Below are 54204 nucleotides of genomic sequence, written 5' to 3'. Positions count from 1 at the left end.
GGGCATCAGGAGGCGTCCATGGGCATCAACAACGAACGCGACATTGCCGCGAATCTGCAGATCGGACCGACCGATCAGGGGATGGTTCGGATTTTTGTGGAAAGCGACGGCATCGAGATTCCGATGGATTTCGAAGTCGATGAAGCGCGTGAGATTGCCGAGGAAATCCTGGCAGCCGCGGCTCAGGCAGCGGCACAGACCTCCTAACGTCCCCCGAAGTCGCCATCGCGAAACCCGTGCAGGCGGGTCATGGCGGTGCGCGCAAGGCGCAAAGTCAGGGCCTTGCGGCGGGCGCCGGCCAGTTTGCTTTCCGGCCCCATGCGCAGGATTTCGGCGTCATAGCCATCGGCGATGATCAACCCGGTTTCCGCCGGCAGGATCTCGGTCGGAAAATCGCTGTCCACGGCCCAGAAGTACCGGTCGCAATAGTCGAGATACCCTTCCCACTTGCTGTCGGCGCGATAGTCGGCCAGCCCGGATTTGCATTCGACGACCCAGATCTCGCCTTTCGGACCTATCGCCATGACATCGACCCGCAGCCGGGTTTTCAGGGTCATTTCCTCGACACAAGTGAAATCATGGGCCCGGCGCAGGTGACGGCAGGTGCCGCGGGCCAGCAGTTGGCCGGGGGTCAGGGTGTCGGGCTGCATGTCCATGCAACCAGAATGAACATTACAGGAACATCCGGCAAGGCAAAAAACCCTTGACGTAATACCTTTCGGTTTCGTATTAAGTGATACCGCAAGGTTTCATAAGGAGGCGCCATGCAAAATGCCCAGCCCTGTTTCCGGGCCCTGTCCGATCCAACCCGGCGCGAGATCCTCGGCCTGCTCAGTCAACGCGGCATGACCATTGCCGAGGTCGCCGAGAATTTCGACATCACCCGCGCGGCCGTGAAAAAGCACCTGACGATCTTGCAGGAAGGCAATCTGATCACGGTTGAAACCGCTGGAAGAACGCGGATCAACTCGTTGAACCGGCATGGATTTGCCCCCGTCATTGATTGGTTCGCCCATTTCGACGCTTTCTGGGATGACCGTCTGGACGCCCTGAAAACCGCCATTGAAAAGGAACACGCCCCATGACCGCTGCCATCGAGAAATCCATCTATCTGTCCGCGCCCAAACAGGCCGTCTGGACCTATCTCACAGACGCCAAGAAGCTTGGCACATGGTTTCACCCCTCCGACACCGACATGGTGGCAGGCGCCGCCTATACCCTGTCGAGCCAGACCGATGGCGAGCGGATGTGCTGGGGCACGGTCGAGGAATCCCGCCCGCACGACTATCTGCGCTGGTCCTTCACCGTTGGCCCCGCCAATGGCGCCATGAGCACCGTCGAATGGCGGCTTGAGGACGTCGCAGGCGGCACCCGTTTGAGCCTGAGCCATTCCGGCCTGCCCGATACGGGGGATGGATTTGGCCTTTTGCTGGCGCTCGACAAGGGCTGGCACGGGTTCCTGATGAACCTTCGGCAGCTATCGGACGACACGCCCCTTGCAGAAGCCCAGCCAGCGGCCTAGATACTCAAAGGCGGGTGCTGCCCTTCCCGTGTCTGTGGCAACATTCCGGTGGCCTTAATCAATTCCGAGGGAGTTGGCTCTGGCGAGGCCCTGGCTTCGTTACCTGACGCCCACCTGTATATACAGGTTCTCGGGAATATACGCCTCCACGGTTGCGCGCGGGCCCGTCACAAAGCAAGAAAGCGGTCCTTCGGGACCGCTTTTTTCGTTTGTCTCTCTGGAGTTGCTCAGCGCTGGCGGTGCTGATGCGGGGTCACCGCGATCGGCACGGGTTCGGCCAGAAGCACCGGCAGGGCATCGTGCTTGCCACCACTGTCCGCTTCCTCGCCATGGCCGCGCGGCAGCGACAGGGCGAATTGCACACCCGCGAAGACGATCCCGTTGAACACCCACAGCATCAGAACCGCGATCCACCCGACATTCACATGGGTGACCAGATGCCAGAGGTTCGCGACGTTGAAATACAGCAGCATGGTCACGAAAGCGGCCGAGATCGCATAGCCGATGGCAACCTGCTTGATGTAGAGACGGACGAGATGCGGCATGGGATGTTCCTTCCTCTGGCACGCCAAACATAGCGCGCAGTCGATATGTCTGCCAGTCTTTCCCGTTCAATTTCGCGGGACCGCCCGGAAAAGCAGCCAGCGGCCTCAGAACGCCTCGGGTTTGGCCTCGCGCGCCATGTGGTCCAGCACGGCGTTGACGAACTTCGGTTCCTTGGTCTCGGGAAAGAAGGCTTCGGCCACGATCACGAACTCGGTGATGACCACCTTGGGTGGCGTGTCATGCTCCAACAGCTCGGCCCCGGCGGCGCGGAACAATGCCCGCAGGGTCGGGTCAATGCGCGCGATGGGCCATTTCGCCACCAGCGCCCGGTCGGTCATCTGGTCGATCTTGGCCTGCCAGTTCACCGCATCCGTCACCAATGCGCGGAACAACCCGGCATCGGCTTCGGCCATGTCGAAATCTTCGAATTCCTCGCCGAAACGGTAGTGGGTGAATTCCGCCGTAACGGATTCCGAGGTCTGGCCGGTGGTTTCCATCTGGAACAACGCCTGAACGGCAAAGAACCGGGCTGCCGATCGCAATTTGCGCCGCTGGTTGCCGGACAGATTATGAGACGTGTCAGTGGTCATGTGCGTTCAGATCATTCCGGGCGGAACCCGACTTTCTTGTTGGAGGAGCCGAACTCGCGGGTCAGCGCGATCAGGTGGAGCGCCGCAGCCGCCGCGCCGCCCCCTTTGTTCTGGCCGGCCACTTCGGCGCGAGCCTGCGCCTGGTCCATGTTCTCCACGGTCAGGATGCCATTGCCGATGCAGGCGCCTTGCAGGCCCAGCAGTGTGATGGCGCGGGAACTGTCGTTGCAGACCGTGTCGTAATGGGTGGTTTCGCCCCGGATCACGCAGCCAAGGGCGACAAACCCGTCGAACTTGTCGGCATTGAAGGCAATGCGGATGGCGGTTGGCACTTCCAGCGCGCCGGGCACCTCGATGGTCTGATGGCTGCCCCCGGCGGCCTCGATCTCGGCGCGGGCGCCAGCGACCAGTTGATCGGCGATCTCGCGGTAGTAGGGCGCCACCACGATCAGCAGCTTGGGCGTGTCATCCTCGAAGCGAGGCGTCGGCAGGGATTCATGGGCTTGTCCGGCCATGGGCTTACTCCAGCGGGATCGAACGGGTGTCTTCGATGCTCAGGCCATAGGCGTCCAGCCCAACCACCTTCGGCCTGGCCGAATTGGTCAGCAGGATCAGCCGAGACAGGCCCAGCGACGACAGGATTTGCGCGCCCAGTCCGTATTGACGCAGGGTCTGGGGCGAGGACGCATCTTCGGTGTGCAATTTCATGGTGGTGTCGCGCAGCAGAACCAGAACGCCTCGGCCCTCCTGGGCGATCACGTTCATGGCCTTGCCGAACTCACTGGCGCGACCCGGTTCACCCATGCCCACGACATCCAGCATCGGATCCAGCGAGTGCATCCGCACCAGCACCGGATCATCGCCCGACACGTCGCCCTTGATCAGGACGATGTGTTCGTCGCCATGGGCGGTGTCGGCATAGATGCGCATGGTCCAGTCGCCGCCGAATTCCGACCTGACGGTCCGCTCTTCGGTGACGGCGACAAGATTGTCGTGGCGGCGGCGATAGGCGATCAGATCGCTGATCGTGCCGATCTTCAGGTTGTGCTTCTGGGCAAAGGACACCAGGTCGGGCAAACGGGCCATGGTGCCATCGTCGTTCATGATCTCGCAGATCACGCCCGCGGGGTTCAGACCGGCCAGACGGGCCACGTCCACGGCGGCCTCGGTATGGCCGGCTCGCACCAGCACGCCCCCGTCACGCGCCCGCAGCGGGAAGATATGACCCGGCGTCGCGATATCGGCAGCTGTCTTGGTGGAATCGATGGCCACCGCCACGCTGCGCGCCCGGTCATGGGCCGAAATACCCGTGGTCACCCCTTCGCGCGCCTCGATGGACACCGTGAAGGCGGTTTCATGGCGCGAGGAATTGTCCGAAGCCATCAGCGGCAGATCCAGCGCATCGACACGCTCGCCGGCCAGCGTCAGGCAGATCAGCCCGCGCCCGTAGGTGGCCATGAAGTTGATGGCTTCCGGCGTTGCCATCTGCGCCGGGATCACCAGATCGCCTTCGTTTTCGCGATCTTCGTGGTCCACAAGGATGAACATGCGCCCGTTGCGCGCGTCTTCAAGGATCTCTTCCACCGAAGAAATCGCGTCCCGGTAATGGGTTTCGGTCTCGGACATGGTCACTCCGTTTTCCGTAGACGGTGCTCTTACCCCAGTGCCATGCGATTGGCCAGAGCCGGGGATAGGGGGGATCGCCGCGTTACGCCCAGTCCTGCAGACGGGCGACGTAACGGGCCAATGTGTCGATCTCAAGGTTGACCGGATCGCCCACCTGTGCCCGGCCCCATGTGGTGACGGTCTTGGTGTGCGGGATGAAGTTGATGCCGAAATCGCAGCCCGAAACCTCGTTCACGGTCAACGAAGTGCCGTTCAGTGCCACCGATCCCTTGGGCGCGATGAAGCGGGCCAGTGCCTCGGGCGCACGCAGGGTGACGCGGGTACTGTCGCCCTCGTCCGCCATGGCCACGATCCGGGCCACGCCATCCACATGGCCCGACACGATGTGCCCGCCCAATTCGTCGCCGACCTTCAGCGCGCGTTCAAGGTTCAGGATCTTGCCGATGGCCCAGCCGCCGGCGCCGATGTTGGTCTTGGATACGGTCTCGGCCGAGATATCGACCTGGAACCAGCCACGCCCGTCGTCGGTGCGGCCGGTGGCGGTGGCCGTCAGGCAAACGCCGTCGCAAGCGATCGAAGCGCCGATGTCGATGCCGTCGGGATCATAAGAGGTCGCGATGCGCGCGGTCAGATCGCCCGCCTGTTCGACCGAGACGACCTCGCCCATATCCGTGATGATGCCGGTGAACATGTCTGATCTCCCTTGTGCGATCCTGCCCGTGCCGACCTACTTCTGGCGCGCCGCCGGTGCAAGACATGCGTTTCCATGTCGCCACAGTTCCCGGTCATTCCAGCGCAGGGCGCGGCGCGGAACTGGCCAATCAGGAAAAAACTTGTCAGGGTCGCGACAGTGGATTTGAGGCAGGTCGTGGGTATGATGCGCAACTTCGTACGAAATGTGGTAGCTGTCCTGGCGCTGACGGGGCTGATGGCCTGCGACGGCGCCATCCCCCGGACAGGGCCGACCAAGGACGAAGTTTTTGAAAGCTCGGTCCAGCGCGACGGCGACACCTATATCGTCGTGGTCAACCGGGGCATCGCGCGGGCGGCGGAATACACGCCGCCGCTGGGATTCTCGGCCTCCTTCCGCAATGCGCCGGTTCTGGAACCCGATGAAATTCGGCCCGGCGATACGCTGGGCATGATGATCTGGGAAAACGTGCAGGAGGGCCTGCTGGAAGTCGCGGGCACCCCTGCCCCGCTGACCCAGATCCAGGTGGATGGCGAAGGCAAGATCTTCGTCCCCTACGCCGGACGCGTCACCGCCGCCGGCAAGACCCCAGAGGAACTGCGCGACGAGTTGAGCCAGATCCTGGGTGCCCAGACCCCCGATCCGCAGATCCTGATCAGCCGGGCCGCGGGTGATGGTGCAACGGTTTCGGTCTCGGGCAACGTCGGGGCCCAGGGCGTCTACCCAATCGAACGGCCAACCCGGCGGCTGTCGTCGATGCTGGCACGCGCCGGTGGTGTGACCATCGAACCCGAGATCGCCCAGGTCACGGTCCTGCGCGGCAACCTGTCGGGCCGCGTCTGGTTCAACTCGCTGTTCCAGACCCCGGCCAATGACATTGCCCTGCGCGCCGGGGATCGCATCCTGGTGGAGGCCGACGAGCGCTATTACGTCGCCCTCGGTGCCACCGGCCGCCAAAGCCGCATCCGCTTTGAAAGCCAGGAACTGTCGGCGATGGAGGCCCTGGCGCAGGTGGGTGGCCTGTCCACCCTGACCGCCGATCCCACGGGCATCTTCGTCCTGCGCGAAGAACCCGAGTTCGTGGCGCGCCGGGTCACCGGGCAGAAGGCCCTGCAAGGCGCCAAACAGGTGGCCTATATCTTCAACCTGACCAGTGGCGAGGGCCTGTTCGCAGCCCGTAATTTCACCATCCGCGATGAAGACACCATTTATGTCACCGAAGCGCCGATCAGCCAGTTCAACAAGGCCGTCTCGGCGGTGTTCGGATCGCTGACCACTGTGGCGTCGGTCCAGACCATTGCGAACTAGGCTGACGTCCGGGGCTGTGCAGACGATTTGTCCGAACGGAATGACACAGCATTATGCGCGGCTGCCAAGGGGCATTTGACCAGAAAGGCCAAGGCGTTCAGGATGTGGCCGTCCCAAGTTCTGCGCCTTGACCGGAACCTGAAAGTCACCAAGGACGGCCCCCCAATAGGAATTCAACCTGTTGGGACGATTTCGAATTTTGCCATCGACAAGCGGCATTGCGCGCGCGCCGCAGCGCAATCCCGCGCACCCCGAACGTCCCCCCCAATCCGGGGTATGTCATCGGATAAGATCGGACGCAGCCGCACATCATGAAAGACGAAGCCCTATTCAAAATGGGGATTCGTGGGGGTCTTTGGCTGATATGGGAGGGTGAAATGGTGCCGGTCGAGGGACTCGAACCCCCGACCACCTGATTACAAATCAGATGCTCTACCAGCTGAGCTAGACCGGCTCCGTGCGCGCGGTGGGTACCGAGTTTCCCTTGGCGTGGCAAGGAAAAATTGCACCTACGGCGCCTACTTGTTTGACCGTGCCAGAACCAGCACCGCGGCCAGGCCAACGCCGATCACCAGCATGGCCGGCGGGGCGGCGTCGCCGATGCGCTCCAGCGAGGCCTGACCGTAGACGCGCGTGGCCAGCGTGTCGAAGTTGAAGGGGCGCAGCAGCAGGGTCGCCGGCAGTTCCTTGACCGAGTCGACGAAGACAAGAAGCAGCGCGGTGCCGATGGAACCCGAGATGATCGGCAGATGGACATGCCTCAGCGTGCCGCCCGCCGTACGCCCCAGAGAGCGGGCCGCCATGGGCAGGCTGGGCGACACCCGCCCAAGGGCGCTGTCCGCCGCCCCCTGCGCGATGGCAAAGAAGCGAACTGCATAGGCCAGCACCACCGCGAAGGCGGACCCTGTCAGCAACAGGCCCGGATCATGGCCAGTGACCCTTGTGATCAGGTCCGCAAGGCGATGATCGACAGCAGCAAGCGGCATCAGGATGCCCAAGCCCAGCACAGCGCCGGGTGCGGCATAACCCAGGGTGGTGACCGGCAGCACCGTGCGCGGCAAGCGATTTCCGGACAGGCGCACGCCGTACACCATGAACAAGGCCGCCGAGACAGTCAGGATGGCCGCACTACCGCCCACCAGCAGCGTGTTGCCCAGGGCCTGCAAAAGTGCCGGATCTTTCCACTCGGCCGCGTTGCGCAGCGCCAGAAGGCCGATGACGCTGATGGGCAGGCCAAAACCACCCAGCACCGGTGCGGCGCAGACGACGGTGGCAATCCAGGCGCGCAGACCGGTCAGGGATTGTTTTTGCAGCGGGCGTTGCTGGCGCGACAAACGGAAGAACCGGCTGCGGCGGCGGCTGGACTTCTCTAGCCCGACCAGGAAAAACACCAGGGTCAGGATGACAATGGCGATCTGGGCGGCGCCGCCGGGATTTCCGGCCTCCAGCCATGTCGTGAAGATGCCTGTGGTCAGGGTCTGAACCGCGAAATATTCGACCACGCCGAAGTCGCTGACGGTCTCCATCATGGCGATGGCGGTGCCAGCGGCGATCGCCGGACGGGCCAGCGGCAGACCGATGCGGAAGAACCGGCGCACCGGGCCGGCCCCCAGCGTGCGCGCCACGTCGAAAGCGCAGACCGATTGTTCGCGGAAGGCGGCGCGGGCCAGAAGATAGACATAGGGGTACAGGGCCGCCCCCAGAACCAGCACCGCAGCGCCGCGCGACCGAACCTCGGGGAACCAATAGTCGCGCGAACTGCTCCAGCCGAACAGCGACCGCAGGCCGGTCTGCACCGGGCCTGCGTATTCCAGAAGATCGGTCAGTGCATAGGCGCCGATATAGGCCGGGATCGCCAGCGGCAAAAGAAGCAGCCACTCCAGCCAGCGGGCGCCGGGAAAGCGGTACATGGTGATCAGCCACGCGGTGACCGTGCCGGTGACGGCCGTGGTCAGGCCGACGGCGATCATCAGGAACAGCGTGTTGGACAGGTAGCGCGGCAGGGTGGTGGACCACAGGTGCATCCAGATGCCATTGCCGGGGGTCAGCGCCAGCCAGCCCACGGCAATCAGCGGGGCGGCCACCACAGCCGCCACCACCAATGCGCCCACCGACCACACATCGATGCCCGCGCGGCGGATTTTCATCCCCAGTGCCTGCGCCATCCGTCAGTTCCTGCCCCGCGTGCCGCTCACATTCCCAGCGCTTCCTTGTAAAGTTCCAGAACCGCTTCCTCCTCGGCGATGTCGTCCTTGTCGCGCTTGCGCAACGCGACGACCTTTCGCATCACCTTGGTGTCATAGCCGCGCGCCTTGGCTTCGGCCATGACCTCTTTCTGCTGCTCTGCCAGGTCTTTCTTTTCGGCTTCAAGCCGTTCGAAACGCTCGATAAACTGGCGCAGTTCGTCGGCTGTTACACGGTAGTTTGCATCGGTATCGGTGTCGGTCGCGCTCATCTTGCCCTCTGGGTTGTCAGGGCGCAGGGATACCCTTGCGCGCCATGGCCCGCAAGGCCATGCGGGTTGAACATTGGCCAAGACCGCGCTACCCCCGGCACGCAACTAATGGAGCTGTGCCGTGGACATTCTGATCTGGATCGGAGCGGGAATTTCCCTGCTGGGCGTGGCAGGGCTGATGACCTGCATTTTCATCGCAACGAAGGCCAAACGGGCCGGGCTGCCAGATGACGAACTGCGCGCAAGGCTGAAAACGGTGGTCGCCTTGAACATGGCGGCCCTGATGGTCTCGGCCATCGGGCTGATGTGCGTGGTCATCGGCATCATGTTGGGATGATGCCGATTCTCTTGGCAGCCGGCCGGCTTCAGACCGGCAGGTTGTCGTAGAATTCTTCCAGGATCTCGGCCTCAAGCGTCTCGATGGCCTCGCGAAGGTCTGCCGGAACCGGCTCGTGCGAGGTTTTCAGGATATCGACCATAACGCGCACTTCGTCGTGAAGATCCTTGAGCTGCGTATGCGGCTGCGCCAGTTTGCTGCGCAACACTTCCATCTTCTGCGTCAGAATTTGGGTGGCCATGTCGTACTCTCCCTTATGGTATTTCGACGCGATCGGTATCTCATCGCTTGCGTGACGACCAGCCTGCATGAATCAGGCACGCCGGTCGCGGATTTTGCCGTGTCAGCCGCTAGTCGCAGCCGTTCTGCCCTGAAATGTGACAGCCGGGCGCGGCTTTGGCGGCTCTTTCAGCGCTTGCAGATTGCTGTTTAGCATACGCGCCGTTTGTGGAAGTTGATTAGCGTCAAACTGCTGCAAAAAAGTTTATGAAACCTTGCAATGCATAGCAAAGTTTGCATATGAGGGGAACGGCGCACGTCGTGCACTCTGACAGGTGGCGGGACCACCAGGACATCGAAGGGAATGGGCAATGCCTGTCGAATGGATTTTCGGACTGATCGGGGGACTGATCATCGGAACCGCCGGTGCAGTTTTTCTGCTGGCGAACGGCCGGATCATGGGGGCCAGCGGCCTGATTGGTGGGCTGGTAGACGGATCGGGCCGCGCCAACAGCAACGAGCGTCTGGCCTTCCTGGCCGGATTGGTGGGCATGCCAATGATCATTGCCCATGTGTTCGGATTCGTGCCTGAAACCGCCGTGACCGGCAATATCGCCGCCCTTGTGGCCGCCGGGCTTCTGGTCGGCATCGGCACTCGCGTGGCCAACGGCTGCACCTCGGGCCATGGGGTCTGCGGAATCTCGCGGTTGTCGCTGCGCGGAATCGTGGCCACCGTATTCTACATCGGCGCTGGCGGCCTGACGGTCGTGGTGTTCCGCCATCTTCTGGGAGTGATCTGATGCGCAACCTGTTTGCAGCACTGGCCGGCAGCCTGTTCGGCACCGGGCTTCTGGTTTCCGGCATGACCGACACGCGCAAGGTTCAGGGGTGGCTGGACATCTTCGGGCAATGGGATCCGACGCTGGCCTTCGTGATGGGCGGGGCGATCCTGCCGATGGCCGTAGCCTGGATCTATGCACGCGGGCGAAACCCGCTGATGGGCGGCCAGTTTCCGGCGCCGCCCGAACAGAAACTGGGCCGCAACCTGATCCTGGGCTCAATCCTGTTCGGTATGGGCTGGGGGCTTGTTGGTCTGTGTCCGGGACCGGCCATGGCCTCGCTCAGTTTCGGCGGGCCGGGGGTCTGGATTTTCGTGCTGGCGATGGTTGCCGGGATGTGGGCGGCGCCGCATGTGCGGATGCGTCTGGACGCGCTGAATGCGAGCGCCTAACCTGCCCGCCATGAACATCAAGACACTCTCTGACAGCTATGCTGTCTCGCCCCAGATCACGCCCGACGACCTTGCCACCATCAAGGCCGAGGGCTTCACAACGGTCATCAACAATCGCCCCGACGAAGAGATCGCGTCGGAGCTGCAGGATGCCGCCATGCGCGCAGCGGTCGAGGCTGCCGGTCTGACCTATGTGGTCAACCCGGTGCGCCATTCCGGCATGACAGCGGACAATCTGTCGATGCAGAAGGACGGGATGACCGCAGGCAAGGTTCTGGCCTATTGCGCCTCGGGCAACCGGTGCGCCATCGTCTGGTCACTGATCATGGCGCCCCAGCTTGGCGCAGATGGCGTGCTGTCGGCCACGCGCGCCGTGGGCTACGATCACAGCGCGTTCCGTCCGCAGTTCGAAGCGGCCGCGCAAACCGCCGGTTAATCTGACGCCGGGGGTACGGGGACAAGCTCCCCTCCCCCGGTGTCGCCTTTCGGTGGCACATCTGGCGCCTTGCGCACGGCGCTGACTTGTGGAGCGGTCACGCCTTTCCCGGCCAGTTTGACGGCCCGGAACTCTCCACTCTTGCCCAGCATCACCCTGGCCACTTTGCGACCGTCAGAGCCGACGAGGTGAAGCCGGTCCAGCGTCTGCTCGGAAAACGGCAAGGTATCGCCGCGCGCCAGTCGTGACACTTTCGACAACGGCAGGCGTACGGTCATCAGAACGGCCTCCAGCGTGGCGTTGGCGTCCAGGATGCGCTCTTGCCAGTCGGCGGTCCAGTGATCCGGGCGAGGCTTGGGATCCTCGGCCAGCAAGGGCTGTTCGGTGGCCACGGGCCGCAAGGGCAGGATCAGGGTCAACCGCCCCTTGCGCTTGCCCTGGGCAATGTCGACGTCCAGCCCCAGCACGCGATGCGGCACATCGGCCAGAAGATGCGGCAGGCGGCGATGGCTGTGCACCTGATCGCGCGGCAGGAAGCCTTGCGCCCAGTCGCCGTCCGGCAGCCCCAATAGCCGTTCCGCAAGACCGTCCAGACACATGGTCAGGAACCGTCGGCACAGCACCGCATCGGTTTGCGTGGCCACCCGCAGGGGCGGTTCTTCGTCGGTGATCCGGCGCGCGGTTTGCGCCTGAAGGATGGCGGTCAGAAGGCTGTTGTCGAGCGCCGCCATGCCCCAGGCCTGTCCCGGCCCCCGCAAGGCCACCAGCAACACGGCATCCGCGGCATGATCGGCCACGGCTTCTACCGTCATCTCCCCAACCTCGGTGCCCAGAACCGCCAACGGCAGTTTCAGCGCATCCTGCCCGGCCTTGGACACGGCCAGCGCCGCAGCGCGGGGCAACGTCATCGGTTGATCCCCCGGCGTCAGCCGAGAGAGCTTGGCCATGCGTTTCAACACAGGGGCGGGATCAGTCATCATGCATCCAGCAGCAAGAGGGGTTGCCGCCACTTTGTCCCGCCGGGGTTAGTTTTTCCTGAACAATCCGGCTCAGGCGGCGCGTTCCATGGGCAGTTTCGGCAAAATGACCCGAAACGCCGCGCCGCCCTGCCCCGGCAGATAGGTGACCGAGCCGCCCAGTTTGGTCATGATCTCGCGACTGATGGCCAGCCCGAGACCGGCCCCGCCAGCAGCGGATTGATCCGACAGCCGCGAGAATTTCTCGAAGATAAGGCTTTGGCTTTCCGCCGGAATGCCGCTGCCGTTGTCGACAAAATCCACCGCCAGACCGCCATCCACCCGCACCACGCGAATGGTCAGACGTGGGCGCGGGGCATCGCAGTATTTCCGCGCATTGGCGATCAGGTTGATGAACACCTGGCTGAGACGGTCGAGATCGGTGTAGATCTGCACGGCCTCGCGCGCTTCGTTGCGATCGATGGTGAACACCCGATCCGCCGACACAGCCGATGTTGCGAAGACCGCGCGGTCGATCACGTCGCGCAGAACCGCACGCTCCTGCTCGATGGTGACATGGCCGTGTTCCAGAACGTTGAGATCCAGAAGCGCATCCAGCAACCGGGTCAGGCGCAGGGCCTCGTCGTGAATGATCTTCGAGTATTTTGCCTTCTCCTCGGCATCCAGCGCGTCGCCCAGCATCAATATCTCGGAAAACGCGCGGATCGAGGTCATCGGCGTGCGCAATTCATGGCTGATCTGGCTCAGGAAAGCATCTTTCTGCACCGACAGCGCGGTCAGCTTTTCATTGGCGTCGCGCAGTTGTCCGGCGGTGCGCGACAATTCTTGCGACTGGGCTTCCAACTGGCTGGAATACTCCATGATCTGCGCGGTTTCATCGGCCACCGCCATCAGATCCTCGACCGACAGGGCCGAGCCCGAAGTCATCTGGCCGATCATGGCATGGGCCGTCGCAGCGCCCACCGATCCGGCCAGCACGCGTTCGAAACTGTCGATGAAATCCGGGGTGATCTCGGGCAGATAACCCTGCTTGCCCTGCGCATCTGCCGCCGCCTGGAACAGGGCCTGCGCCTCGCTGGGGCCAAGGATGCGCTGCGCCATGATCAGCAGATCCTCGGCATCGACATTGCTGCGGCTCCAGCCGCGATGGCTGGCGGTGTAGTCGAAGACATTGACGAATTGCGCCCCCTGCACCCGTTCCAACGGGTTGGGAAAGCTCAGCAACGACCCGATGCAGAAGGCGGTGGTGTTGAACGCCATGCTCCACAACAGCGCGTGCACAAGGGGATCGACATCATGCAGACCGAACAGCGCCTGCGGCCGCAGCCAGCCGATGCCCAGCGGGCCTTCCAGCATCATCCGGGCCGACAGCAGGACGTCGGGGCCAAAGCTGGGCAGGAACATGACATAGAGCCAGACCACGAACCCCACCGATACACCAAGGGCCGCGCCCACCCGCGTCGCCCCGCGCCAGAACACGCCGCCCACCAGCGCCGGCAACACCTGCACCACGCCCGCAAAGGACACCAGCCCGATGGAGGCCAACGCCTCGCCGCCGCCCGAGAACCGGTAATAGACATAGCCCAGCCCAAGTACCGCCGAGATCGACAGCCGCCGCGACATCAGCACGACCTCGCGCACATCGCCCGAAACGGTGGCCCCCTGCCGGCGGATGCTCAGCCAGAGCGGCATGACCACATGGTTCGACACCATGGTCGACAGGGCAATAGACGCAACGATTACCATCGAAGTGGCCGAGGAAAACCCGCCCAGGAATACCAGCATCGCCAGAGAGTTCTGGCCCTGCGACAACGGCAGGGTCAGCACGAAAAGATCCGGGTTCGATCCCTGCGGCAGCACCGCCAGCCCCATGGCCGCGATCGGCAGGACGAACAGGTTGAGCAGAGCCAGGTACAGCGGAAATGCCCAGGACGCGGTGGAAAGATGATGCTCGTCATCGTTTTCCACCACCAGCACCTGAAACATGCGCGGCAGACACAGAAAGGCCGCGCCCGACAGGAAGATCAGCGCCAGCCAGCGGCTGGACTGGTTCGGCGCCATGGCAATGGGCGACTCGTTGATGCGCTGGATGATTTCGCGCGGGCCGTCGGCAATGCCCCAAACCACGAAGGCGCCCACCGCCAGCAGGGCGGCCAGTTTGACCAGTGCCTCGACCGCGATGGCCATGACCACGCCGTGATGGCGTTCGTTGGCATCAAGATTGCGGGTGCCGAAGACAATGGTGAAAACGGCAAGCCCCACCGCCACCCAGATCGCCGTGGCGTGCTGGCTTTGCACCGGCCAGTCGCTGGGGGACGCGGCGGCGAACACACCGAAGGACAGCGTCACCGATTGCAACTGCAGGGCGATGTAGGGCGTGGTGGCGATCACCGCCAGCAGGGTCACCAACCCGCCCAGCATCGCCGATTTGCCATATCGTGACGAGATCAGGTCCGCGATCGAAGTGATCCGCTGCATCCGGCCAATGCGCACCAGCTTGCGCAGGCCCCACCACCAGCCGATCATCACAAGGGACGGACCAAGATAGATGCACAGGAATTCGATGCCCGACCGCGCCGCGTAGCCCACCGCGCCGTAGAACGTCCAGGCGGTGCAATAGATCGACAGGGACAGGGTGTAGACCAGCGGCGAACGCAGCCAGCCGATCTTGCCTTGCCGGGCGCGCCGGTCGGCCACGTAAGCCACCAGGAACAGCAGCACCACGTAGCCGATACAGACCTCGATCAGGATGTCGAAGGCGAACATCTCAGTCGATCTCCGCCTCGCGGTCCACCTCTTCAAGCCCGCGCGGCACGTTCAGATCGCCTGGCCGCAGCTTGAAGGCCAGCACCGCCGCCACGGCGACGAGACTGAACCACACCGCGAACATATACAGCAGCTTTTCCGCCAAAAAGGCCTCGCGGCCCGACCCGACATCATCCCAAAGCAGCGGGATCAGAAACAGGAACAGCCCCAGCAAGGGCAACAGGCGGGATGCGTCGATCACCCGGCGCCGCATGAATGTGTCGCGGGCCAGAAACAGTTGCTTGGTATCGTCAGGCATGCCCGACCATGCTGCGCAGCTTTTCCAGCACCTCGGCGTTGGAAAACGGCTTGGTCATGAAGCCGCTGCTGCCCAGTTGTTCGGCCCGCTCGCGATCCTTGGTCTGGCCCTTGGCCGTCAGCATCAGCACCGGCAGGTCGCGCGTGTCCGGTGCGGCGCGCAACTCCTTCAACACGTCAAAGCCGCTGCGGTTGGGCAGCATCACGTCCAGCACCACGACATCGGGCGTGATCCGGTTGACCTCGGACACCGCCGTTGCCCCGTCCGAGTGGCACGACACCTTCCAGCCATCACGCGACAGGAAGAAGCGGATCGCTTCCATGATGTTCGGCTCATCCTCGATCAGAAGCACGTGATGGCTCATATGATGGTATCCCCCAATGGGCAGCACCGTATACGGTATCTTCCCTACAAACTATTGGGATAATTGCGCTGCGCTGTCAAAGCCATCGGAAAGAATCGAAGGTTCGCGGCGTGCCGCGCAATTTTCGACCGCACAGATGCGACACGAGGTGCCGATGACCTCGACCGGTCCTTCCGCGTCGGTCGGTTCCACCAGCGCCGGAGGCACAAGGATCATCGAGGCCTCGTAGACCGCCGGCCCCCCGAAGCCCTGCGGATAACTGGCGTGCGACATGGCATAGCACAGGAAGCGGTGGCCCGGACGCCCCGCATGTTCCAGCACCGCGCGCACCGGCGCCATCGGCCGGGTCAACGCCCGGTACAGCGGCCAGAGCGCGCAGGCCGCCCCGAACCGCGGCAGCGGCAGCAGTTCGGTCGCCTTGCGCAGGATCAGCGCCCCGGCCCCGTCGCAGACCACCAGACCGATGCGCCTGCTGCCCTGATCACTGGGCATCGAGGCCAGGCGCCGGAACACCGCCGGGATATCGCATTCAAACCTTTGGGCCAGCCGGGCCGGATCATAGCCAAGCTCCTCGGCGGCTTCGGTGAAGGCCTCCAGCGGCATGGCCAGAGCTTCGTCGCGGTACCGCCACAGGTAGGTGCGCACCAGATCCTTGCCCGCGAGCGAGGTGATGGCCTTGTCCTGTTCCAGAATGGTCTCGGCCAGATCGGGCACCTCGGTCTCAAGCCCGTCGATGTGGAAGGCGCGACTGTTGAGGAAGGATTCAAGCTCTTCCTGCGGGCTGACCATCCCCAGTTCCGCGTCGCCCTCGGCATCCAGATAGTCCACCAGCGACGACGCCCCCTCGGCCAGCTTGCCGCTGTCGGCATGCAGGTTGCGATGAAAGCGATGCCGCCAGACCTCGTCCAGATCGTCGGTTTCCACAAGGATCGACGCGGTCGACTGGATCGCCGAGACCTTCGACAGGATGTCATGCAGGGAATCCGACAGGAACGGATCGTGGGCCAGGCGATCCACCAGGCTGGCGACGTGATGTTCCAACTGCACCAGCCGCCGTTGCTGGGCACTCATCAGGGCGGCCCATCCGGGGAAGCGGCCCACGAATTCGTCGATGCGATCGATCTCGGCGTTGACTTCCGGGTGGGCGGCGGCGGCGGCACTCAATTGATCGACCTGCTCGGTCTCGGCGCCCTGTGTAAGGTTCGCCACCTCGACCTTCAACGTGCGCGCGATGCGCGACAGCAAGGCACCGCCAATCCGGCGCCGGTTGTGTTCGATCAGGTTGAGGTAGGAGGGCGAAATTTCGACCGTGCGGGCAAGATCGGCCTGCTTGATCCCCAACATCGTCCGCCGTTCACGGATACGTGTTCCGGTCAGCGCACTGCGTGGCATCGGCTTGGCTCCCCCTCGATCAGCCCAAAGCGGCGTTTCCCTGGCCGCAGGAAGACAGCTCCGAAACGGCACGGAAAACGCGGCATGGCTGCCTGCAACTGTTTGACAAACAAGGACTGAAGGCAAGCCAAGAAGCAGGCAACCGCCCCGGCAAGGTTCAGCACGCTTCGGGCTGCTTGTGACCTTGCGTCAGTTTCCGGTCCAGAAATAGATCGGCGAAAATCCACCACCTGCGCCATGAACCCACATTGACCGGAATCAGGACAAGTTGCACGTTATGGGCATCATTATGACACCGAGTTCTTCAAATGTGCATTCAGCATAAGAAATGTGCTCAACTTCTGATCGCAGCCATTCATTCCCTTGGCGCAACCTTGGCGTGCGCCTCCACCACCCTGCCCTTGCCGCCGGCCGAGATCACGCGGCCGTTGATCGAGGCGCACCACCCCCCGGCCACCCCCTCGCTGCCCACCGACAGCGCGCCGGTTCCGGGCGGTCCCTTTTCAGGTGGATCGCATTTCGACATCAACGTCGGGTTTTCCCTGACAGGACTGAGCAGCACCCAATCTCTGATGGTGCAGAACGCCTACCAGTTCTCGGAAACCTTCTATGAGTCCTTCATCACCGGCTATCACTTGCCGGGGCCGATCATCGATCCGCTGAACCCGGGCTCCCATATTTCCGCTGTGGATATCACCGCAAGCGTAAAGGCCATCGACGGCGTCGGCGGTATCGTGGGACAAGCCGGGCCCCGGCATGTCGTCACTTATTCCAGCACCGGCGGCGACAAGCTGACTTATGTGACCGACGGCATCATGGAATTCGACGCCGCCGATGTAACCAACCTGCTGGTCACTGGCACTTTTCAGAAGGTCGTGCTGCACGAGATGGCCCATGTTCTGGGCTTCGGCACGCTTTGGGACCCGGCCTTCTTCGATGGCAGCTTCGCAATCTACGACCAGGCCAATGCGCCGGGCCAATACACGGGCAGTGCCGCCCTGGCCAAGTACCAGCAGGAGTTCGGGATTTCGGCCACTTTCGTGCCGGTCGAATACCAGACCGGCATGAGCGGTACCGATCACGCGCATTGGTCACAGGTCTCGACACCGCGGTTCGCCGGCGGGGCGCATGAGATCCTGACCGGATTTCTGAACCGGCCCACCTATTTCTCGGACACCTCGCTGTATGCTTTCCGCGACCTGGCCTACACCACGGTCGACACCCTGCGCATGTCGGCTGTCCCCCTGCCGGCAGGGTTCGTTTTACTGTCCGGCGCACTCCTGGCCCTGCGCGGCCTGCGAAAACGGCGCAGGACCGCTGCCGCCGTAGGGTAAGCTGCGCGCACATGCGCTCACAAATGGTTGTTTCCCCTGTCTGACCGCCCTAGGCTTTGCGCGAACACACAGGAGAGACCAATGATCCGTTCCTTCGTACTGCCGCTGGCCCTCGTCTCGGCACTTGTCGTATCGGCTTGCGACAACCCCAATGCACAAAACCAGGCTGGCACGGCCGTTGCTGCAGGCGCGATCGGTGCCATTGCCGCGACCGCGCTGGGGGCTAATACGGCCTGGACCGTCGCGGCCGGCGCGGCCGCCGCCACCGCAGGCGCACTATATGCCCGCAACCAGCAGACCAACGAATGCGCGTATCATACCGGCAACGGCGAAGACGTGGTCGTGCGCGCCTGCGATTGAGCCAGTCTTTTCAGACTGTTCCAAACAGAAAGCGGGCCCGAAGGCCCGCTTTTTTCGTCACTGGCCGCCTCAGTTCAGGGCAGCATCGGTGATGGCATGGGTCCAGGCCCCTTCCGGTTGCTTCGAGATCACCGGATCGGATCCACCCGCCAGCAGGGTCGAAACCGTGCGTTCATAGTCCGCCGGATCCAGCGCCCCATTCGACCCCGCGGTCAGCTTGGCAATCTCGCCCATCATCCGCACCTGGTGCTTTTCGGTCTGCGCTCCCGTCGCATCGTTGTCCAGCACGATCATGGCCGCGTCCTCGGGGTTCTCCTCGGCCCATTTCCAGCCTTTCATCGAGGCCCGCACAAAGCGCACCATCTTGTCCACGAAGGCCGGATCCTCAAGGTTCTTTTCCAGTACATACATGCCGTCTTCCAACGTCGCGACGCCATGGTCCGAATACTTGAAGGTCACGATCTCGTCTTCCGAGACGCCCGCGTCGATCACCTGCCAGTATTCATTGTAGGTCATGGTGGTGATGCAATCCGATTGCCGTTGCAGCAGCGGATCGACGTTGAACCCGATCTTTTGCAAGGTCACGCCCTCGTCCGAGCCATCCATCGGAATGCCAAGCTGCGACAGCCAGCTCAGCAGCGGGTATTCATTGCCGAAGAACCAGGTGCCAATGGTCTTGCCGCGGAAATCTTCCGGTGTTTCGATCCCGGTGTCCTTCCAGCAGGTCAGCATCAGACCCGAGGATTTGAAAGGTTGGGCGATATTGACCACCGGCAAGCCCTTTTCCCGCGCCGACAGAGCCGAAGGCATCCAGTTCAGCATGACATCGGCACCACCGCCTGCCAGAACCTGCGGCGGCGCAATGTCGGGACCGCCCGGCTTGATTGTGACGTCAAGGCCCTCCTCCTCGTAGAATCCCTTGTCCAGCGCCACGTAGTAGCCTGCGAATTGCGCCTGCGTGACCCACTGCAATTGTAGCGTCACATCATCATCGGCCTGCACCATGCCACCACTCAGCCCAAGTGCGAGGGCCGCAGCCGTTGCCAGATTTCTTTTCATGTTGTCTCTCCTGTTGGTTGGTTTTTTTTTACGTTTTTTGTCGCCGCTGCGACGGATGCCAGAATGTCAGCAGGCGCTCGGCCAACGCCACCAGCCCATAGAACGCCGACCCGGCCAACGCCGCCACGGCAATCTCGGCCCAGACCATGTCCAGCGCCAGTTGGCCGACACTGGTCGAAATCCGAAAGCCCATGCCGACAATCGGAGAGCCGAAGAACTCCGCCACGATGGCGCCGATCAGGGCCAGCGTGGTCGCGATCTTCAACCCGTTGAAAATGAACGGCAACGCCGAGGGCAAGCGCAGCTTCCACAGGGTTTGCCAATACCCGGCCGCATAGGTCGTCATCAGATCCCGCTGGATCCGCTCGGCCGACGTCAAGCCCTGCACGGTGTTCACCAGCACTGGAAAGAACACCATGACCACCACAACGGCGGCCTTGGATTGCCAGTCGAACCCGAACCACATCACCAGGATGGGCGCCGTGCCAATCACCGGCAGCGCGGCGATGAAGCTGCCCACCGGCAACAGACCGCGCCGCAAAAACTCATAGCGATCCACCGCGATGGCCATGGCAAACGCCGCGCCAACGCCGATCACATAGCCCGACAGCGCGCCCTTGATGAAGGTCTGCCGGAAATCCGCCCACAGGATGGAGGTCGATGCCGCAAACCGCGCGGCGATCATTGACGGCGGCGGCAGGATAACGCCGGGCACACTCAGGCCGCGCACCAGCCCTTCCCACAAGACCAACAAGGTTACGCCGAACAGGATCGGAACGGCCGCCATGCCAAAGCGGGTATCAGCCAACGTCGAATTGGCCAGCCGGATGTTGGCCCACCATGCCAACACCCAGAACAGGATTGCGCCGAAAGCCAGGATCACCGCGCCTCCTCCGTTTGGACACTGAACTTTCTTGCCTCCGGCGGGAGTATTTCATCCAAGAAGAAAGTGCGCTCTCGGTCATTCTTCGTGGTCCAAATACTCACATTCCAACGCTTCATGTGCGCATCCCCATCTTGTGCAGGGTGAGACGCTCCAACAGGCTCACGATCCCCACCAGCGAGGCCGCCAGCACGGCTGCCGCAATCAGCGCCGACCAGATCTGGATGGTCTGGCCATAGTAGGATCCGGCCAGAAGCCGCGCGCCGAGGCCCGCCACGGCGCCAGTTGGCAGTTCGCCGACAATGGCGCCCACGAGGCTGGCGGCGATGCCAACCTTGAGCGAGGTGAAAAGGAATGGTACCGAGGCCGGCAGGCGCAGGTTCCAGAACACCTGACTTTGGCTGGCGCTGTAGGTCCGCATCAGGTCCAGTTGCATCGGTGCCGGGCTGCGCAGGCCTTTGACCATGCCGACGACCACCGGGAAAAAGCTCAGGTAGGCCGAGATGAAGGCCTTTGGCAGCAAGCCCGTCACGCCCACCGAGTTCAGCACCACGATGATCATCGGCGCGATGGCGAGGATCGGGATGGTCTGGCTGGCGATGGCCCAGGGCATGACGCTCATGTCCATGGCCCGGTTGTGCACGATCCCGACCGCCAGCAGAATGCCCAGCCCCGTGCCGATGGCAAAGCCCAGCAGCGTCGCCGAAAGCGTGATCCAGCCGTGGTAAACCAGGCTGCGCTTGGAGGTGATCTTCTTTTCTGCCGTGGTTTCCCAAAGCTCCACCGCCACCTGGTGCGGGGCTGGCAGTTTCGGGCGATCTTGCTGCATGGTGTCTTGCAAGACCTCGACGGTGGTGAGGGTCTGTTCGGCCCGTTCGGCCTGTTGCAGCGTCCAGGTCGCATTCATCCAGGCGGCGGCCAGATACCAGATGCCGAGAATGATCAGCACAACTGTCAGAACCGGCAGGATCGACTGGCGCATCAGTTGGACCCCTCAGTCATAAGCATGTCCGGCGCGCAGCCCTTCGCGGACACGATGGGCGATTTCCAGGAATTCCGGGGTGTCGCGAATGTCCAATGGGCGTTCCTTCGGCAGGGTGTTGGGGATCACGTCGGTGATCCGACCCGGACGCGGGCTCATCACCACGATCTTTGTCGAGAGATAGACCGCTTCGGGAATCGAATGGGTGACGAAGCCGATGGTTTTTTCCGTCCGGGCCCAAAGCGCCAGCAATTGCTCGTTCAGATGATCGCGCACGATCTCGTCCAGCGCGCCGAAGGGCTCATCCATCAGAAGGATCTCGGCGTCGAAAGCCAGCGCCCGCGCGATCGAGGCCCGCTGCTGCATTCCCCCGGACAACTGCCAGGGGTATTTGCGCTCGAACCCCTCCAGATCAACAAGTTGCAGGACTTTCTTGACGCGGCTTTCCTGATCCGCTTTTGAATAACCCATGATTTCCAGCGGCAGGCGGACGTTGCGGGCAATGCTGCGCCACGGATACAGGCCCGCCGCCTGGAAAACATAGCCATAGGCGCGGGCGCGCCGGGCTTCGTCCGGTGTCATGCCGTTGACCGTCAGGGTGCCGCCGGTGGGTTTTTCCAGCCCCGCGACGGCGCGCAGAAAAGTGGTCTTGCCGCAGCCCGACGGGCCGATGAAGCTGACGAACTCTCCCTTCTCAATGGTCAGGTTGATGTCCTTCAAGGCCTGCACCGGGCCATCACTGGTCTCGAACACCAGTTGCAAATCCCGCGCCTCGATGACCGCTTCGGGGGCGGCATCGGGCGCGGCGAACCCGTCGATCTCGGTCTGGCTGAGCATCCGCGTTCAGATCCCCGACGGGATGTTGAGCGGATCGCGTTCGACCTTGCGCGGGGTGTTCAGCGCCTTCCACTTGCTCAGCGCCGCCGCGGCGGAGGAGAACGCCGGGCGCGGCACGAAACGGCCCCGGCCCGGTTGCGGGGTGCTGTTCTTGCCCCAGCTCCAGATCACATCGCCCCGGCTGAGGGTATGACGGGCCTGTGCGGTCACTTCGAAGCCTTCGAAGACATTGTAGTCGATGATGGATTTCTGCGAGTTGGCCGAGATGGTTTTCGAGATCTTCGGATCCCAGACCACGATGTCGGCATCCGCACCCGGCACCAGCGCGCCTTTCTTGGGGTAGATGTTCAGGATCTTGGCGATGTTGGTCGAGGTGACGGCGACGAATTCCTCTGGCGTGATGCGCCCGGTTTCCACCCCGGTGGTCCAGAGCACCGAAAGTCGATCTTCCAAGCCGCCGGTGCCATTGGGGATCAGGGTGAAATTGTCGACCCCCATGCGCTTCTTCTCGGTCCCGAAGGCGCAATGGTCCGTGGCCACCACCTGAAGCGAGCCAGCCGCCAGACCGTTCCACAACCCGTCCTGATGTTCCTTTGAGCGGAATGGCGGCGACATCACGCGACGTGCAGCATGCTCCCAATCCTTGTTGAAGTATTCGCTTTCATCCAGCGTCAGGAATTGGATCAGCGGCTCGCCATAGACCCGGTGACCCTTCTGGCGGGCGCGGCGGATGGCTTCATGCGCCTGCTCGCAAGACACATGCACGATATACAGCGGCGTGCCCACGGCATCGGCGATCATGATGGCGCGGTTGGCGGCCTCGCCCTCCAGCTCGGGTGGGCGGGAAAAGGCGTGACCTTCGGGGCCGGTGATCCCCTCGGCCAGGTATTTCTGCTGAAGCTCCTGGATGATGTCGCCGTTCTCGGCATGCACCATGGGCAGTGCGCCCAACTCCTTGCAGCGCTGGAACGAGGCGTACATCTCGTCATCCTCGACCATCAGCGCGCCCTTGTAGGCCATGAAGTGCTTGAACGAATTGACGCCCATCTCAACGGCGTCTTTCATCTCGTTGAAAATGTTCTCGTTCCAACCCGTGATGGCCATGTGATAACCGATGTCCGAACAGATCTGCGGCGTCGACTTTCGATGCCATTCGTTGATCGCGTTCCTGATCGAGCCATCTTCGCCGGGCAGGCAGAAATCCACCAGCATGGTGGTGCCGCCGGTGGCCGCCGCCCATGTGCCGCTTTCGAAGGTTTCATCGGCGGTGGTGCCCATGAAAGGCATTTCCAGATGCGTATGCGGATCGATGCCGCCGGGAATGACATAGGCGCCATCGGCGTCGATGTATTCATCGCCCGACAGGTTTTCGCCGATCTCCTTGATGATCCCGTCTTCGATCAGGATATCCGCCTGATACTGGCGGTCTGCGGTGACAATAGTGCCGCCCTTGATGACCTTGCTCATCCCAGATGCTCCCCGTTTTGCTTTGGCCGCTTCGATCTGTGCGGCGCCTTGTTGTGTCCACATCATCACCGCGCGGATCAAAGGGCAAGGCCCCGCCCCCGCGCAGGATGGCCCAGTCGCGAAACCCTGACGGCGCGCGGCCCGTCATGCGATCCATTACAGCAAAAGACGTACGCTCTGCCCCTTTGACCGGCGGCCCTTCCGCAGTTCTGGCCGCCTGCCAATAGAATGCAGCCGGAACTTCACGCAGGGCAGCGTCAGATGCAGGCACGTTGCTGCTGCGAGACCGGCAGCACACTGTACTGCATGTCGATCGCATCCCACGCGCCGTGCACTGCAGAGTCCTTGAAAATGCTCAGGACTCGCGTGTGTTCTACTTTAGAATTGGCGCGCAACACACTGTATAAAAGCGAATAATAATGGGATACATCCCTGATCCCATTCTGGGCGCCCCAGCCGTCAAAAGCCCAGCCCCGACCGCGCCCGCGCCGCGCAATCCGGGCCGGGGCAGGTTTGGCTGGCAGGCCCGCCGCAAGGGTCAGCACGCATAATAGATGCGGAAACAATACCCTCGGACGCCATCGCTCCAGCAAGGGGTCACGCCGTTGCTGACTTCGTATCCCTGCGACCGTGCCTGCCGCCAGACCTCCCACGCGCGATTTTGCGTCGCGTAGGGGCCGTATTGCTGCCAGCATTGTCCGTATTGCACGGGGTGCAGGATGGTGGGTGTTGCACGGGGTGGGGCCGTATTGGTCCGCCGATCTTCGGCCACGGCCATTTGTGCCGAAACCAGAACCCCGCACAGGAGTGCAGTCCAGTGTTTCATCGTTGCCTCCTTCAAGGCCACACGATGAATATACCACGAAACCCGAAGCCGCCCGAGCCATGCGGCGCGCCACCTGCGGCATGGGTTCACGACTTGACAGGGGGTGCCGGCGCACGCTGCGCATCACTCTACAATCTGAGCGGTCTCAACCACCGCGTGAAACAGGACATTTGCCCCCGCAGCGGCCCATTCGGGGCTGATCTCTTCGGCCTCGTTGTGGCTGAGCCCATCGACACAGGGGCACATCACCATGGCCGTGGGTGCGACGCGGTTGATCCAGCAGGCGTCATGGCCCGCGCCCGAGATGATGTCGCGATGCGAATAGCCCAGCCGTTCGGCGGCATTGCGCACGGCGGCAACACAGGTCGCGTCGAATTTGACCGGATCGAAACCGCCGACCTTTTCGAACTCGATGGCCATGCCCATGTCGTCGCAAATCTCGTTGCCGCCGTCGATCAGCCGCTGTTCCATGTCCTGGATCACCGCCAGGTCGGGACAGCGGAAATCGACCGTGAACACCACCTTGCCGGGGATCACGTTGCGCGAATTCGGGTAGACGTCGATGTGACCCGCCGCGCCCACCGCATCGGGGGCATGGCTGAGCGCGATCTCATCGACCAGTTCCAGCACCCGCGCCATGGCCAGTCCCGCGTTGCGGCGCATGGGCATGGGGGTCGATCCGGTGTGGGATTCCTTGCCGGTGATGGTCACCTCGGTCCAGCTCAACCCCTGGCCATGGGTGACCACGCCGATATCCTTGCCTTCGGCTTCCAGGATCGGACCCTGTTCGATGTGCAGCTCGAAAAAGGCATGCATCTTGCGGGTGCCGACCGTTTCCTCGCCCTTCCAGCCGATGCGCGCCAGTTCGTCGCCAAAGGTCTTGCCCTCGGCATCCTCGCGCTCATAGGCCCAGTCCTGGGTGTGGATGCCGGCGAACACGCCCGAGGCCAGCATGGCCGGGGCAAAGCGGGTGCCTTCCTCATTGGTCCAGTTGGTCACGACGATGGGATGTTTGGTCTTGATGCCCAGATCGTTGAGGCTGCGAATAATCTCAAGCCCGCCCAGCACGCCCAGAACCCCGTCGTATTTGCCGCCCGTGGGCTGAGTATCCAGATGCGAGCCGACATAGACCGGCAGCGCGTCGGGATCCGTGCCCTCGCGACGGGCGAACATGGTGCCCATCTGATCGACGCCCATGGTCATCCCGGCATCCTCGCACCACGTCTGGAACAGGGCACGGCCTTCGGCATCGGCGTCGGTCAGGGTCTGGCGATTGTTGCCGCCGGCAATGCCGGGGCCGATCTTGGCCATCTCCATCAGGCTGTCCCACAGCCGCTCTCCGTTGATCTTCAGGTTTTCTCCGGGGGCGGGCATGGGGCTCTCCTGCGTCTTGGGGGGTCAGGGATCGCGGCGCTTGCGCCAACGGAATTCCTGACCATATGGTCAGGATCAACGAAGCACAGCAATTCGCACCGGTCAACAGATTACAGGAGGGCCGAGGGACGTGGCCGACACCGCCCCCAATCGCAAGAAAAACATTCGGGCCGAGAACGAGGCGCTGATTCTGCAAGCGGCGGAAAAGGTCTTTGCCGAGGCCGGCTATGGCGGGGCGACCATGCAGTTGATCGCGGATGTGGCCGGGCTGCCGAAAGCCAACCTGCATTACTATTTCCCGACCAAGGACGCGTTGTATCGACGGGTTGTCGAGACGATCTTCCAGGTCTGGCTGGACGCGGCCAATGTCTTTGAAAACTCGGACGGGCCTGCCGAGGGGATCGGCGCCTATATCGATGCCAAGATGGAAATCTCGCGCCGCCATCCCGCCGGGTCCAAGGTCTGGGCCTCCGAAGTCATGCACCGCGCCCCGGTCATCCAGGAATGGCTGGAATCAACCCTGAACGTCTGGACCGACGGGCGCATCGCACTGATCGAAAGCTGGATTGCCGAAGGCCGGATGGACCCGGTCGATCCCCGGCATCTGCTCTACATGATCTGGGCCACCACCCAGCACTACGCCGATTTCGGCCACCAGATCGAGACGTTGAACAACGGCGCGCCGCTGGACGACGCGCAATGGGAGGTGGCCAAGACCAACGTGCGCCGCATCATCCTGAAGGGCATCGGCGTTTCGCCCGGCTGACCTGCGCGCGGGTTTGAACGGTCTCCTCGACAAATACCGCTAAAATTAACCTCAACTCCACCTTCCGCCCCATCTGTCGAATGGATGCGGTAATCTACTCAAAGTTTAGACAAGCACGAGTGGAGTTTTCGACATGACCGCAATCGCCATCACCGCCGCCGCCTATGCACCCGCTGCCCGTCGCGTGATGCCTGTTGCGGCCCGTCCGATGGCCGTTGCGGCCAAAGCCACCGTGCCCGTGGTCGAATTGCATCAGGAGATCGTCTCCCCCATGGCCGAAATCATCGTACAAGCCAACGCCAGCACCCACGCCGACAGCGACCGCTATGACAACCGCGTCACCGGTGCGACCGAAAACGTCCGCGCCTTCGACCGGATGGAAAACATCACCAAGGGGTTCGAGCATCTGCGCGAGATCTTCCAGAACCTGCAGGAAGAAAGCGCCCGCGCAGCCGAGTCCTCGCCCATGGCCGACGGTCAAAGCACCATGGCCCTGCCCGATGGCGCGACGCTGAACATGAAGGTCTGAGCACGGGTTCGGATCGACAACGAAAACGGCCACGCTTGCCAGCGTGGCCGTTGTCACATGCATCCGGGCGCCCTGTGGGGCTGGCTACTCGGCCGCTTTGACCGCGCCGGGATTGTTGGGATGGGTCGTCCAGTTGGCGTAGTCATCGCTGACCACCTGTCCGGTCCTTGGGTCGGTCTGGCCTGCCGCCATCTGTTCCATGGTGATGCAGCCGTCCACCGGGCAGACGTTGACGCACAGGTTGCAGGCCACGCATTCGTCGTCCTTCACCGTGAACACCCGGTCGTCGGACATGGCGATGGCCTGGTGGCTGGTGTCCTCGCAGGCGGCATAGCAGCGGCCGCACTTGATGCAGGACTCCTGGTCGATCTTCGCCTTCGCCACGTAGTTCAGGTTCAGATACTGCCAGTCGGTCACATTGGGCACCGCGCGGCCCTGGAAATCGGCGATCGAGGCATAGCCTTTCTCGTCCATCCACTCTGACAGGCCTGCGGCCATCTCCTGAACAACCTTGAAGCCATAGGTCATGGCCGCCGTGCAGACCTGCACGTTGCCGCAGCCAAGGGCGATGAATTCTGCCGCATCACGCCAGGTGGTGATGCCACCGATGCCGCTGATCGGCAGACCGTGGGTTTCGGCATCGCGGGCGATCTCGGCCACCATGTTCAGAGCGATGGGCTTGACCGCCGGGCCGCAATAGCCGCCGTGGCTGCCCTTGCCGTCGATCGAGGGCTCGGGGCTGAAACTGTCCAGATCGACCGCCGTGATCGAACTGACCGTGTTGATCAGGCTGACCGCATCGGCGCCGCCCGCCTTGGCCGCACGCGCCGGATAGCGGATGTCGGTGATGTTCGGGGTCAGCTTCACGATCACCGGCATGCGGGTGTTCTGCTTGCACCAGCGCGCCACCATCTCGATGTACTCGGGCACCTGCCCCACGGCGGCGCCCATGCCGCGTTCGCTCATCCCGTGCGGACAGCCGAAGTTCAACTCGATTCCGTCGGCACCGGTGTCTTCGACCAGCGGCAGGATGTCCTTCCACGCCTGTTCCTCGCAGGGCACCATCAGCGAAACGATCATCGCCCGGTCGGGGTAATCGCGCTTGACCGCCTTGATCTCGCGCAGGTTCACGTCCAGCGGGCGGTCTGTGATCAACTCGATGTTGTTAAGCCCCAGAAGGCGGCGGTCGGCGCCCCAGACCGCGCCATAGCGCGGGCCGTTCACGTTCACGATGTGCGGATCCTGGCCGAGGGTCTTCCAGACCACTCCGCCCCAGCCGGCCTCGAAGGCGCGGCGCACGTTGTATTCCTTGTCCGTGGGCGGCGCCGAGGCCAGCCAGAACGGGTTTGGTGACTTGATGCCCAGAAAGTCGGTCGACAGATCGGCCATGGTATTCTCCCGGTTGCGGCGCCTTGGCGCCCGGCCCGCTGACGGGGCCTTGTCTGTTTATTCGGCGGCGACGGAGGCTTGCCCCATCAGCGTGGCATGAATGTCCTCGGCAGCGTCGCGGCCCTCGGCCACGGCGGTGACGGTCAGATCATCGCCCCCGGCGGCGCAGTCGCCCCCGGCCCACACGCCGGGCAGCGAGGTGCGCCCCGCCCCGGATACGGTGATCTTGCTGCCATCCAGTTGCAGCCCGCCCGGCGCTTCGTCCAGGCGCTGGCCGATGGCCTTGAACACCTGGTCCGCTTTCAGGTGGAAGGTGTTGTCGGTCAGCACCAGCCCCTCCGGCCCCTGCTCGGTATAGGCGAATTCGACCCCGGTGACGACGCCGTCGCCCAGCACCCGAAGCGGAGCCGCCCCGGTGATGATGCGCACGCCCTTCGAGGCCGCGTGCAACTGTTCATGTTCCGACGCGCCCATCTGCGCCTGATCGCGGCGATAGACCAACGACACGGTTTCCGCCCCCAGAAGCTTGGACTGCACGGCGGCATCCACGGCGGTCATGCCGCCGCCGATCACCACCACGTCACGGCCCACGGGAATCTTGCTCTTGTCCGGGGCCTGCCGCAGCTCGGCGATGAAATCCACCGCGTCATGCACGTTGTCATGCTCCTCGCCCTCGGCCCGCAGCGCGTTGACACCGGCCAGACCGACCCCGAGGAACACCGCGTCGTAGTCATCCTGAAGCTCGGACAGGGCCAATTCGCGGCCCAGTCGCACATTGGTGCGCATGGTGATGCCGCCGATCTGCATCAGCCAATCCACCTCGGCCTGCGCAAAACCGTCGGGTGCCTTGTAGGCGGCGATGCCGTATTCGTTCAGCCCGCCGAGCTTGGGCCGCGCGTCCATCAGATCGACGTCATGGCCGTTCATGGCCAGACGATGCGCACAGGCCAGACCGGCCGGACCGGCCCCGACCACGGCCACCCTGAACCCGGTCGACGGGGCGCGGCTGTAGGGATGCGCGCCGCTGTCCATGACCGTGTCAGTTGCAAACCGCTGCAACCGACCGATCAGCACCGGCTTGCCCTCGGCCGCTTCACGCACGCAGGCGCCCTCGCACAGGATGTCCGTCGGACAGACCCGCGCGCACATGCCGCCCAGAATGTTCTGGTCAAAGATCGTGCGCCCGGCGGCCTTCGGCATCCCGGTCTGGATCTGGCGGATGAACAGTGGAATGTCGATCGAGGTCGGGCAGGCCGTCACGCAAGGCGCGTCGTGACAGAAATAGCAGCGATCGGCAGCCACCACCGCCTCATGCGCATCCAGCGGCCCGTAAAGATCGTCGAAATTCGATTTGTAGGCGGCGTCGGCCAGACGACCGGGCACCACTCCTGGTGTGGTCTCGGAATTGGACATCGTTAACTCCCCGAATCCTTGTGTTGCGACGGGTTTTGATCCCGCTTGGCGGCTTCCCGGTGGCCAAGGTCATGCCTGACACACAGGGTAAGCTCGCAGCGTTGCCAGCAAAGATCGAAAAATCAAGGCTTCTGTTGCGGCAAACCACACCCCGACCGCTGGAGAATATTGCAGCGCATCGCTTTTCACCGAATGCGTTAAGGTGTAAGACGCGGCATTGGCACGGCAATGAACCGGCGAACCAGACCGACCAAAAGCGAGGGTAAGATGACAGGCAATTCCCACGGCGATGATGTTGAATTCATTCGCGCACTTGCGGAGCTCTTGCGGGAAAACGACCTGACCGAGCTTCAGGTCAAACGCGAATACGGCGAAGACAGCGCCCTGAATGTCCGCGTCTCCCGCGTGCTGCAAGCGGCCCCTGTCCAGAACATCGTCCAGCCTGTTGCGGCAGCGCCTGCGGCCTCTGCCGCTGCCCCGGCCGCCGCCGCTGCGGCCAGCGCGGCCCCCGATGCGGGCGCTGCGGCCGATCCGGCCAGCCATCCCGGTGCCGTGACTTCGCCGATGGTGGGCACGGTCTATCTGCAAGCCGAACCGGGTTCTGAACCTTTCATCAGCGTTGGCCAGACCGTATCGGAAGGCCAGACCCTGCTGATCGTCGAAGCCATGAAGACCATGAACCAGATCCCCGCCCCGCGGTCCGGGACCATCTCGCGCATTCTGGTCGAAGATGGATCTCCGGTAGAATTCGGCGCTCCGCTCGTCATTCTCGAGTGAGCCGTCCCATGTTCAAGAAGATCCTTATCGCGAATCGCGGCGAAATCGCTCTGCGAGTCATCCGGGCCTGCCGTGAAATGGGCATCACCAGCGTGGCCGTGCATTCCACCGCCGACGCCGATGCCATGCATGTGCGCATGGCCGACGAAGCCATCTGCATCGGCCCGCCCCCTGCCAACCAAAGCTATCTGCTGGTCCCCGCCATCATCTCGGCCTGCGAGATCACCGGCGCCGAGGCGATCCATCCCGGTTACGGCTTCCTGTCCGAGAACGAAAAATTCGTTCAGGCGGTACAGGATCACGGGCTGACCTTCATCGGCCCCGACCCCGAGCATATCCGCCTGATGGGCGACAAGATCACCGCCAAGGACACCATGAAGAAGCTGGGTGTGCCTTGCGTGCCCGGATCCGATGGCGGCGTGCCCACCCTTGAGGACGCCCTGCGCATCGGCGAGGAGTTCGGCTATCCGGTTCTGGTCAAGGCCACCGCCGGGGGCGGCGGACGCGGCATGAAACTGGCCCGTTCGGCCGAAGAAATGTCCAACGCGTTCAGCACCGCGCGGTCCGAGGCCAAGGCGGCCTTTGGCAACGACGAGGTGTATCTTGAAAAATACCTCGGCAAGCCGCGCCACATCGAAGTGCAGGTCTTTGGCGACGGCAAGGGCAACGCCGTGCATCTGGGCGAACGTGACTGTTCGCTGCAGCGCCGGCACCAGAAGGTGTTCGAAGAAGCCCCAGGCCCCGCCATCGATGCCGAGACCCGCGCCCGTATCGGCAAGGTCTGCGCCGAGGCCGTGGCCGCCATCAACTATGCCGGCGCCGGCACCATCGAGTTCCTGTTCGAGGATGGCGAGTTCTTCTTCATCGAGATGAACACCCGTCTGCAGGTGGAACACCCGGTGACCGAGTCGATCTTCGGTGTCGATCTGGTGCGCGAACAGATCCGTGTCGCCTCTGGTCTGCCGCTGTCGTTCACGCAGGACGATCTGCAGATCAACGGCCATTCCATCGAAGTGCGGATCAACGCCGAGAAGTTGCCGAATTTCAGCCCCTGTCCGGGCCGGATCTCGGCCTATCACGCGCCGGGCGGATTGGGCGTACGAATGGATTCCGCCCTCTACAACGGCTATGCGATCCCGCCTTACTATGACAGCCTGATCGGCAAGCTGATCGTCCACGGTCGGGATCGGCCCGAGGCCATCGCGCGGCTGGACCGCGCCCTGAGCGAATTGATCATCGACGGCATCGACACCACCTTGCCGTTGTTCCGCCACCTGCTGCGCGAACGGGCCATTCTGACCGGTGACTATGACATTCACTGGCTGGAAACCTGGCTTGAACGCGCGGATCTGACGAGCAACGCCTGACTTTTTCGCCGCCCCGCGCATCGGTGCGCAACGGGCGGCGAAAGGTTGGCCCGCGCCATGGATCGCCGTGACATCACCCCGGACATCCTGCTGAAGGCCTATGCCTTGGGCGTCTTTCCCATGGCGGAATCCCGCGAAGACCCCGAGATCTTCTGGGTCGATCCCCGCCATCGCGGGATCCTGCCACTGGATCAGTTCCACATGTCGCGGTCCCTGGCACGCCATGTTCGGCGTAGCGGGTTCGACGTGTCGATCAACCGCGACTTCGCGGCCACGGTCGAGGCTTGCGCGGACCGGCCTGAAACCTGGATCAACGCCACGATCTTTGATCTGTATCTTCAACTGCACCGCATGGGCCACGCCCATTCATTGGAAATCTGGCAGGACAACCAGTTGATTGGCGGTGTGTATGGGGTTGCCCTGGGCGGGGCGTTCTTCGGCGAAAGCATGTTTTCGCGGCGGGACAATGCCTCGAAAACAGCGCTGGCCTTTCTGGTCGACCGATTGGCGCACGCCGGGTTCACCCTGTTCGACACCCAGTTCATAACGCCGCATCTGTCCCGGCTGGGTGCGGTCGAGATCACACGCGCCGAGTATCACCAGCGCCTGGAGACCGCAGTCGCGCGACCTGCGGATTTCAGCACCCCGGAAACACCGCCACCTCAGGAGTTGGTGCAGCGGATGACCCAGACATCGTAACGCATGTGATCGAAGGCGTTCAGCGCCGGGGACGAGGCCACCATCCAGCCTTCGAACAGCGTATCGCCGGTTTCGGTACTGCGGATCAGCAGGAAGGCATAGGCGTCGCCGGCAGGGTTGTTGACCGGATAGCGGCATTCGATGACGCCGATCCGCAGGCGATCCAGGACCACCTCTGATCCCGCAGGCACCTTGAATTCATTCAACTCGCCGGACAGCCGATCAAGCGCGCGCAATTCCGCGACACGCCCATTTTCAACCTGCTCGGCCTGCGCCGTGCTGGCGAGAGCGAGGGTGAAAAGCCCCGTCAGAAGGGCTTTCACGAGTCGCCGCCCCCGACGAATTTGGACAGCAGTTCGATCAGGCTGATGGCGCCCTGAGTATTGGAGACTTCGTCGCCGGATTCATAGTTGAACGGCGATCCGCCGGGCTGAATCTCGACGAAATTGCCGCCCAGAAGCCCTTCGGACGCGATGATGACCGAACTGTCGTCGGGCAGGATCACGTGGTCCTGAATCGACAGGTTGGCATCGGCGCGGAAGGTCTGGGGGTTCAGCGACAGATCGGTAACCGACCCGATCTTGACCCCGGCAAGGCGCACGTCGGTGCCGACGCTGATCCCCTCGGCCGAGCGGAAGCTGGCAACAAGATCGTATCCGGCGCGCGATTGCACCGCGCCAACGGACGTGACGGCATAGGCCACGAATGCAACCGCCACGGCCAGGACCAGGGCACCGACGGCAAGCTCTGCTCGCGTTTCAGACATGGGGGTATGCTCCGCGCGTTATTCCGGCGACCAGGCTTCGTAGTCTTGCCGCGCCACCGGATCGGCGCGACGCAGGGAGCCCACGGGCGCATAGGCCATCGCGGTGCCGGTCAGGTTTTCCTGATGCGGCTTTTCCCATGATTTGCGGGGCAGCGGCGACTCGGTCGGCGGCTGATCCCATGTGTGATGCAGCCATCCGTGCCATTCGGCGGACACACGGCTGGCTTCGGCTTCGCCATTGAAGATCACCCAGCGACGCGCCTTGTCACGTGTTTCGTAGAAGATGTTGCCCTGTTCGTCTTCACCGACTTTCACGCCATTGCGGCGGGTGAACAACTGGGTGCCGATGGTCTGGCTGTTCCACCAGGTGACGGACCGGAGGAGAGTGTCAAGAATGGCCATGGGATACCTCTGCTCTTTGCTCGTTCATGGCCCAGACAGAGGCGCAGGTCCAGAGCCAATATAGACGCGGGGCCAGTCCGGAACGACCCGCCCCCCGGCACCACAGACTATACGAAAGGATAGGAGGATTCTCAAAAGAGCAGTGCGCTATACGCACGCACGGTGGCCGCAGGTTCGCTCGCATGTCAGTTTCGGGCCGTGGGGAGGCTGGTGCATTTCATGCACCGGCACGGGGCGCGATTTTCAGCAATCGTGCCCCGTTTCCTTTCCGGAAGCCCCACGTCCAATCCAAAGTTTTTCCAATAAAAAAGACGCCTTGCGGCGCCTTCTTCATGTCATCATATGCGACGCTCAGCCCGCCGAGACAGGTTCTTCCTTGCGATCGGCATAGATCAGCAGCGGCGATGCATCGGAATTGACCGCCTCTTCATTGACCACAACCTCCTCGACCCCTTCTGCGGTCGGCAGGTCGAACATCGTGTCCAGAAGAATGTCTTCCATGATCGAACGCAGGCCACGCGCGCCGGTCTTGCGCTGGATCGCGCGGCGCGAGATCGCCCTGAGCGCATCGTCGGTGAAGGACAGCTTGGTCTCTTCCAGATCGAACAGGCGCTGGTACTGCTTCACCAGCGCGTTCTTCGGCTGGGTCAGGATGGTGACCAGCGCGTCCTCGTCCAGATCCTGCAGCGTGGCAATGACCGGCAGACGCCCGACGAATTCCGGGATCAGACCGAATTTCAGCAGGTCTTCCGGCTCCAGCTCCTGGAAGATCTCGCCGATGCCCCGGCCTTCCTCGTCCCGCACATCGGCACCAAAGCCGATGGCCGAGCCCTTGCCGCGGCGCGCGATGATCTTGTCGAGCCCCGCGAAAGCACCGCCGCAGATGAACAGGATGTTCGTGGTGTCCACCTGCAGGAATTCCTGCTGTGGATGCTTGCGGCCGCCCTGCGGCGGAACCGAGGCCACGGTGCCTTCCATGATCTTCAGCAGCGCCTGCTGGACACCTTCGCCCGAAACGTCACGGGTGATCGAGGGATTGTCCGACTTGCGGGTGATCTTGTCGACCTCGTCAATATAGACGATGCCGCGCTGTGCGCGTTCGACATTGTATTCCGACGCCTGCAACAGCTTCAGGATGATGTTCTCGACATCCTCGCCCACGTAACCGGCTTCGGTCAGTGTCGTGGCATCGGCCATCGTAAAAGGCACATCCAGAATGCGCGCCAGCGTCTGCGCCAGCAACGTCTTGCCGCAACCGGTGGGACCGATCAGCAGGATGTTCGACTTGGCCAGCTCCACCTCGGACTTGCCGGCGTGGTTCAGTCGTTTGTAGTGGTTGTGGACGGCCACCGACAGCACGCGCTTGGCATGCGACTGACCGATCACATAGTCATCCAGAACTTCACAGATCTCTTTCGGCGTCGGTACACCTTCCGAGGACTTCAGTCCGGAGGTCTTGGTTTCCTCCCGAATGATGTCCATGCACAGTTCGACGCACTCATCGCAAATGAACACGGTCGGACCGGCAATCAGCTTGCGAACCTCATGCTGGCTTTTGCCGCAGAAGCTGCAATAGAGGGTGTTCTTGCTGTCGCCGCTCGAATTGTTCGCCATCCATATCCTCCGACGCCACTTTACGTGGCAGGCTGGCGTGCGGCCGGGCCGCACACTCAGCAAGGTTAGGTCAGCACAAGGCCGCCCACAATGTCAAATTTCCTTACGGTCCGCACCGGGCCCGAAGGGGTTAGTCCTTGTCCGTCGGCAGCGCCGCACGGCTTTCCACAATCTCGTCGATCAGACCCCAGTCCTTGGCATCTGCAGGCGACATGAAGTTGTCACGCTCAAGTGCTGCCTCGACGGTGGCGATATCCTGCCCGGTGTGCTTCACGTAGATCTCGTTCAGCCGGGTTTTCAGCTTCTGGGTTTCCTGGGCGTGGATCATGATGTCGGTGGCCTGCCCCTGGTAGCCGCCCGAGGGCTGGTGCACCATCACCCGGCTGTTGGGCAACGAGAACCGCATGTCCTTCTGCCCGGCGGTCAGCAGCAGCGATCCCATCGACGCCGCCTGCCCGATCACCAGGGTCGACACCGCCGGCTTGATGTACTGCATGGTGTCATAAATCGACAGGCCCGAGGTCACAACACCGCCTGGGCTGTTGATATACATGGAGATTTCCTTGGACGGGTTCTCCGCTTCAAGGTGCAGCAACTGGGCGACGATCAGGCTCGACATACCGTCATGCACCGGGCCGGACAGGAAGATGATCCGCTCTTTCAACAGCCGCGAGAAAATATCATAGGCGCGCTCCCCGCGAGAGGTCTGTTCGACCACCATCGGCACGAGGGTGTTCATATAGGTCTCATAGGGATCTTGCATGGGAAGTGCCTTCTGCTCGGGGCTGCGCCGCTTGTCTCTGGGGAGTCTTAGTCGCGGCTCTGGGGGGCTGCAAGGGCCGCTCTGCCCACGAAGATGGCAAGAGCCTCAAAGTTGACGAAAACATTTTCAATTCCTCGTGCCTTCGGGATTGCCCTGACGCGCGGTCACGGATGGGCGCACGCCGACCACTTCCGACGTGAACATTGAAATGTTAATTGTCGCTTCCAGGCATGCGGCCTCTCGACAGTTTCCCTCGGGCAGCCTTATGATCCGCAGCAAAGGGTGTGGAATGAAACAGTTACTTGTCTTGAACGGGCCGAACCTGAACTTGCTGGGCATTCGCCAGCCCGAGGTCTACGGCGCGACGACATTGGCCGATGTGGAAGATCTGTGCCGTCAGACCGGTGCGGCCCTCGGGGCCGAGGTCACCTGCTATCAAAGCAACCACGAAGGGGCGCTGATCGATCAGATCCACGCAGCGCGCACCACCCGCGACGGGATCATCCTGAACGCCGGCGCTCTGACCCACACGTCGATTGCCCTGATGGATGCCATCCAGTCCGTCGAATTGCCGGTGGTCGAGTTGCATCTGTCCAACATCCACGCCCGCGAGAGTTTCCGCCACAAATCCTGGATCGCGCCGGTGGCCGTGGGTCAGATCTGCGGCTTCGGTCCGGCCGGCTATGACCTGGCCATCCGGGCACTTCTGGCACATATCGAGGCCACAACATGACGCTTCTGGACGACATCGAGGTTTTCATCAACGCCACCGCGGTGGAAGACGTCTGGGATCGTCTGGTGGTGCGGCTGGGCGACTACGGGTTCGACCGGCTGATGTACGGCTTCACCCGCTACAAGACCCAAAGCGGCTTCGGCGATCCCCAGGATCTTTTGATCCTGACCAACCATGAAGCCCGGTACACCGACCGGTTTGTCGGTGAGGCGATGTATTTCCACGCCCCCATGGTGCGCTGGTCCAGCGAGAACGTCGGCGCCTGCAGTTGGAGCTGGATTCGCGATCATCGGCACAGTATGACCCCTGCCGAACAAAAGGTCGTGATGTTCAACCAGTCGATGGGTATCACGGCCGGCTATACCATCAGCTTCCCGCATATCTCGTACCGCTATCGCGGGGCCATGGCGCTGACCGCACGGGAAGGACGGTCGCAGGACCAGGTCGACGCGGTCTGGAGCGAACATGGCCGCCAGATCGAGGCGCTGTGCAATGTGGCGCACTTGAAGCTGACCTCGCTGCCGCACAACGGCTCGCGCCGGGCCCTGACCAAGCGGCAGCGGGAAGTTCTGGAATGGGTGGGCGACGGCAAGACCACGCAGGACATCGCCACGATCATCGGACTCACCCCGGCCACTGTGGAAAAACACCTGAGACTCGCGCGAGAAGCGCTTGAGGTCGACACCACCGCACAAGCGGTCATGAAAGCTTCGCTCAAGAACCAGATATTTTTGATCGACGCAAAGGCTTGATGTCCGCACACTTTTTACGGGAAATTTGGGAATTTCTGCCCGGTCGGGAATTCCGCACTTTCAAAATCCTGTGAAATGCGCGAAAATTTACGGGTTCCCACGCTGGCGGTTTTACAACCGGGGAATATGCCGGGGCGTCCTTTCGCAATTTCGATCGGAGCCCCGGTTCTTCGGATACGTCCGAAGCGTCTGGATGACGGTGGTTTTTCATCGTCGCTGTCCGGGCAAAACCGTGAACGGGGGCTGTACCCATCCCCACAAGCAACAGCTTCCGAAAGCGATAAAGGGGCGGTTCGAATTACTTCGAACCGCCCCTTGACTGTCTGTCTCGATTTCAGGCGAAGGGCGCCGCGACAGCGCCCCCCGGAAAACCGTCTCAGCCCTGAACGGCCTTGGCCACTTCGGCTGCGAAGTCTTCTTCTTCCTTCTCGATGCCTTCGCCCACTTCCAGGCGCACGAAACCGGTGATTTCCACGCCGGCTTCCTTGGCAGCGTCACCCACGGTCAGATCCGGGTTCACCACGAAAGCCTGGCCCAGCAGGGTCACTTCCGACAGGAACTTCTTCATGCGGCCGACGATCATCTTTTCAATCACGCCTTCGGGCTTGCCGCTTTCGCGGGCAATCTCGATCTGCACCGATTTTTCCTTCTCGACCACGGCCGGGTCCAGATCCGCCTCGGACAGCGACGCCGGGTTGGCAGCGGCTACATGCATCGCAACCTGCTTGCCGAAGGCTTCGTTGTCACCGCTCAGCGCCACCAGCACACCGATCTTGCCCATGCCGTCGGCGGCCGCGTTGTGCACATAGGACACCACGGTGTTGCCTTCGACGCTGGCCATGCGGCGCAGGGTCATGTTCTCGCCGATGGTGGCGATCTTTGCGGTCAGCGTGTCGGCCACGGTCTTGCCACCCAGATCCGCGGCGGCCAGCGCGTCGATATCCGACACGTTCAGCGCAGCGTCGGCGATGGCTTTTACCATCTGCTGGAATTCAGCGTTCTTGGCGACGAAGTCGGTTTCCGAGTTCACTTCGACGGCGACGCCCTTGCCACCTTCGACGGCCAGAGCAACCAGACCTTCGGCGGCGGTGCGGCCCGATTTCTTGGCGGCCTTGGCCAGACCCTTGGTGCGCAGCCAGTCGACGGCTGCTTCCATGTCGCCATTGGTTTCGGTCAGGGCCTTCTTGGCGTCCATCATGCCGGCGCCGGTGCTGTCGCGCAGTTCTTTGACCAGTGCTGCTGTAATTGCCATGTCTGGCTCTCCTAAATCTCGCAGGGTTTCCCGCCGCGGACCGGCCGCGGCGAGTGACAGTTCTGTGACGACGGGGCTCAGCCCTCGGCGGGCTGCTCTTCGGCGGCCGGTTCGACAGCCGCGCCGGCATCGGCCAGCGCTTCTTCTTCCAGGCCCTCTTCGAAGGCGCCCAGGTCGATCCCGGCTGCGCCCATCTGTGCGGTCATACCGTCCAGCGCGGCACGGGCCACCAGATCGCAGTACAGCGAAATCGCACGCGCCGCGTCATCGTTGCCCGGAATGATGTAGTCCACGCCTTCAGGCGAACAGTTGGTGTCGACGATGGCCACGACCGGGATGCCCAGTTTCTTGGCTTCCTTGATCGCCAGATCTTCTTTCTTGACGTCGATGACGAACAGAAGGTCCGGAACACCGCCCATTTCGCGGATCCCGCCCAGCGAGGCCTGCAGTTTTGCCTGCTCGCGCTCCATGCCCAGACGCTCTTTCTTGGTCAGGCCAGCAGCGCCGACTTCCATCTGCTCGTCGATCGCCTTCAGGCGGTTGATCGAGTTGGAAACGGTTTTCCAGTTGGTGAGCGTGCCGCCCAGCCAGCGGTGGTTCATGTAGTACTGGGCGCATTTCTCGGCGGCTTCCGCGACCGATTTTTGCGCCTGGCGCTTGGTGCCGACGAACAGAACCCGGCCACCCTTGGCGACGGTTTCCTTGATGACGTTCAGCGCGGCGTCCAGCATGGGCGCGGTCTGCGTCAGATCGAGAATGTGAATCCCGTTGCGGTCGCCGTAGATGAACGGCGCCATGCGCGGGTTCCAGCGTTGGGTTTGGTGACCAAAGTGCACACCAGCTTCAAGCAGCTGGCGCATGGTAAAATCAGGCGACATATCCATATCCTTTCCGGTTTACGCCTCGGCGGGGATCAAGGGGCATTTGCCCAACCGGCGGACCTTTGAGGATTTCTCCCCCAAGAGGCCCAGCCCCACCTGCGAAGTGTGCGTGCCCTTAAAGCAAGGCTGGCGGGATTGCAAGCGCCCGGCGCAGCCAGCGACATCGACCGGGGTGGATTTCCGCAACACCGGGGTTTCTGGCGTCAACCCGCGCAATCTGTCCAAGCCGCGCTTGCAATCCGGCCCTCATTGGCTTCACTAGCGCCATGGCTAAGAACACGTCTCTCATACCCTGTATCGGCTCGGTGCTCTGGGATTTTGTCGGTCGGCATCCCCATCCGATGCGCCTGGGCGACGATCGCCCCGGCACGATCACCCGCCAGACCGGCGGCGTGGCGATGAACGTGGCGGCAACGCTGGTCCGCTTCGGCGCGCGCCCAACCGTGCTGACCTGTATCGGCACCGATCGCAACGGCGAAGAACTGATGCAGGCCTGCCGCGAAAAGGGGGTGGATACCTCGATGGTGCTGCGCCGCGCCGATCTGCCCACCGACCGCTACATGGCTGTCGAAGGCGCCAACGGGCTGATCGCGGCCATAGCCGATGCTCATTCCCTGGAAATGGCCGGTGGCGAGATTCTGGCGCCCTTCCGCGATGGCCGTCTGGCAAGTTCCGAGGCGCCCTATCGCGGCGTCATGGTGCTGGACGGCAATCTGCCCGAGGCCGTGCTGGCCGAGATCGCCGAGGATCCGGTCTTTGCCGACGCCGACCTGCGCATCGTGCCGGCGTCCCCCGGCAAGGCCCAGCGGCTGCGGCCTTTCCTGACTGCACCCAAGGCCACGCTGTACATCAATCGTGAAGAAGCCGGGCTTCTGTATGACACCGAATTCCGGTCGTCCGCCGAAGCCGCGGCGGCGCTGGTTGCCAATGGCAGCGCGCGGGTTCTGGTGACCGATGGCGCCCGACCGGCCACCGATGCCAGCCCCGACGAGGTGCTGACCGCACATCCCCCCATCGTCGAACAGCGCTGCGTGACCGGCGCGGGCGACACCTTCATGGCCAGCCATATCGCGGCCGAAGCCGCCGGCCACAAACGCGCCTTTGCGCTGGAAGCCGCCCTTCAGGCCGCTGCTACATTCGTTTCTGGACAGGACATCGCATGACAGATCTCTCCGCCCTGCCGCTTGTGTATTCCGACGAAGTGTCCCGTGCCCGCGCTGAAGGCGCCGCACTGGTGGCGCTGGAAAGCACCATCATCACCCACGGGATGCCGTATCCGCAAAACCTTGAAACGGCCCGCGCCGTGGAACAGGCGGTGCGCGACAATGGCGCGGTTCCGGCCACGATGGCGGTGCTGGACGGCAAGATCCATATCGGCCTGAACGACGACACGCTTGAGCAGCTCGCCCAGGCCCGCAATGTCGCCAAGCTGTCGCGGGCCGATCTGGCGGCCTGCCTGGCCACAGGCGGCACCGGCGCCACAACGGTCGCGGCCACCATGATCTGCGCGCGGCTGGCGGGCATCAGCGTGTTTGCAACCGGTGGGGTCGGTGGCGTGCATCCCGGTCTGGCCGAGCATTATGACATTTCCGCCGACCTGCAGGAGCTGGCGCAAACCCCGGTGACCGTGGTCTGTGCGGGTGCCAAGGCCATCCTTGACCTGCCCAAGACCTTCGAGGTTCTGGAAACCCTCGGCGTGCCGGTAATCACCGTCGGGCAAGACACCCTGCCCGCCTTCTGGTCCCGCAACTCGGGTATGCCCGCGCCGCTGCGCATGGATGATCCGGCCCAGATCGCCCGCGCCCAGGTGCTGCGCCACGCGCTTGGCCTGCCCGGCGGGCAACTGGTGGCCCAGCCAATCCCGGAATCCGCCGAGATCCCTGCCGAGGTTCTGGCCCCGGTGATCGCCCAGGCCCAGGCCGATGCCCGCACCCACAACATCAGTGCCAAGGGGCTGACGCCCTATCTGTTGCAGCGGATATTCGAACTGACCAATGGCGCATCGTTGACTGCAAACATTGCCCTGGTGTTGAACAATGCCCGTCTGGCCGCGCGCATCGCCCGAGAAATGCCTGCGCCTGCCAACTAGATTCGACCGCACTCTAACCCTATCTTCAGTGCGTTCCCTGAAAGAAGTCCCGAAGCCTGATGCTTGACCCGCACGACCACGACCACGATCGCCGCAAACGCGGCCTGCTTGCCCGGTTGCGCTCCAGCTTCCTGACCGGGATCGTGGTCATCGCCCCCATCGGACTGACCGCCTATTTCCTGTGGTCGGTGGTGGGCTGGATCGACGGCGTGGTTCTGCCGCTGGTGCCGTCGGTCTGGCGGCCCGAGCAATACATCGGCATCAACCTGCGCGGCGTGGGCGTGATCTTCTTCCTGGTCTTCACGGTCATGATCGGCTGGATCGCCAAGGGGCTGATCGGCCGGTCGCTGCTGGCCTGGGCCGAGGGCCTGGTCGATCAGATGCCCGTGGTGCGGTCGATCTACAACGGGCTGAAGCAGATCGCCGAAACCGTCTTTGCGCAGCAGGACAGCAATTTCGAGAAAGCCTGCCTGATCGAATACCCGCGCCGGGGGATCTGGGCCGTGGGCTTCATCTCGACCATGGCCAAGGGCGAGGTCAACCGCATCGCCGGCGGCTCGGAACAACTGGTCAGCGTCTTCGTGCCCACCACGCCGAACCCCACGTCCGGGTTCTTGCTGTTCTTCCCGCGCTCGGAAGTCATCGAGTTGGACATGGGCATCGAGGATGCCGCCAAACTGGTGATCTCGGCCGGTCTGGTCTACCCGGCCGAAAAGACCGATGCCGAAGGCGCGCCGCTGGTGCGCAAGCCGGCCAAGGACAAACCTGAAAGCTGGCGATGACTGCGGCCCCTGCCGTCGTCGGCTTTGCCACGGCGTTTTCCCTGATCCTTGCCATCGGCGCGCAGAACGCTTTCGTTCTGCGCCAGGGGCTGTTGCGGGCGCATGTTTTGCCGCTGGTGCTGTTCTGTGCGATTTCGGATGCCCTGCTGATCACGGCGGGCGTCGCGGGGTTCGGCGCCATCGCCGACCACCTGCCCGGCTTCCCGCGCCTGATGGCGCTGGCGGGTGCGGCGTTCCTGTTCGTGTATGGTGCGATGCGTCTGTGGGCGGCCTGGCGCGGCGACTATGCGATGACACTTGCAGGCAAATCCGCCTCTCTGGGGGCGGTTCTGGCCACCGGGGCGGCTTTCACCTGGCTCAACCCGCATGTCTATCTGGATACGCTGGCGCTGATCGGGGCGGTGTCGACACAATACCCGGACACGGGCCAGAAACTGGCCTTCGGGGTCGGCGCGGTCTCGGCCTCGTTCGTGTTCTTCTTCAGCCTGGGCTACGGTGCCCGGCTGCTGGCCCCGGTCATGCAGAGCGCGCGCGCCTGGCGCGTTCTGGACCTTGGCATCGCGCTGGTCATGTGGGCCCTGGCGGCAGGCCTGTTGCTGAGCGCGCCCTGACGGACAAGACTCCCGCCCGGACGCCTCAACCCGCGTTCAAAGGCTTACTTCGCCGCCTTTTCAATGGCTTCGCCGCTGCTTTGAATGTCCTTGCCGACACCTTCGACGGTGTTGCAGGCAGTCAGGGTCACAAGGGCGGCGATCAGGGCCAGAATACGCATGAGGCAAACTCCAAGTTTCGTTTGCACCGTGATGCAACGCGCCATGCACCCCGTCAAGATGGCACGGATCTAGCGGGGGTCAAGCGTGGCAGGACCGTCAAACAGCGCCCGCATGTTCATGCTGGAGCGTTTGCCGATATCCCCCTTGTGCGCGATCAGGAAGCGATCCATGGCCGCGTGACCGGCATCCTTCAACTGCACCATCAGGGCTCGTGCCGGTGTCGTCTTTGACGCCACCCCAAGCTGGGTCATGAAATCGTCATCCGCTACCGAATGCAGGCGGTTCTCGGTCATCCGGCCTTTGGGAAGAACCCCTTCCTCGATCAGCCGGTTGACCAGATCGATGGCACGCAGCTCTTTCATCAGGGAACTGTTGAAGCTGATCTCGTTGATCCGGTTCAGAATTTCGGTTGAAGTGAACGGCAGGTCCTCGCGCACGATGGGATTGATGTGCACGATCAGGATGTCGCGGCAGGACGACCGGTAGAACAACGGAAACAGCGCCGGGTTGCCCATATAGCCGCCATCCCAATAGGCCTCGCGCCGGCCGGTCTTGGGATCGTCGATCTCGATCGCCTGAAACACCGTCGGCAAACAGGCCGAGGCCAGAACCGCATCCGTCGTGACCTCTTCGCCGCTGAACACCCGCACCCGTCCGGTGCGCACGTTGGTGGCTGCGATCAGCAGCTTCGGGCCGGTATCCTTGCAGACATCGCCCACCGCCATCATCTCGTCCACCACCGAACGCAGCGGATGATAGCCTGTCGGGTTCAACTGGTAAGGCGAAAACGCCCGGGTGACCCCTTCGGTGGCCAGCGCGGTGGGGCTGAATTCCAGCATCCGCGACAGGATCGCCGGCGAGGGGGCCACCAGCCGCAGCCAGTCGGCCATCACCTCGGCCACATGGCCGTCGATACCGGCCAGCCGCAGCCAGAAGTCCGCCAGCGCCTGTTTGGCCCCGTCCCGCCCGCCGCTGATCCATCCGGCCTTGAACGCGGTGGCATTCATGGCGCCGGCAGAGGTGGCCGAGATCGCTTCGACCTCGATATCCTCTTCATCCAGCAGGCGATCAAGCGCCCCCCATGTGAAGGCGCCATGCGCACCGCCACCCTGCAAGGCCAGATTGATCTTCTTCATTTCTTGCCCTCGTTCCATTTGGCCAGAAGATCGCTGACACGGACGCCGTCGATCGTCATGCCGATCATGTTGGCGTTCGTGATCCGCAGGTCGCGCAGGTCCACGTTGTCGATCACCCCGCCTTGCAGGGTGGCCCCGGTGATCGACATCTTGGACATGTTGGCGTTGCGGACTGATGTGCCGGACAGATCCACGTCGTCAAGCGCCAGTTCCGACAGCTTGCAGCGCTGAAAGGTCGATCTTTCAAGGCTGACTCGAGTCAGATGCGAGTTTGGCAGCAGCCGGTTGTCCAGAACCAGCCGCGCGCCGCCCTCGCCGTCGTCTTCAATCCCGTCCGACGGCATCACAAGGCCGTCCAGCCGCCATCAACACTGATGGTCGTGCCGGTGATCTGGGCTGCAGCGTCGGAACACAGGAACACCACGGTGCCGCCCATCTGTTCGACGGTGGCGAACTCCTTGGACGGCTGGCGCTGCAGCATGACGTTCTTGATGACGTCTTCGCGGCTCATGTCGTATTCCTTCATGGTGTCGGGGATCTGGGCCTCGACCAGCGGGGTCAGCACATAGCCGGGGCAGACCGCGTTGGCGGTGATCGGTTCCTGCGCGGTTTCCAGCGCGACAACCTTGGTCATGCCCACGACCCCGTGCTTGGCCGCCACATAGGCGGATTTGAAGGGCGATGCGGTCAACCCATGCGCCGAAGCGATGTTGACCACCCGACCCCACCCGGACTCGCGCATCTTCGGCAGCGCGGCGGCGGTTGTATGAAAGGCCGAGTTCATGTTGATCTCGATGATCCGATCCCATGTTTCCGGCGGAAACTGATCGATGGGCGCGACATGCTGGATGCCGGCGTTGTTGACCAGAATGTCACAGCGTCCCGCCTGTTCGATCAGGGCGCGGCATTCGTCGCCCACCGACATGTCGGCCTTGATGTAGCGCGCCGTCACACCGTGCTCGGCCCCGATCTTTTCGGCCAGTGCATGATCTTCGTCCCGGTCGGTGAACGAGTTCAGCACCACATCCGCCCCGGCCTTGGCCAGTTCGATGGCGATGCCCAGCCCGATGCCAGAGTTTGACCCTGTCAAGACAGCAGTTTTTCCCTTCAGCGACATGATACGTCCTTTCGTCTGTTATGTTTGACGAGAGGCTATATCCTGCGCCTGCGAAGGCCAGACGAAACTTGCGCCGCGATGCCGCAGGTCAAAAAAAAGCGCCCGCACAAGGCGGGCGCAAGTCATTGAGGCAGGTTTCATACAGGCAAGAAACCTATCGAGCAGTGAGTTCAATATAAGCAATTCGCCAACGGGCTCCAACCAAAAAATTTGATTGGTCTCTAAAGTTTGATAATTTCAGCAGCAGGTTAGAACGAGCAGGTAAAACCGATGTCCCCGATAACTTCTCTTGTGCTGCGCGCAACACGCAGCGCAACCATGGCGATTGCATTTGCAGGCGCCGCCTTCGCTGAACCCCAACATGGCATAGCTATGTATGGTGACCCGGCCCTTCCACCGGATTTTGTGTCCCTCCCCTACGCCAACCCGAATGCGCCCACAGGCGGCCGGATCGTCTTCGGGGAAACCGGCGGGTTTGATTCTCTCAACCCCCACATTCTGAAAGGTCGCGCGCCCTGGGGTGTGCGCGCGCATGTGTTCGAAAGCCTGATGGGCCGAAATTACGACGAGCCGTTCACGCTTTATGGCCTTCTGGCCGAATCAGTCGAGACCGGACCTGACCGCGATTGGGTTGAGTTTTCGTTACGCCCCGAGGCGAAATTCTCCGATGGCAGCCCGGTCACGGTGGAAGATGTCATCTGGACCTTCGAAACCCTCGGCACCCAGGGTCACCCGAGATTTCATTCGTCCTGGCAAAAGGTGGACAGCATCGCGGCCACCGGCCCGCGCAGTGTCCGCATCACCTTCAATCAGCCCGACCGCGAACTGGCCCTGATCATGGGCCTGCGCCCGATCTTTCAGAAGGCACAATGGGAAGGTCTGGATTTCGCCGAAAGCTCGATGATCGCGCCCATCGCCACCGGGCCCTATGTCGTGGCCGAGGCCGAACCGGGGCGCAAGCTGGTGCTGAAGCGCAACCCGGACTACTGGGGCAAGGATCTGCCGTTCAATGCCGGGCGTCACAATCTCGACGAGATCCGCTATGACTTCTTCGCCGATGGCGGTGTGATGTTCGAAGCCTTCAAGGCCGGAGTCCTCAACTCCTACCGCGAGGGCGATGCCGCCCGCTGGGAAGACGGCTATGACTGGCCGGCGGTGAAATCGGGCGCGGTGGTGAAATCGGAAATCCCGCACCAGCGGCCCACCGGCATTAGCGGACTGGTGTTCAACACGCGGTCCGAAGTCTTTGCCGACTGGCGCGTGCGCGAGGCGCTGCTGCACGCCTTCAACTATGAATTCATCGCCCAGACCCAGACCGGCGGCCGCGATCCGCGCATTCCCAGCTATTTCGGCAATTCGGTACTGGCGATGCAGGACGGCCCGGCCGAGGGCCGCGTCCGTGAATTGCTTGAACCATTCGCCGACGATCTCCTGCCCGGCGCACTTGACGGCTATGCCCTGCCCGTGGGCGATGGCTCGGCGCGCAACCGCAAGAACATCCGCGCCGCTGTCGCGCTGCTGGAAGAGGCTGGCTGGGACCCCGTCGACGGCGTGTTGATGAAGGATGGCGAGCCGTTCACCTTCGAGATCGTCATGCGGCAGGGCGAGGCCGACTTCCAGGCTATCGTGAACATCTACGTGCAGGCGCTGGAACGGCTGGGCATCACCCCGGTGGTCACCACCATCGACAGCGCACAGTTTCGTGAACGCACCAATGCCTATGACTTCGACATGGCCTTCTATACGCGGGGCCTGTCGCTCAGCCCCGGCAACGAACAGATGCTGTATTGGGGATCGCGCGGCGTGACCGAACCGGGCTCGCGCAACTGGATGGGGATGAACTCGCCCGCTGCCGAGGCGATGATCGAGACCATGCTGAACGCGACAAGCCGCGAGGATTTCATCGCTGCCACCCGCGCGCTGGATCGGGTGCTGACCACGGGCCGCTACGTGATCCCGTTGTGGTATTCCGACCGGTCCCGCATTGCCCATGCCGCCGAGTTGCAGTTTCCCGAGACGTTGCCGATCTACGGCGACTGGATCGGCTGGCAACCCGACGTCTGGTGGTGGCAGGAGTAGCGGGTCATGGCCGAGGTCACAGTCGTTCCGCTGACCGGCTTTGCGCTGGACCCCGCCGCCGGGTTGGTGCGCGACTACACCCGGCCCGAAGGCAACCGGCCCGAGAAGTATCTTGAGCGGTACGACCGGCTGACCCTGATCTACGACGCTGTCCGCACCCCGGATGGCCGCCAGATCATCCTGAACGCTCCGCCGATGCTGAACCTGTGGGCGCCGTTCAAGGCCGGGCTCCGGGCCAACGGGCAGCCGGTGACCCGGATCAAGCGGCACGTCTGGAAGCGCACCGATCAAATCCGGGTCACCGGCGCCAAAGGCGCGCTGGCGGTGGACATGGGAACCAGGACCTATGACATCCCGGTGCGCGCAGCCCAGACCGACCGCTTTGCCGGGCTGAACTGCCTGTTGGCGCTGAACAAGAACAACGCCATCCCCTGGGTGCGCGACTGGGTGCGCTACAACGTCAACCGGCACGGGGCCGAGGGGGTTGTGCTGATCGACAACGGGTCTGACGCCTATCCGCTGGAGGATCTGGCCGCCGCATTGCGCGACATTCCCGGTCTGAAACAGGGGCTGATCTATTCCGCGCCCTTCCCCTATGGCCCGACCATGGCCGCCTCGCGCAAGGGCGAGCGCAACCCGCGCTTTTTCCAAAGCACCATGCTGAACCTTGCGCGCAGCGATGCACTGGCCCGCGCGGCGGCGGTGCTGAGCGTAGACATCGACGAAATCGTGCACGGCCCCGAGGATCGCACCATTTTCGAGGTCACCCGCGCCAATCCGCTGGGCATGACCACGGTCTTCGGGTTCTGGGGCTATCCGGCCTCGGAATCCGAGATCCCGGCCCTGCAGCGCGACCATCGCTTTCGCACAAAGCCGAACAAGAAATGTAATCGCAAATGGTGCATCGTGCCGGGCGGGATCATCGACCGGCTGGCGGTCTGGGATCCGCACCAGGTGGGCGGTCTCCTGCAGAACCTGTTCACCGTGTCCAAGGACTTTCGGCACATGCATTGCCGGGGCACCACCACCGGCTGGAAAACTACGCGCAAACCGTTCCCCACGGAATTGCATCATGATCCGGCGCTGGATGTGATGTGGGAGACATACCTGCCGCCCGAGCCGTGACATCCGCACGCAGCCGCCCGGCTTGCGTCTGGCGCAACCGCACCCTAGGCCAGCCCCATGACCTCACTGTTTGACAAGGGCCCCTTTGCGCCCTGCCCAACCCCGTTCAACTTGGCCGCCCATGTGTTGCGCCGGGCCGAGGCCTGTGGCGACACACCGGCGCTGATCCTGACCGGACCAGACCAGGACACGGTCTGGACCTTTGCAGAGTTGCAGGCCCGTGTGCTGGGCATTGCCGGGGGCTTGCAGGCACAGGGGCTGCGGCCCGGCGCGCGTATCCTGCTGCGTCTGGGCAACACAGTGGAATTCCCGCTGGCCTATCTGGGCGCGATTGCCGCCGGGATGGTGCCGGTGCCGACCTCGGCCCAGCTGACCACGCCCGAGATCACCGCAATCTGCGCCGGGCTGGCCCCGGACCTGATCATCGCGGGCGCGGGCGTGGCCCTGCCTGACCCGCTGCCCTGCCCGGTGCTGACCGAAGCGGCGTTTCACGCGTTGGCCGATCATCCGCCCGCCGCCTTCGACATGGGCGATCCGAACCGGGCCGCCTACATCATCTATACCTCGGGCACCGCCGGGGTGCCGCGCGCGGTGATCCATGCGCATCGGGCGGTCTGGGCGCGGCAGATGATGGTGCGGGGCTGGTACGATCTGCGCCCCGAAGACCGGGTGTTTCACGCCGGCGCCTTCAACTGGACCTATACGCTGGGCACCGGCCTGCTGGACCCCTGGGCCATGGGGGCCACCGCGATCATCCCCGAAGCCGGGCAGGCCAGCGCCGATCTGCCCGCGCTTCTGGCGCGGCACGGGGCCACGATCTTTGCCGCGGCACCGGGGGTCTATCGCCAGATGCTGGCTGCCGGACCGTTGCCGCAGATGCCGCGCCTGCGCCACGGCCTGTCAGCGGGTGAAAAACTGTCGCCGCAGATCCGCCAGAGGTGGGAAGCCGCCACCGGCACCGCCATCCACGAAGCCTTTGGCATGTCGGAATGTTCAACCTTCATCTCCGGCGCGCCGACGCATCCCGCCCCCGAGGCAACGCTGGGCTATCCGCAACCGGGGCGGCGGCTGGCCGTTCTGGACGCGGAAGGCGTGCCCGTCGCGTTCGATACCCCCGGCACCATTGCCGTACATCACAGCGACCCCGGCCTGATGCTGGGCTACATGGGCGCCGAGGCCGACACCCGCGCCCGGTTCACCCGGGATGGCCAGTGGTTTCTGACCGGGGATCAAGGCTCCATGGCTGCCGATCACGCGATCACCTATCTGGGCCGCGCCGACGACATGATGAACGCAGGCGGCTACCGCGTCTCGCCCATCGAGGTCGAGACCGCCCTGCGCGCCCATCCCTGCCTGACCGAGGTCGCCGTTGTCGAAGTGCTGCTGAAACCCGGCGTTACTGGAATCGCCGCGTTCTACACCGGACCGGCAGAGGTGCCACAGGACGAACTCGCCGCATTTGCGGAAAGCCGTCTGGCCCGCTACAAACGCCCGAAGCTGTACCGGAAACTGGACGCCCTGCCGCATGGGGCCAACGGAAAAATCCTGCGCCGCGCCTTGCGCGACGCCTATGAAGGGCCACAATGACGAAACTCGAGATATTCTCCGACCCGATCTGCCCCTGGTGCCTGATCGGCAAGACCCGGCTGGACCGCGCCCTGGCTACCCAGCCAGATCACCCGTTCCAGATTGCCTGGTATCCGTTCCAGCTGAACCCTGACATGCCCGCCGAGGGCATGGATCGCCGCGCCTATCTTGAGGCCAAGTTCGGTGGGCGCGACGGGGCGCTGAGGGTCTATGGCCAGATCGCCGAAACCGCCGAGGCCGAGGGCATCGAGATTGATTTCGCCGCCATCCAGCGCACGCCGAACACCCTGAACGCCCATCGGCTGATCCATTGGGCCGGTATCGAGGGCCATCAGAACGCTGTGGTCGACGCGCTGTTCGCCGCCTATTTCCAACAGGGCCGCGACATCGGGGATATCGAAGTTCTGAGCGACATTGCCGATGCATGCGGCCTGGATGCCGCCGTGATCCTGAAGCTGCTGAAAAGCGACGTCGATGTGAAGGTCATCCGCGAAGGCGATGAAGCGGCCCGCAAGATGGGCATCACCGCTGCCCCAACCTTCATCGTCGGCGGCGCACATGCGGTGCCCGGCGCCCAGCCCACCGAGTTGTGGCAGAAGGTGATTTCCGAGCTTTCCGCAGCCGCCAGCTGACACGTTGGTCCGGGCATCGGATCGCGTTGCGCAATCCGGTGCCCGAAAGACATTGTGCGGGAACGCACCGAATATTGTGCATGCGGGGGGCTTGAGCTTCCCGTCTGCTTGGCCGTATGTCTGAACCGAGCGGTTCATTTTTCCGCCAGGATCGCACGAGCCGCCCCTCCGGCCCGTCGCAGCACAGACAGGCCAACCCATGACCCACCCCCAGCGTCCCGAGCGACGCCCCATCTCGCGCGTGGAATTCGTGGCCATGATGGCGATGATCGTCGCCATCGTGGCTTTTTCGCTGGACGCCATGTTGCCCGCCATCCCCGAGATCGGCGCCACCCTGTCGCCCGACCGGCCAGAACGCGCCAGCCTGACGGTGCCCTTCTTTGCCCTGGGCATGGGATTGGGCACGCTGTTCGTGGGGCCGCTTGCCGATGCCTACGGACGCAAGCCGGTCCTGTTCGCCTTCGTGGCGCTGTATTGCGCGGGCGCGGCGCTGGCCGTAACAGCCGACTCCATGAACATGCTGTTGCTGGCGCGGGTGATCCAGGGGCTGGGGGCCGCCGGGCCGCGCATCGTCGCGACGGCCGTGGTACGAGATCGCCATTCCGGGCGCGACATGGCGCGGCTGATGTCTTTCATCATGATGGTCTTCGCCCTGGTGCCGGCGATTGCGCCGGCTGCCGGGGCGCTGATCCTTGCGGTGGCCGGATGGCGCGCCATCTTCCTGGCCTTCATCGTCTTCGCAGTTCTGGTCAGCCTGTGGTACGGGTTGCGCCAGCCCGAGACCCTCGACCCGGCAGATCGCCGTCCGCTCAACTTCGGGCGCACGCTGGACGGCGCGCGCGAGACCCTGTCGCATGACGTGGTGCGCCGGTCGATCCTGGTTCAGATTCTGGTGTTCGGAATGCTGTTCGGGAACCTGTCCACGATCCAGCCTTCCTTCGACCAGATCTACGGCAAGGGGGCCGAGTTTCCGGCGTGGTTCGCGCTGATCGCCTGTTTCGGCGCGTTCATGGGATTCGTGAACGCGAAGGTGGTGATGCGGGCCGGGATGCGCAAGGTGATCCGCAACGCGTTGTGCGTGCAGTTTGCCTGTTCGGTACTGTTCCTGTGCAGCGGTCTGGCCAACCTTGGCACCGGCACGGCCGGATTCGCGGCGTATTACCTCTGGGCAACCTCGGTGTTCCTGCTGGTGTCCTTCGTGCTGGGCAATCTGAACGCGCTGGCGCTGGAGCCGTTGGGACATCTGGCCGGGACCGCGTCATCGGTCATTGCGGCCCTGTCGACAGTGGGTGCCGCCCTGGTCACGATCCCGGTCACTTTGGCCTTCAGCAGCGCATCGCCCATGCCCGTCGCCCTGGTGATGAGCCTGCTGACCGTGCCCGCACTGTTCCTGATGTGGCGCGTCCCGCGAGACGCACCGCAACCGGCCTGATCGGCGTCAGGCCACTGCCATCAACCCGGCCTGCTGAACGATGGCATGGGTTTCATCCAGCGCCCTGGTGGCACGCCGGATCAACTCGTCCACCTCGTCCTCGGTGATGGTCAGGGGCGGGGCAATGATCATCCGGTCGCCCACATGGCGCATCACCAGGTCGTTGGCAAAGGCCCGGTCGCGGCAGATCTCGCCGACGACGCCTTCGTTCGCGGCAAAGGCCGCCCGGCGCGCCTTGTCCGGCGTCAGGGCCAGGGCTGCCATCAGCCCGCAGCTCTCGGCCCGGCCTACCAGCGGGTGATCTTCCAGCCCGGCCCAGGCGCGCGTCAGGTAGGGACCGATGTGGTCGCGCACCCGCCCGATCAATTTTTCGGTTTCCAGGATCTCAAGGTTGGCCAGCGCCACCGCCGCCGCCACCGGATGCCCTGAATAGGTATAGCCATGGGCGAAATCGCCCGCCTGGCCAACCACATCGGCAATCTCGTCACTGACCATCGAGCCGCCGATGGGCATGTAGCCGGAACTGAGCCCCTTGGCGATGGTCATGATATCGGGTTTCAGGTCGAAGGTCTGCGAGCCGAACCAGTTGCCGGTGCGGCCAAAGCCGGTGATGACCTCGTCCACGATCAGCAGCAGATCATGGACTTTGCAGATCGTCGTGATCTCGGGCCAGTAGCTGTCGGGCGGGATGATGACCCCACCGGCGCCCTGTATCGGCTCGGCGATGAAGGCCGCGACCGTGTCGGCACCGATGCGATGGATGGCCTCTTCCAGCTCTTGCGCCCGTGCCTTGCCGAATTCCTCGGGCGTCATGTTGCCGCCTTCGCTGTACCAATGCGGTTGGCCGATCCGTTCGATCCCCGGGATCGGCAGCGCGCCCTGCGCATGCATCGCCGCCATACCGCCCAGCGAGGCACCGCCGATGGTCGAGCCGTGATAGGCGTTCTTGCGCGAGATGATGACCTGTTTCTGCGGTTTGCCCTTGGACGCCCAATAGTGCCGGACAAGGCGAATATTGGTGTCATTGGCTTCCGAGCCCGAGCTGGAATAGAACACGTGGTTCAGATCGCAGGGCGCCAGGTCCGCCAGCTTGGCCGCCAGCGCGATGGCCGGCGGATGGGTGGTCTGGAAGAAGGTGTTGGAAAACGCCAGTTCGCGCATCTGCGCGGCCGCAACCTCGGCCAGTTCGGCGCGCCCGTGCCCGATGTTCACGCACCAGAGCCCGGACATGCCGTCCAGCATCTGGCGCCCGTCGCTGTCTGTCAGCCAGACGCCTTCGCCCTTGGTGATGACCCGCGCGCCCTTTTTGGCCAGCGCGGCGTCGTCGGTGAAGGGATGCATGTGATGGGCTGCGTCCTGAGCCTGCAGGTCGGACGTGGTTGGATGGGCGCGCACGAGAGATCCTTTCCCGAATTGATCGCGCCTCAATATCCAGGGCGCGGCTTGCGCCGCAAGAGGGAGTTTCCCGG

At 63.2% G+C, this 54204-nt stretch carries 60 protein-coding genes and 1 tRNA gene; 26 read left to right on the top strand and 35 right to left on the bottom strand.

The genetic code is table 11. The features are described from left to right. Nucleotides 1-18: 18 nt before the first annotated feature. Nucleotides 19-207 (top strand): DUF6324 family protein, encoded by a 189-nt coding sequence (locus tag H8B03_RS11865; protein WP_193142057.1) that lies wholly within the window; start codon nucleotides 19-21, stop codon nucleotides 205-207. Here H8B03_RS11865 and H8B03_RS11860 read toward each other — a convergent pair. Continuing rightward, a complete protein-coding gene (locus H8B03_RS11860) occupies nucleotides 204-656 on the bottom strand; it encodes an MmcB family DNA repair protein (RefSeq protein WP_193142055.1) in 453 nt (150 codons plus the stop codon). The two genes, H8B03_RS11865 and H8B03_RS11860, sit on opposite strands and share 4 nt — an antisense overlap. Nucleotides 657-764: 108 nt before the next feature. Between H8B03_RS11860 and H8B03_RS11855 the strand changes: the two genes are divergently transcribed. Together H8B03_RS11855 and H8B03_RS11850 are read left to right on the top strand one after the other, a co-directional pair. Next, a complete protein-coding gene (locus H8B03_RS11855) occupies nucleotides 765-1085 on the top strand; it encodes a metalloregulator ArsR/SmtB family transcription factor (protein WP_193142054.1) in 321 nt (106 codons plus the stop codon). Beyond that, complete coding sequence (locus H8B03_RS11850; RefSeq protein WP_193142052.1) at nucleotides 1082-1522, top strand: SRPBCC domain-containing protein; 441 nt, start codon at nucleotides 1082-1084, stop codon at nucleotides 1520-1522. Before H8B03_RS11855 ends, H8B03_RS11850 begins: the two co-directional genes overlap by 4 nt. A gap of 227 nt (nucleotides 1523-1749) precedes the next feature. Here the strand turns inward: H8B03_RS11850 and H8B03_RS11845 are convergent, their stop codons facing one another. From H8B03_RS11845 to H8B03_RS11825, 5 genes are all read right to left on the bottom strand, one after another. Beyond that, the gene (locus H8B03_RS11845; RefSeq protein WP_193142050.1) at nucleotides 1750-2067 is read right to left on the bottom strand and encodes a hypothetical protein; all 318 of its coding nucleotides are present in this window, start codon (nucleotides 2065-2067) and stop codon (nucleotides 1750-1752) included. A 105-nt stretch (nucleotides 2068-2172) separates the two neighbouring features. Then, nucleotides 2173-2658: a transcription antitermination factor NusB gene (nusB, locus tag H8B03_RS11840; protein WP_193142048.1), complete on the bottom strand. Its 486-nt coding sequence runs from the start codon at nucleotides 2656-2658 to the stop codon at nucleotides 2173-2175. A gap of 11 nt (nucleotides 2659-2669) precedes the next feature. After that, a complete protein-coding gene (locus H8B03_RS11835) occupies nucleotides 2670-3173 on the bottom strand; it encodes a 6,7-dimethyl-8-ribityllumazine synthase (protein WP_193142047.1) in 504 nt (167 codons plus the stop codon). A 4-nt stretch (nucleotides 3174-3177) separates the two neighbouring features. After that, entirely contained in the window at nucleotides 3178-4284 is a 1107-nt protein-coding gene (gene ribB, locus H8B03_RS11830) for a 3,4-dihydroxy-2-butanone-4-phosphate synthase (protein WP_193142045.1), read from the bottom strand. Nucleotides 4285-4366: 82 nt separating this feature from the next. Then, nucleotides 4367-4975, bottom strand: coding sequence for a riboflavin synthase (locus H8B03_RS11825; RefSeq protein ID WP_193142043.1), 609 nt, complete (start codon nucleotides 4973-4975; stop codon nucleotides 4367-4369). A 183-nt stretch (nucleotides 4976-5158) separates the two neighbouring features. Here H8B03_RS11825 and H8B03_RS11820 point away from each other — a divergent pair, with 183 nt between their 5' ends. Beyond that, the gene (locus tag H8B03_RS11820) at nucleotides 5159-6283 is read left to right on the top strand and encodes a polysaccharide biosynthesis/export family protein (protein ID WP_319022476.1); all 1125 of its coding nucleotides are present in this window, start codon (nucleotides 5159-5161) and stop codon (nucleotides 6281-6283) included. 378 nt (nucleotides 6284-6661) lie between these two features. On the opposite strand, the gene H8B03_RS11815 is transcribed toward H8B03_RS11820, so the two are convergent. From H8B03_RS11815 to H8B03_RS11805, 3 genes are all read right to left on the bottom strand, one after another. Beyond that, nucleotides 6662-6737 (bottom strand) — tRNA-Thr (locus H8B03_RS11815). 64 nt (nucleotides 6738-6801) lie between these two features. After that, entirely contained in the window at nucleotides 6802-8448 is a 1647-nt protein-coding gene (locus H8B03_RS11810; protein ID WP_193142041.1) for an iron ABC transporter permease, read from the bottom strand. A gap of 26 nt (nucleotides 8449-8474) precedes the next feature. Continuing rightward, nucleotides 8475-8738: a DUF2312 domain-containing protein gene (locus H8B03_RS11805; RefSeq protein ID WP_193142039.1), complete on the bottom strand. Its 264-nt coding sequence runs from the start codon at nucleotides 8736-8738 to the stop codon at nucleotides 8475-8477. 121 nt (nucleotides 8739-8859) lie between these two features. Here H8B03_RS11805 and H8B03_RS11800 point away from each other — a divergent pair, with 121 nt between their 5' ends. Continuing rightward, nucleotides 8860-9075, top strand: coding sequence for a hypothetical protein (locus H8B03_RS11800; protein ID WP_193142037.1), 216 nt, complete (start codon nucleotides 8860-8862; stop codon nucleotides 9073-9075). A 28-nt stretch (nucleotides 9076-9103) separates the two neighbouring features. Here the strand turns inward: H8B03_RS11800 and H8B03_RS11795 are convergent, their stop codons facing one another. Continuing rightward, nucleotides 9104-9316, bottom strand: coding sequence for a hypothetical protein (locus H8B03_RS11795; protein ID WP_193142035.1), 213 nt, complete (start codon nucleotides 9314-9316; stop codon nucleotides 9104-9106). A gap of 349 nt (nucleotides 9317-9665) precedes the next feature. Here H8B03_RS11795 and H8B03_RS11790 point away from each other — a divergent pair, with 349 nt between their 5' ends. From H8B03_RS11790 to H8B03_RS11780, 3 genes are read left to right on the top strand one after another with little or no spacing between them, the layout of a single operon-like run. After that, the gene (locus tag H8B03_RS11790; protein ID WP_193142033.1) at nucleotides 9666-10094 is read left to right on the top strand and encodes a YeeE/YedE family protein; all 429 of its coding nucleotides are present in this window, start codon (nucleotides 9666-9668) and stop codon (nucleotides 10092-10094) included. Continuing rightward, a complete protein-coding gene (locus tag H8B03_RS11785) occupies nucleotides 10094-10525 on the top strand; it encodes a DUF6691 family protein (protein WP_193142031.1) in 432 nt (143 codons plus the stop codon). The genes H8B03_RS11790 and H8B03_RS11785 overlap by 1 nt, the downstream gene beginning before the upstream one ends. Beyond that, nucleotides 10512-10961: a TIGR01244 family sulfur transferase gene (locus tag H8B03_RS11780; RefSeq protein ID WP_226925883.1), complete on the top strand. Its 450-nt coding sequence runs from the start codon at nucleotides 10512-10514 to the stop codon at nucleotides 10959-10961. Before H8B03_RS11785 ends, H8B03_RS11780 begins: the two co-directional genes overlap by 14 nt. Here the strand turns inward: H8B03_RS11780 and H8B03_RS11775 are convergent. The 5 genes from H8B03_RS11775 to H8B03_RS11755 all read right to left on the bottom strand — a co-directional run bounded on the left by H8B03_RS11775 (nucleotide 10958) and on the right by H8B03_RS11755 (nucleotide 16758). Then, entirely contained in the window at nucleotides 10958-11938 is a 981-nt protein-coding gene (locus H8B03_RS11775) for a FliM/FliN family flagellar motor switch protein (RefSeq protein ID WP_193142029.1), read from the bottom strand. The genes H8B03_RS11780 and H8B03_RS11775 overlap by 4 nt on opposite strands. Nucleotides 11939-12010: 72 nt before the next feature. Further along, the gene (locus tag H8B03_RS11770; protein ID WP_193142027.1) at nucleotides 12011-14704 is read right to left on the bottom strand and encodes a sensor histidine kinase; all 2694 of its coding nucleotides are present in this window, start codon (nucleotides 14702-14704) and stop codon (nucleotides 12011-12013) included. A 1-nt stretch (nucleotide 14705) separates the two neighbouring features. Further along, nucleotides 14706-15002, bottom strand: coding sequence for a hypothetical protein (locus H8B03_RS11765; protein WP_193142025.1), 297 nt, complete (start codon nucleotides 15000-15002; stop codon nucleotides 14706-14708). Continuing rightward, on the bottom strand, nucleotides 14995-15366 hold the full coding sequence (locus H8B03_RS11760; RefSeq protein WP_193142023.1) for a response regulator transcription factor: 372 nt from the start codon (nucleotides 15364-15366) through the stop codon (nucleotides 14995-14997). The genes H8B03_RS11765 and H8B03_RS11760 overlap by 8 nt, the downstream gene beginning before the upstream one ends. Before the next feature lie 51 nt (nucleotides 15367-15417). Further along, a complete protein-coding gene (locus H8B03_RS11755; RefSeq protein WP_193142021.1) occupies nucleotides 15418-16758 on the bottom strand; it encodes a helix-turn-helix transcriptional regulator in 1341 nt (446 codons plus the stop codon). Nucleotides 16759-17132: 374 nt separating this feature from the next. Here H8B03_RS11755 and H8B03_RS11750 point away from each other — a divergent pair, with 374 nt between their 5' ends. Then, complete coding sequence (locus H8B03_RS11750; RefSeq protein WP_193142019.1) at nucleotides 17133-18092, top strand: hypothetical protein; 960 nt, start codon at nucleotides 17133-17135, stop codon at nucleotides 18090-18092. Between the two features lie 81 nt (nucleotides 18093-18173). Further along, nucleotides 18174-18452 carry a glucose-6-phosphate isomerase gene (locus H8B03_RS11745; protein ID WP_193142017.1) on the top strand — a complete coding sequence of 93 codons (279 nt, stop codon included), beginning with the start codon at nucleotides 18174-18176 and terminating at the stop codon, nucleotides 18450-18452. Nucleotides 18453-18521: 69 nt separating this feature from the next. Here the strand turns inward: H8B03_RS11745 and H8B03_RS11740 are convergent, their stop codons facing one another. The 6 genes from H8B03_RS11740 to H8B03_RS11715 all read right to left on the bottom strand — a co-directional run bounded on the left by H8B03_RS11740 (nucleotide 18522) and on the right by H8B03_RS11715 (nucleotide 25880). Beyond that, nucleotides 18522-19511 (bottom strand): ABC transporter substrate-binding protein, encoded by a 990-nt coding sequence (locus tag H8B03_RS11740; RefSeq protein ID WP_193142015.1) that lies wholly within the window; start codon nucleotides 19509-19511, stop codon nucleotides 18522-18524. Between the two features lie 28 nt (nucleotides 19512-19539). Next, nucleotides 19540-20394 (bottom strand): ABC transporter permease, encoded by an 855-nt coding sequence (locus H8B03_RS11735; protein ID WP_193142013.1) that lies wholly within the window; start codon nucleotides 20392-20394, stop codon nucleotides 19540-19542. 115 nt (nucleotides 20395-20509) lie between these two features. After that, a complete protein-coding gene (locus H8B03_RS11730; protein WP_193142011.1) occupies nucleotides 20510-21376 on the bottom strand; it encodes an ABC transporter permease in 867 nt (288 codons plus the stop codon). A gap of 12 nt (nucleotides 21377-21388) precedes the next feature. Continuing rightward, a complete protein-coding gene (locus tag H8B03_RS11725) occupies nucleotides 21389-22213 on the bottom strand; it encodes an ABC transporter ATP-binding protein (protein WP_193142009.1) in 825 nt (274 codons plus the stop codon). A gap of 6 nt (nucleotides 22214-22219) precedes the next feature. Continuing rightward, nucleotides 22220-23680, bottom strand: a complete 1461-nt coding sequence (gene hydA / locus H8B03_RS11720) for a dihydropyrimidinase (protein ID WP_193142007.1) — start codon at nucleotides 23678-23680, stop codon at nucleotides 22220-22222. Nucleotides 23681-24629: 949 nt separating this feature from the next. Next, nucleotides 24630-25880, bottom strand: coding sequence for a Zn-dependent hydrolase (locus H8B03_RS11715; protein WP_193142004.1), 1251 nt, complete (start codon nucleotides 25878-25880; stop codon nucleotides 24630-24632). Nucleotides 25881-26010: 130 nt separating this feature from the next. Between H8B03_RS11715 and H8B03_RS11710 the strand changes: the two genes are divergently transcribed. Continuing rightward, a complete protein-coding gene (locus tag H8B03_RS11710; RefSeq protein WP_193142002.1) occupies nucleotides 26011-26646 on the top strand; it encodes a TetR/AcrR family transcriptional regulator in 636 nt (211 codons plus the stop codon). 133 nt (nucleotides 26647-26779) lie between these two features. Continuing rightward, the gene (locus H8B03_RS11705; RefSeq protein WP_193142000.1) at nucleotides 26780-27175 is read left to right on the top strand and encodes a hypothetical protein; all 396 of its coding nucleotides are present in this window, start codon (nucleotides 26780-26782) and stop codon (nucleotides 27173-27175) included. Between the two features lie 84 nt (nucleotides 27176-27259). On the opposite strand, the gene preA is transcribed toward H8B03_RS11705, so the two are convergent. Both preA and H8B03_RS11695 read right to left on the bottom strand, forming a co-directional pair. Then, nucleotides 27260-28564 (bottom strand): NAD-dependent dihydropyrimidine dehydrogenase subunit PreA, encoded by a 1305-nt coding sequence (gene preA, locus H8B03_RS11700; protein WP_193141997.1) that lies wholly within the window; start codon nucleotides 28562-28564, stop codon nucleotides 27260-27262. 57 nt (nucleotides 28565-28621) lie between these two features. Beyond that, nucleotides 28622-29977 (bottom strand): NAD(P)-dependent oxidoreductase, encoded by a 1356-nt coding sequence (locus H8B03_RS11695; RefSeq protein WP_193141995.1) that lies wholly within the window; start codon nucleotides 29975-29977, stop codon nucleotides 28622-28624. Between the two features lie 267 nt (nucleotides 29978-30244). On the opposite strand from H8B03_RS11695, the gene accB reads away from it, so the two are divergent. The 3 genes from accB to aat are packed head-to-tail and all read left to right on the top strand — an operon-like array spanning nucleotide 30245 to nucleotide 32820. After that, nucleotides 30245-30754: an acetyl-CoA carboxylase biotin carboxyl carrier protein gene (gene accB, locus H8B03_RS11690; protein WP_193141993.1), complete on the top strand. Its 510-nt coding sequence runs from the start codon at nucleotides 30245-30247 to the stop codon at nucleotides 30752-30754. Nucleotides 30755-30762: 8 nt separating this feature from the next. After that, on the top strand, nucleotides 30763-32121 hold the full coding sequence (gene accC / locus H8B03_RS11685) for an acetyl-CoA carboxylase biotin carboxylase subunit (protein WP_193141991.1): 1359 nt from the start codon (nucleotides 30763-30765) through the stop codon (nucleotides 32119-32121). Between the two features lie 57 nt (nucleotides 32122-32178). Then, the gene (aat, locus tag H8B03_RS11680) at nucleotides 32179-32820 is read left to right on the top strand and encodes a leucyl/phenylalanyl-tRNA--protein transferase (protein ID WP_193141989.1); all 642 of its coding nucleotides are present in this window, start codon (nucleotides 32179-32181) and stop codon (nucleotides 32818-32820) included. On the opposite strand, the gene H8B03_RS11675 is transcribed toward aat, so the two are convergent. The 5 genes from H8B03_RS11675 to H8B03_RS11655 all read right to left on the bottom strand — a co-directional run bounded on the left by H8B03_RS11675 (nucleotide 32784) and on the right by H8B03_RS11655 (nucleotide 36365). Then, nucleotides 32784-33143 (bottom strand): DUF2155 domain-containing protein, encoded by a 360-nt coding sequence (locus H8B03_RS11675; RefSeq protein ID WP_193141987.1) that lies wholly within the window; start codon nucleotides 33141-33143, stop codon nucleotides 32784-32786. The genes aat and H8B03_RS11675 overlap by 37 nt on opposite strands. Beyond that, the gene (gene mlaD / locus H8B03_RS11670; protein ID WP_193141985.1) at nucleotides 33140-33586 is read right to left on the bottom strand and encodes an outer membrane lipid asymmetry maintenance protein MlaD; all 447 of its coding nucleotides are present in this window, start codon (nucleotides 33584-33586) and stop codon (nucleotides 33140-33142) included. The genes H8B03_RS11675 and mlaD overlap by 4 nt, the downstream gene beginning before the upstream one ends. An 18-nt stretch (nucleotides 33587-33604) precedes the next feature. Then, on the bottom strand, nucleotides 33605-33988 hold the full coding sequence (locus H8B03_RS11665; protein ID WP_193141983.1) for an NADH:ubiquinone oxidoreductase subunit NDUFA12: 384 nt from the start codon (nucleotides 33986-33988) through the stop codon (nucleotides 33605-33607). A 351-nt stretch (nucleotides 33989-34339) separates the two neighbouring features. Further along, entirely contained in the window at nucleotides 34340-35602 is a 1263-nt protein-coding gene (gene clpX, locus H8B03_RS11660) for an ATP-dependent Clp protease ATP-binding subunit ClpX (RefSeq protein ID WP_193141980.1), read from the bottom strand. 130 nt (nucleotides 35603-35732) lie between these two features. Further along, the gene (locus H8B03_RS11655; protein ID WP_193141979.1) at nucleotides 35733-36365 is read right to left on the bottom strand and encodes an ATP-dependent Clp protease proteolytic subunit; all 633 of its coding nucleotides are present in this window, start codon (nucleotides 36363-36365) and stop codon (nucleotides 35733-35735) included. Nucleotides 36366-36654: 289 nt separating this feature from the next. On the opposite strand from H8B03_RS11655, the gene aroQ reads away from it, so the two are divergent. Together aroQ and H8B03_RS11645 are read left to right on the top strand one after the other, a co-directional pair. Then, nucleotides 36655-37098, top strand: coding sequence for a type II 3-dehydroquinate dehydratase (aroQ, locus tag H8B03_RS11650; protein WP_193141977.1), 444 nt, complete (start codon nucleotides 36655-36657; stop codon nucleotides 37096-37098). After that, nucleotides 37095-37850, top strand: coding sequence for a LuxR family transcriptional regulator (locus H8B03_RS11645; protein ID WP_193141975.1), 756 nt, complete (start codon nucleotides 37095-37097; stop codon nucleotides 37848-37850). The genes aroQ and H8B03_RS11645 overlap by 4 nt, the downstream gene beginning before the upstream one ends. A 376-nt stretch (nucleotides 37851-38226) precedes the next feature. Here H8B03_RS11645 and tsf read toward each other — a convergent pair whose 3' ends face one another. Next, a complete protein-coding gene (tsf, locus tag H8B03_RS11640) occupies nucleotides 38227-39102 on the bottom strand; it encodes a translation elongation factor Ts (protein ID WP_193141972.1) in 876 nt (291 codons plus the stop codon). 77 nt (nucleotides 39103-39179) lie between these two features. Continuing rightward, entirely contained in the window at nucleotides 39180-39986 is an 807-nt protein-coding gene (gene rpsB / locus H8B03_RS11635) for a 30S ribosomal protein S2 (protein WP_394355470.1), read from the bottom strand. Nucleotides 39987-40249: 263 nt separating this feature from the next. Between rpsB and H8B03_RS11630 the strand changes: the two genes are divergently transcribed. The 4 genes from H8B03_RS11630 to H8B03_RS11615 are packed head-to-tail and all read left to right on the top strand — an operon-like array spanning nucleotide 40250 to nucleotide 43465. Then, on the top strand, nucleotides 40250-41146 hold the full coding sequence (locus H8B03_RS11630; protein WP_193141968.1) for a PfkB family carbohydrate kinase: 897 nt from the start codon (nucleotides 40250-40252) through the stop codon (nucleotides 41144-41146). Continuing rightward, a complete protein-coding gene (locus tag H8B03_RS11625) occupies nucleotides 41143-42072 on the top strand; it encodes a pseudouridine-5'-phosphate glycosidase (RefSeq protein ID WP_193141966.1) in 930 nt (309 codons plus the stop codon). Before H8B03_RS11630 ends, H8B03_RS11625 begins: the two co-directional genes overlap by 4 nt. Nucleotides 42073-42131: 59 nt before the next feature. Continuing rightward, entirely contained in the window at nucleotides 42132-42854 is a 723-nt protein-coding gene (locus H8B03_RS11620) for a DUF502 domain-containing protein (protein WP_193141964.1), read from the top strand. Continuing rightward, entirely contained in the window at nucleotides 42851-43465 is a 615-nt protein-coding gene (locus H8B03_RS11615) for a LysE/ArgO family amino acid transporter (protein ID WP_193141962.1), read from the top strand. The genes H8B03_RS11620 and H8B03_RS11615 overlap by 4 nt, the downstream gene beginning before the upstream one ends. Before the next feature lie 44 nt (nucleotides 43466-43509). Here the strand turns inward: H8B03_RS11615 and H8B03_RS11610 are convergent, their stop codons facing one another. From H8B03_RS11610 to H8B03_RS11595, 4 genes are all read right to left on the bottom strand, one after another. Beyond that, the gene (locus H8B03_RS11610; RefSeq protein WP_193141960.1) at nucleotides 43510-43626 is read right to left on the bottom strand and encodes an entericidin A/B family lipoprotein; all 117 of its coding nucleotides are present in this window, start codon (nucleotides 43624-43626) and stop codon (nucleotides 43510-43512) included. A 69-nt stretch (nucleotides 43627-43695) separates the two neighbouring features. Beyond that, complete coding sequence (locus H8B03_RS11605; protein WP_193141958.1) at nucleotides 43696-44763, bottom strand: patatin-like phospholipase family protein; 1068 nt, start codon at nucleotides 44761-44763, stop codon at nucleotides 43696-43698. Continuing rightward, a complete protein-coding gene (locus H8B03_RS11600) occupies nucleotides 44760-45107 on the bottom strand; it encodes a pentapeptide repeat-containing protein (protein ID WP_193141956.1) in 348 nt (115 codons plus the stop codon). The genes H8B03_RS11605 and H8B03_RS11600 overlap by 4 nt, the downstream gene beginning before the upstream one ends. Continuing rightward, nucleotides 45107-45880, bottom strand: a complete 774-nt coding sequence (locus H8B03_RS11595; RefSeq protein WP_193141954.1) for a 3-hydroxybutyrate dehydrogenase — start codon at nucleotides 45878-45880, stop codon at nucleotides 45107-45109. The genes H8B03_RS11600 and H8B03_RS11595 overlap by 1 nt, the downstream gene beginning before the upstream one ends. Nucleotides 45881-46150: 270 nt before the next feature. Between H8B03_RS11595 and H8B03_RS11590 the strand changes: the two genes are divergently transcribed. The 5 genes from H8B03_RS11590 (at nucleotide 46151) to H8B03_RS11570 (ending at nucleotide 52735) form a co-directional block, all read left to right on the top strand. Next, nucleotides 46151-47959: an extracellular solute-binding protein gene (locus H8B03_RS11590; RefSeq protein WP_193141952.1), complete on the top strand. Its 1809-nt coding sequence runs from the start codon at nucleotides 46151-46153 to the stop codon at nucleotides 47957-47959. Nucleotides 47960-47965: 6 nt separating this feature from the next. After that, complete coding sequence (locus tag H8B03_RS11585; protein WP_193141949.1) at nucleotides 47966-49084, top strand: hypothetical protein; 1119 nt, start codon at nucleotides 47966-47968, stop codon at nucleotides 49082-49084. A 57-nt stretch (nucleotides 49085-49141) separates the two neighbouring features. Further along, nucleotides 49142-50671 carry a class I adenylate-forming enzyme family protein gene (locus H8B03_RS11580; protein WP_193141948.1) on the top strand — a complete coding sequence of 510 codons (1530 nt, stop codon included), beginning with the start codon at nucleotides 49142-49144 and terminating at the stop codon, nucleotides 50669-50671. Further along, nucleotides 50668-51303, top strand: coding sequence for a DsbA family oxidoreductase (locus tag H8B03_RS11575; RefSeq protein WP_193141946.1), 636 nt, complete (start codon nucleotides 50668-50670; stop codon nucleotides 51301-51303). Before H8B03_RS11580 ends, H8B03_RS11575 begins: the two co-directional genes overlap by 4 nt. Nucleotides 51304-51502: 199 nt before the next feature. Beyond that, entirely contained in the window at nucleotides 51503-52735 is a 1233-nt protein-coding gene (locus H8B03_RS11570) for a multidrug effflux MFS transporter (RefSeq protein ID WP_193141943.1), read from the top strand. Between the two features lie 6 nt (nucleotides 52736-52741). Here H8B03_RS11570 and H8B03_RS11565 read toward each other — a convergent pair whose 3' ends face one another. Next, complete coding sequence (locus H8B03_RS11565; protein ID WP_319022475.1) at nucleotides 52742-54130, bottom strand: aspartate aminotransferase family protein; 1389 nt, start codon at nucleotides 54128-54130, stop codon at nucleotides 52742-52744. Nucleotides 54131-54204 lie beyond the last annotated feature (74 nt).

This window comes from Meridianimarinicoccus sp. MJW13, from assembly GCF_014901205.1.
GTDB lineage: Bacteria > Pseudomonadota > Alphaproteobacteria > Rhodobacterales > Rhodobacteraceae > Meridianimarinicoccus.
This window is presented reverse-complemented; position numbering and strand designations above follow the sequence as displayed.

Excerpts from the sequence above, each read along its gene's own strand:
- H8B03_RS11865 (WP_193142057.1), top strand. The coding sequence starts at position 19 with ATGGGCATCAACAACGAACGCGACATTGCCGCGAATCTGCAGATCGGA.
- H8B03_RS11860 (WP_193142055.1), bottom strand. The coding sequence starts at position 656 with ATGGACATGCAGCCCGACACCCTGACCCCCGGCCAACTGCTGGCCCGC.
- H8B03_RS11855 (WP_193142054.1), top strand. The coding sequence starts at position 765 with ATGCAAAATGCCCAGCCCTGTTTCCGGGCCCTGTCCGATCCAACCCGG.
- H8B03_RS11850 (WP_193142052.1), top strand. The coding sequence starts at position 1,082 with ATGACCGCTGCCATCGAGAAATCCATCTATCTGTCCGCGCCCAAACAG.
- H8B03_RS11845 (WP_193142050.1), bottom strand. The coding sequence starts at position 2,067 with ATGCCGCATCTCGTCCGTCTCTACATCAAGCAGGTTGCCATCGGCTAT.
- nusB (WP_193142048.1), bottom strand. The coding sequence starts at position 2,658 with ATGACCACTGACACGTCTCATAATCTGTCCGGCAACCAGCGGCGCAAA.
- H8B03_RS11835 (WP_193142047.1), bottom strand. The coding sequence starts at position 3,173 with ATGGCCGGACAAGCCCATGAATCCCTGCCGACGCCTCGCTTCGAGGAT.
- ribB (WP_193142045.1), bottom strand. The coding sequence starts at position 4,284 with ATGTCCGAGACCGAAACCCATTACCGGGACGCGATTTCTTCGGTGGAA.
- H8B03_RS11825 (WP_193142043.1), bottom strand. The coding sequence starts at position 4,975 with ATGTTCACCGGCATCATCACGGATATGGGCGAGGTCGTCTCGGTCGAA.
- H8B03_RS11820 (WP_319022476.1), top strand. The coding sequence starts at position 5,159 with ATGATGCGCAACTTCGTACGAAATGTGGTAGCTGTCCTGGCGCTGACG.
- H8B03_RS11810 (WP_193142041.1), bottom strand. The coding sequence starts at position 8,448 with ATGGCGCAGGCACTGGGGATGAAAATCCGCCGCGCGGGCATCGATGTG.
- H8B03_RS11805 (WP_193142039.1), bottom strand. The coding sequence starts at position 8,738 with ATGAGCGCGACCGACACCGATACCGATGCAAACTACCGTGTAACAGCC.
- H8B03_RS11795 (WP_193142035.1), bottom strand. The coding sequence starts at position 9,316 with ATGGCCACCCAAATTCTGACGCAGAAGATGGAAGTGTTGCGCAGCAAA.
- H8B03_RS11790 (WP_193142033.1), top strand. The coding sequence starts at position 9,666 with ATGCCTGTCGAATGGATTTTCGGACTGATCGGGGGACTGATCATCGGA.
- H8B03_RS11785 (WP_193142031.1), top strand. The coding sequence starts at position 10,094 with ATGCGCAACCTGTTTGCAGCACTGGCCGGCAGCCTGTTCGGCACCGGG.
- H8B03_RS11780 (WP_226925883.1), top strand. The coding sequence starts at position 10,512 with ATGCGAGCGCCTAACCTGCCCGCCATGAACATCAAGACACTCTCTGAC.
- H8B03_RS11775 (WP_193142029.1), bottom strand. The coding sequence starts at position 11,938 with ATGACTGATCCCGCCCCTGTGTTGAAACGCATGGCCAAGCTCTCTCGG.
- H8B03_RS11770 (WP_193142027.1), bottom strand. The coding sequence starts at position 14,704 with ATGTTCGCCTTCGACATCCTGATCGAGGTCTGTATCGGCTACGTGGTG.
- H8B03_RS11765 (WP_193142025.1), bottom strand. The coding sequence starts at position 15,002 with ATGCCTGACGATACCAAGCAACTGTTTCTGGCCCGCGACACATTCATG.
- H8B03_RS11760 (WP_193142023.1), bottom strand. The coding sequence starts at position 15,366 with ATGAGCCATCACGTGCTTCTGATCGAGGATGAGCCGAACATCATGGAA.
- H8B03_RS11755 (WP_193142021.1), bottom strand. The coding sequence starts at position 16,758 with ATGCCACGCAGTGCGCTGACCGGAACACGTATCCGTGAACGGCGGACG.
- H8B03_RS11745 (WP_193142017.1), top strand. The coding sequence starts at position 18,174 with ATGATCCGTTCCTTCGTACTGCCGCTGGCCCTCGTCTCGGCACTTGTC.
- H8B03_RS11740 (WP_193142015.1), bottom strand. The coding sequence starts at position 19,511 with ATGAAAAGAAATCTGGCAACGGCTGCGGCCCTCGCACTTGGGCTGAGT.
- H8B03_RS11730 (WP_193142011.1), bottom strand. The coding sequence starts at position 21,376 with ATGCGCCAGTCGATCCTGCCGGTTCTGACAGTTGTGCTGATCATTCTC.
- H8B03_RS11725 (WP_193142009.1), bottom strand. The coding sequence starts at position 22,213 with ATGCTCAGCCAGACCGAGATCGACGGGTTCGCCGCGCCCGATGCCGCC.
- hydA (WP_193142007.1), bottom strand. The coding sequence starts at position 23,680 with ATGAGCAAGGTCATCAAGGGCGGCACTATTGTCACCGCAGACCGCCAG.
- H8B03_RS11715 (WP_193142004.1), bottom strand. The coding sequence starts at position 25,880 with ATGCCCGCCCCCGGAGAAAACCTGAAGATCAACGGAGAGCGGCTGTGG.
- H8B03_RS11705 (WP_193142000.1), top strand. The coding sequence starts at position 26,780 with ATGACCGCAATCGCCATCACCGCCGCCGCCTATGCACCCGCTGCCCGT.
- preA (WP_193141997.1), bottom strand. The coding sequence starts at position 28,564 with ATGGCCGATCTGTCGACCGACTTTCTGGGCATCAAGTCACCAAACCCG.
- H8B03_RS11695 (WP_193141995.1), bottom strand. The coding sequence starts at position 29,977 with ATGTCCAATTCCGAGACCACACCAGGAGTGGTGCCCGGTCGTCTGGCC.
- accB (WP_193141993.1), top strand. The coding sequence starts at position 30,245 with ATGACAGGCAATTCCCACGGCGATGATGTTGAATTCATTCGCGCACTT.
- accC (WP_193141991.1), top strand. The coding sequence starts at position 30,763 with ATGTTCAAGAAGATCCTTATCGCGAATCGCGGCGAAATCGCTCTGCGA.
- aat (WP_193141989.1), top strand. The coding sequence starts at position 32,179 with ATGGATCGCCGTGACATCACCCCGGACATCCTGCTGAAGGCCTATGCC.
- mlaD (WP_193141985.1), bottom strand. The coding sequence starts at position 33,586 with ATGTCTGAAACGCGAGCAGAGCTTGCCGTCGGTGCCCTGGTCCTGGCC.
- H8B03_RS11665 (WP_193141983.1), bottom strand. The coding sequence starts at position 33,988 with ATGGCCATTCTTGACACTCTCCTCCGGTCCGTCACCTGGTGGAACAGC.
- clpX (WP_193141980.1), bottom strand. The coding sequence starts at position 35,602 with ATGGCGAACAATTCGAGCGGCGACAGCAAGAACACCCTCTATTGCAGC.
- H8B03_RS11655 (WP_193141979.1), bottom strand. The coding sequence starts at position 36,365 with ATGCAAGATCCCTATGAGACCTATATGAACACCCTCGTGCCGATGGTG.
- aroQ (WP_193141977.1), top strand. The coding sequence starts at position 36,655 with ATGAAACAGTTACTTGTCTTGAACGGGCCGAACCTGAACTTGCTGGGC.
- H8B03_RS11645 (WP_193141975.1), top strand. The coding sequence starts at position 37,095 with ATGACGCTTCTGGACGACATCGAGGTTTTCATCAACGCCACCGCGGTG.
- tsf (WP_193141972.1), bottom strand. The coding sequence starts at position 39,102 with ATGGCAATTACAGCAGCACTGGTCAAAGAACTGCGCGACAGCACCGGC.
- rpsB (WP_394355470.1), bottom strand. The coding sequence starts at position 39,986 with ATGGATATGTCGCCTGATTTTACCATGCGCCAGCTGCTTGAAGCTGGT.
- H8B03_RS11630 (WP_193141968.1), top strand. The coding sequence starts at position 40,250 with ATGGCTAAGAACACGTCTCTCATACCCTGTATCGGCTCGGTGCTCTGG.
- H8B03_RS11625 (WP_193141966.1), top strand. The coding sequence starts at position 41,143 with ATGACAGATCTCTCCGCCCTGCCGCTTGTGTATTCCGACGAAGTGTCC.
- H8B03_RS11620 (WP_193141964.1), top strand. The coding sequence starts at position 42,132 with ATGCTTGACCCGCACGACCACGACCACGATCGCCGCAAACGCGGCCTG.
- H8B03_RS11615 (WP_193141962.1), top strand. The coding sequence starts at position 42,851 with ATGACTGCGGCCCCTGCCGTCGTCGGCTTTGCCACGGCGTTTTCCCTG.
- H8B03_RS11610 (WP_193141960.1), bottom strand. The coding sequence starts at position 43,626 with ATGCGTATTCTGGCCCTGATCGCCGCCCTTGTGACCCTGACTGCCTGC.
- H8B03_RS11605 (WP_193141958.1), bottom strand. The coding sequence starts at position 44,763 with ATGAAGAAGATCAATCTGGCCTTGCAGGGTGGCGGTGCGCATGGCGCC.
- H8B03_RS11600 (WP_193141956.1), bottom strand. The coding sequence starts at position 45,107 with ATGCCGTCGGACGGGATTGAAGACGACGGCGAGGGCGGCGCGCGGCTG.
- H8B03_RS11595 (WP_193141954.1), bottom strand. The coding sequence starts at position 45,880 with ATGTCGCTGAAGGGAAAAACTGCTGTCTTGACAGGGTCAAACTCTGGC.
- H8B03_RS11590 (WP_193141952.1), top strand. The coding sequence starts at position 46,151 with ATGTCCCCGATAACTTCTCTTGTGCTGCGCGCAACACGCAGCGCAACC.
- H8B03_RS11585 (WP_193141949.1), top strand. The coding sequence starts at position 47,966 with ATGGCCGAGGTCACAGTCGTTCCGCTGACCGGCTTTGCGCTGGACCCC.
- H8B03_RS11580 (WP_193141948.1), top strand. The coding sequence starts at position 49,142 with ATGACCTCACTGTTTGACAAGGGCCCCTTTGCGCCCTGCCCAACCCCG.
- H8B03_RS11575 (WP_193141946.1), top strand. The coding sequence starts at position 50,668 with ATGACGAAACTCGAGATATTCTCCGACCCGATCTGCCCCTGGTGCCTG.
- H8B03_RS11570 (WP_193141943.1), top strand. The coding sequence starts at position 51,503 with ATGACCCACCCCCAGCGTCCCGAGCGACGCCCCATCTCGCGCGTGGAA.